General features: G+C 67.8%; 56 protein-coding genes (2 of these 56 only partly in view). 22 read left to right on the top strand and 34 right to left on the bottom strand.

Features of this window, described 5'->3' with window-relative positions; genetic code table 11:
• The 6 genes from hemG to ABNX41_RS02970 all read right to left on the bottom strand — a co-directional run.
• Positions 1–932 carry the 5' portion of a protoporphyrinogen oxidase gene (hemG, locus tag ABNX41_RS02995; protein WP_438668226.1) on the bottom strand. It extends 619 nt beyond the left edge of the window, so only the first 932 of its 1,551 coding nucleotides appear in the window; the start codon lies at positions 930–932; its stop codon lies beyond the left edge, outside the window.
• Positions 836–1,813: an SLAC1 anion channel family protein gene (locus tag ABNX41_RS02990; protein WP_438668225.1), complete on the bottom strand. Its 978-nt coding sequence runs from the start codon at positions 1,811–1,813 to the stop codon at positions 836–838. The genes hemG and ABNX41_RS02990 overlap by 97 nt, the downstream gene beginning before the upstream one ends.
• A 95-nt stretch (positions 1,814–1,908) precedes the next feature.
• On the bottom strand, positions 1,909–2,367 hold the full coding sequence (locus ABNX41_RS02985) for a YbaN family protein (protein ID WP_438668224.1): 459 nt from the start codon (positions 2,365–2,367) through the stop codon (positions 1,909–1,911).
• Positions 2,368–2,727: 360 nt separating this feature from the next.
• Positions 2,728–3,543, bottom strand: a complete 816-nt coding sequence (locus ABNX41_RS02980; protein WP_438668223.1) for a metal ABC transporter permease — start codon at positions 3,541–3,543, stop codon at positions 2,728–2,730.
• A 21-nt stretch (positions 3,544–3,564) separates the two neighbouring features.
• Positions 3,565–4,260, bottom strand: coding sequence for a metal ABC transporter ATP-binding protein (locus ABNX41_RS02975; RefSeq protein ID WP_438668222.1), 696 nt, complete (start codon positions 4,258–4,260; stop codon positions 3,565–3,567).
• A complete protein-coding gene (locus ABNX41_RS02970; RefSeq protein ID WP_438668221.1) occupies positions 4,257–5,165 on the bottom strand; it encodes a metal ABC transporter solute-binding protein, Zn/Mn family in 909 nt (302 codons plus the stop codon). Before ABNX41_RS02970 ends, ABNX41_RS02975 begins: the two co-directional genes overlap by 4 nt.
• A gap of 340 nt (positions 5,166–5,505) precedes the next feature.
• Between ABNX41_RS02970 and ABNX41_RS02965 the strand changes: the two genes are divergently transcribed.
• The gene (locus ABNX41_RS02965; protein WP_438668220.1) at positions 5,506–6,789 is read left to right on the top strand and encodes a DUF3422 family protein; all 1,284 of its coding nucleotides are present in this window, start codon (positions 5,506–5,508) and stop codon (positions 6,787–6,789) included.
• Between the two features lie 113 nt (positions 6,790–6,902).
• Here ABNX41_RS02965 and ABNX41_RS02960 read toward each other — a convergent pair whose 3' ends face one another.
• The 7 genes from ABNX41_RS02960 to ABNX41_RS02930 form a co-directional block, all read right to left on the bottom strand.
• Positions 6,903–7,406 (bottom strand): hypothetical protein, encoded by a 504-nt coding sequence (locus ABNX41_RS02960; protein ID WP_438668219.1) that lies wholly within the window; start codon positions 7,404–7,406, stop codon positions 6,903–6,905.
• Positions 7,319–7,798 carry an AAA family ATPase gene (locus ABNX41_RS02955; RefSeq protein ID WP_438668218.1) on the bottom strand — a complete coding sequence of 160 codons (480 nt, stop codon included), beginning with the start codon at positions 7,796–7,798 and terminating at the stop codon, positions 7,319–7,321. The genes ABNX41_RS02960 and ABNX41_RS02955 overlap by 88 nt, the downstream gene beginning before the upstream one ends.
• Positions 7,799–7,840: 42 nt before the next feature.
• On the bottom strand, positions 7,841–8,329 hold the full coding sequence (locus tag ABNX41_RS02950) for a DUF6634 family protein (protein WP_438668217.1): 489 nt from the start codon (positions 8,327–8,329) through the stop codon (positions 7,841–7,843).
• Positions 8,330–8,495: 166 nt separating this feature from the next.
• Positions 8,496–8,960 carry a DUF6634 family protein gene (locus tag ABNX41_RS02945; RefSeq protein ID WP_438668216.1) on the bottom strand — a complete coding sequence of 155 codons (465 nt, stop codon included), beginning with the start codon at positions 8,958–8,960 and terminating at the stop codon, positions 8,496–8,498.
• A 93-nt stretch (positions 8,961–9,053) separates the two neighbouring features.
• Positions 9,054–11,303 carry an AAA family ATPase gene (locus tag ABNX41_RS02940; RefSeq protein ID WP_438668215.1) on the bottom strand — a complete coding sequence of 750 codons (2,250 nt, stop codon included), beginning with the start codon at positions 11,301–11,303 and terminating at the stop codon, positions 9,054–9,056.
• A 101-nt stretch (positions 11,304–11,404) separates the two neighbouring features.
• Positions 11,405–11,755, bottom strand: coding sequence for an IS66 family insertion sequence element accessory protein TnpB (gene tnpB / locus ABNX41_RS02935; protein ID WP_438668214.1), 351 nt, complete (start codon positions 11,753–11,755; stop codon positions 11,405–11,407).
• Positions 11,752–12,138 (bottom strand): transposase, encoded by a 387-nt coding sequence (locus ABNX41_RS02930; protein WP_438668213.1) that lies wholly within the window; start codon positions 12,136–12,138, stop codon positions 11,752–11,754. Before ABNX41_RS02930 ends, tnpB begins: the two co-directional genes overlap by 4 nt.
• Positions 12,139–12,258: 120 nt before the next feature.
• Here ABNX41_RS02930 and arfB point away from each other — a divergent pair, with 120 nt between their 5' ends.
• Positions 12,259–12,681: an alternative ribosome rescue aminoacyl-tRNA hydrolase ArfB gene (arfB, locus tag ABNX41_RS02925; protein ID WP_438668212.1), complete on the top strand. Its 423-nt coding sequence runs from the start codon at positions 12,259–12,261 to the stop codon at positions 12,679–12,681.
• Between the two features lie 13 nt (positions 12,682–12,694).
• Here arfB and pncB read toward each other — a convergent pair whose 3' ends face one another.
• Positions 12,695–13,987 (bottom strand): nicotinate phosphoribosyltransferase, encoded by a 1,293-nt coding sequence (gene pncB / locus ABNX41_RS02920; protein ID WP_438668211.1) that lies wholly within the window; start codon positions 13,985–13,987, stop codon positions 12,695–12,697.
• Between the two features lie 73 nt (positions 13,988–14,060).
• Positions 14,061–14,672 carry a bifunctional nicotinamidase/pyrazinamidase gene (gene pncA / locus ABNX41_RS02915; protein ID WP_438668210.1) on the bottom strand — a complete coding sequence of 204 codons (612 nt, stop codon included), beginning with the start codon at positions 14,670–14,672 and terminating at the stop codon, positions 14,061–14,063.
• Between the two features lie 150 nt (positions 14,673–14,822).
• On the opposite strand from pncA, the gene trhO reads away from it, so the two are divergent.
• A complete protein-coding gene (gene trhO, locus ABNX41_RS02910; RefSeq protein ID WP_438668209.1) occupies positions 14,823–15,734 on the top strand; it encodes an oxygen-dependent tRNA uridine(34) hydroxylase TrhO in 912 nt (303 codons plus the stop codon).
• A gap of 22 nt (positions 15,735–15,756) precedes the next feature.
• Here the strand turns inward: trhO and ABNX41_RS02905 are convergent, their stop codons facing one another.
• The 3 genes from ABNX41_RS02905 to ABNX41_RS02895 form a co-directional block, all read right to left on the bottom strand.
• Positions 15,757–16,479, bottom strand: a complete 723-nt coding sequence (locus tag ABNX41_RS02905) for a beta-ketoacyl-ACP reductase (protein WP_438668208.1) — start codon at positions 16,477–16,479, stop codon at positions 15,757–15,759.
• Positions 16,480–16,654: 175 nt separating this feature from the next.
• Positions 16,655–17,830, bottom strand: coding sequence for an acetyl-CoA C-acetyltransferase (locus ABNX41_RS02900; protein ID WP_438668207.1), 1,176 nt, complete (start codon positions 17,828–17,830; stop codon positions 16,655–16,657).
• A gap of 207 nt (positions 17,831–18,037) precedes the next feature.
• Positions 18,038–18,847 carry an EAL domain-containing protein gene (locus ABNX41_RS02895; RefSeq protein WP_438668206.1) on the bottom strand — a complete coding sequence of 270 codons (810 nt, stop codon included), beginning with the start codon at positions 18,845–18,847 and terminating at the stop codon, positions 18,038–18,040.
• A gap of 198 nt (positions 18,848–19,045) precedes the next feature.
• Here ABNX41_RS02895 and ABNX41_RS02890 point away from each other — a divergent pair, with 198 nt between their 5' ends.
• From ABNX41_RS02890 to ABNX41_RS02875, 4 genes are all read left to right on the top strand, one after another.
• Complete coding sequence (locus tag ABNX41_RS02890) at positions 19,046–19,630, top strand: DNA-3-methyladenine glycosylase I (protein ID WP_438668205.1); 585 nt, start codon at positions 19,046–19,048, stop codon at positions 19,628–19,630.
• 76 nt (positions 19,631–19,706) lie between these two features.
• Entirely contained in the window at positions 19,707–20,612 is a 906-nt protein-coding gene (trxA, locus tag ABNX41_RS02885) for a thioredoxin (RefSeq protein WP_438668204.1), read from the top strand.
• A gap of 12 nt (positions 20,613–20,624) precedes the next feature.
• Positions 20,625–21,290, top strand: coding sequence for an LON peptidase substrate-binding domain-containing protein (locus ABNX41_RS02880; protein WP_438668203.1), 666 nt, complete (start codon positions 20,625–20,627; stop codon positions 21,288–21,290).
• Complete coding sequence (locus tag ABNX41_RS02875) at positions 21,287–21,469, top strand: Trm112 family protein (protein ID WP_438668202.1); 183 nt, start codon at positions 21,287–21,289, stop codon at positions 21,467–21,469. The genes ABNX41_RS02880 and ABNX41_RS02875 overlap by 4 nt, the downstream gene beginning before the upstream one ends.
• A gap of 97 nt (positions 21,470–21,566) precedes the next feature.
• On the opposite strand, the gene ABNX41_RS02870 is transcribed toward ABNX41_RS02875, so the two are convergent.
• The 6 genes from ABNX41_RS02870 to ABNX41_RS02845 all read right to left on the bottom strand — a co-directional run bounded on the left by ABNX41_RS02870 (position 21,567) and on the right by ABNX41_RS02845 (position 28,472).
• Complete coding sequence (locus tag ABNX41_RS02870) at positions 21,567–22,070, bottom strand: RNA pyrophosphohydrolase (RefSeq protein ID WP_438668201.1); 504 nt, start codon at positions 22,068–22,070, stop codon at positions 21,567–21,569.
• A 5-nt stretch (positions 22,071–22,075) separates the two neighbouring features.
• Complete coding sequence (locus ABNX41_RS02865) at positions 22,076–23,413, bottom strand: S41 family peptidase (protein WP_438668200.1); 1,338 nt, start codon at positions 23,411–23,413, stop codon at positions 22,076–22,078.
• A 6-nt stretch (positions 23,414–23,419) separates the two neighbouring features.
• Positions 23,420–24,535, bottom strand: coding sequence for a murein hydrolase activator EnvC family protein (locus ABNX41_RS02860; RefSeq protein ID WP_438668247.1), 1,116 nt, complete (start codon positions 24,533–24,535; stop codon positions 23,420–23,422).
• Positions 24,535–26,067: a 2,3-bisphosphoglycerate-independent phosphoglycerate mutase gene (gene gpmI, locus ABNX41_RS02855; protein ID WP_438668199.1), complete on the bottom strand. Its 1,533-nt coding sequence runs from the start codon at positions 26,065–26,067 to the stop codon at positions 24,535–24,537. Before gpmI ends, ABNX41_RS02860 begins: the two co-directional genes overlap by 1 nt.
• Positions 26,068–26,211: 144 nt before the next feature.
• Positions 26,212–27,060 carry a DMT family transporter gene (locus tag ABNX41_RS02850; RefSeq protein ID WP_438668198.1) on the bottom strand — a complete coding sequence of 283 codons (849 nt, stop codon included), beginning with the start codon at positions 27,058–27,060 and terminating at the stop codon, positions 26,212–26,214.
• Positions 27,061–27,215: 155 nt separating this feature from the next.
• A complete protein-coding gene (locus ABNX41_RS02845; RefSeq protein WP_438668197.1) occupies positions 27,216–28,472 on the bottom strand; it encodes an MFS transporter in 1,257 nt (418 codons plus the stop codon).
• Positions 28,473–28,676: 204 nt separating this feature from the next.
• Here ABNX41_RS02845 and ABNX41_RS02840 point away from each other — a divergent pair, with 204 nt between their 5' ends.
• The gene (locus ABNX41_RS02840) at positions 28,677–30,272 is read left to right on the top strand and encodes an alpha-glucosidase (protein WP_438668196.1); all 1,596 of its coding nucleotides are present in this window, start codon (positions 28,677–28,679) and stop codon (positions 30,270–30,272) included.
• A gap of 37 nt (positions 30,273–30,309) precedes the next feature.
• A complete protein-coding gene (gene yddG, locus ABNX41_RS02835; RefSeq protein ID WP_438668195.1) occupies positions 30,310–31,161 on the top strand; it encodes an aromatic amino acid exporter YddG in 852 nt (283 codons plus the stop codon).
• Here the strand turns inward: yddG and ABNX41_RS02830 are convergent.
• The 3 genes from ABNX41_RS02830 to ABNX41_RS02820 all read right to left on the bottom strand — a co-directional run bounded on the left by ABNX41_RS02830 (position 31,158) and on the right by ABNX41_RS02820 (position 32,436).
• Positions 31,158–31,328 carry a YdcH family protein gene (locus ABNX41_RS02830; RefSeq protein WP_438668194.1) on the bottom strand — a complete coding sequence of 57 codons (171 nt, stop codon included), beginning with the start codon at positions 31,326–31,328 and terminating at the stop codon, positions 31,158–31,160. The genes yddG and ABNX41_RS02830 overlap by 4 nt on opposite strands.
• A gap of 113 nt (positions 31,329–31,441) precedes the next feature.
• On the bottom strand, positions 31,442–32,224 hold the full coding sequence (locus ABNX41_RS02825; protein WP_438668193.1) for a tRNA1(Val) (adenine(37)-N6)-methyltransferase: 783 nt from the start codon (positions 32,222–32,224) through the stop codon (positions 31,442–31,444).
• The gene (locus ABNX41_RS02820; protein ID WP_438668192.1) at positions 32,221–32,436 is read right to left on the bottom strand and encodes a putative signal transducing protein; all 216 of its coding nucleotides are present in this window, start codon (positions 32,434–32,436) and stop codon (positions 32,221–32,223) included. Before ABNX41_RS02820 ends, ABNX41_RS02825 begins: the two co-directional genes overlap by 4 nt.
• 72 nt (positions 32,437–32,508) lie before the next feature.
• Between ABNX41_RS02820 and ABNX41_RS02815 the strand changes: the two genes are divergently transcribed.
• Positions 32,509–33,546, top strand: a complete 1,038-nt coding sequence (locus tag ABNX41_RS02815) for a polyprenyl synthetase family protein (RefSeq protein WP_438668191.1) — start codon at positions 32,509–32,511, stop codon at positions 33,544–33,546.
• A gap of 4 nt (positions 33,547–33,550) precedes the next feature.
• Here ABNX41_RS02815 and ABNX41_RS02810 read toward each other — a convergent pair whose 3' ends face one another.
• The 4 genes from ABNX41_RS02810 to ABNX41_RS02795 all read right to left on the bottom strand — a co-directional run bounded on the left by ABNX41_RS02810 (position 33,551) and on the right by ABNX41_RS02795 (position 38,783).
• Entirely contained in the window at positions 33,551–34,399 is an 849-nt protein-coding gene (locus ABNX41_RS02810; RefSeq protein ID WP_438668246.1) for a 4-(cytidine 5'-diphospho)-2-C-methyl-D-erythritol kinase, read from the bottom strand.
• A 46-nt stretch (positions 34,400–34,445) separates the two neighbouring features.
• Positions 34,446–36,227 carry a tetratricopeptide repeat protein gene (locus tag ABNX41_RS02805; protein ID WP_438668190.1) on the bottom strand — a complete coding sequence of 594 codons (1,782 nt, stop codon included), beginning with the start codon at positions 36,225–36,227 and terminating at the stop codon, positions 34,446–34,448.
• 162 nt (positions 36,228–36,389) lie between these two features.
• Positions 36,390–37,385, bottom strand: coding sequence for an MDR family oxidoreductase (locus ABNX41_RS02800; RefSeq protein ID WP_438668189.1), 996 nt, complete (start codon positions 37,383–37,385; stop codon positions 36,390–36,392).
• Between the two features lie 126 nt (positions 37,386–37,511).
• Positions 37,512–38,783: an acetylornithine deacetylase/succinyl-diaminopimelate desuccinylase family protein gene (locus tag ABNX41_RS02795; RefSeq protein WP_438668188.1), complete on the bottom strand. Its 1,272-nt coding sequence runs from the start codon at positions 38,781–38,783 to the stop codon at positions 37,512–37,514.
• 137 nt (positions 38,784–38,920) lie between these two features.
• Between ABNX41_RS02795 and ABNX41_RS02790 the strand changes: the two genes are divergently transcribed.
• The 8 genes from ABNX41_RS02790 to ABNX41_RS02755 all read left to right on the top strand — a co-directional run bounded on the left by ABNX41_RS02790 (position 38,921) and on the right by ABNX41_RS02755 (position 46,294).
• On the top strand, positions 38,921–39,991 hold the full coding sequence (locus ABNX41_RS02790) for a hypothetical protein (RefSeq protein WP_438668187.1): 1,071 nt from the start codon (positions 38,921–38,923) through the stop codon (positions 39,989–39,991).
• Complete coding sequence (locus ABNX41_RS02785; RefSeq protein WP_438668186.1) at positions 39,988–40,311, top strand: hypothetical protein; 324 nt, start codon at positions 39,988–39,990, stop codon at positions 40,309–40,311. The genes ABNX41_RS02790 and ABNX41_RS02785 overlap by 4 nt, the downstream gene beginning before the upstream one ends.
• The gene (locus ABNX41_RS02780) at positions 40,301–41,428 is read left to right on the top strand and encodes a hypothetical protein (RefSeq protein WP_438668185.1); all 1,128 of its coding nucleotides are present in this window, start codon (positions 40,301–40,303) and stop codon (positions 41,426–41,428) included. Before ABNX41_RS02785 ends, ABNX41_RS02780 begins: the two co-directional genes overlap by 11 nt.
• A 76-nt stretch (positions 41,429–41,504) precedes the next feature.
• The gene (locus ABNX41_RS02775) at positions 41,505–43,433 is read left to right on the top strand and encodes an AAA family ATPase (protein WP_438668184.1); all 1,929 of its coding nucleotides are present in this window, start codon (positions 41,505–41,507) and stop codon (positions 43,431–43,433) included.
• Complete coding sequence (locus ABNX41_RS02770) at positions 43,430–43,903, top strand: hypothetical protein (protein ID WP_438668183.1); 474 nt, start codon at positions 43,430–43,432, stop codon at positions 43,901–43,903. Before ABNX41_RS02775 ends, ABNX41_RS02770 begins: the two co-directional genes overlap by 4 nt.
• Positions 43,900–45,372, top strand: a complete 1,473-nt coding sequence (locus tag ABNX41_RS02765; RefSeq protein WP_438668182.1) for a DUF6638 family protein — start codon at positions 43,900–43,902, stop codon at positions 45,370–45,372. Before ABNX41_RS02770 ends, ABNX41_RS02765 begins: the two co-directional genes overlap by 4 nt.
• Entirely contained in the window at positions 45,369–45,644 is a 276-nt protein-coding gene (locus tag ABNX41_RS02760; protein ID WP_438668181.1) for a hypothetical protein, read from the top strand. The genes ABNX41_RS02765 and ABNX41_RS02760 overlap by 4 nt, the downstream gene beginning before the upstream one ends.
• Entirely contained in the window at positions 45,644–46,294 is a 651-nt protein-coding gene (locus tag ABNX41_RS02755) for a DUF1523 family protein (RefSeq protein ID WP_438668180.1), read from the top strand. The genes ABNX41_RS02760 and ABNX41_RS02755 overlap by 1 nt, the downstream gene beginning before the upstream one ends.
• Before the next feature lie 56 nt (positions 46,295–46,350).
• Here ABNX41_RS02755 and pheT read toward each other — a convergent pair whose 3' ends face one another.
• Complete coding sequence (gene pheT / locus ABNX41_RS02750; protein ID WP_438668179.1) at positions 46,351–48,771, bottom strand: phenylalanine--tRNA ligase subunit beta; 2,421 nt, start codon at positions 48,769–48,771, stop codon at positions 46,351–46,353.
• Between the two features lie 236 nt (positions 48,772–49,007).
• On the opposite strand from pheT, the gene ilvD reads away from it, so the two are divergent.
• The 4 genes from ilvD to ABNX41_RS02730 all read left to right on the top strand — a co-directional run bounded on the left by ilvD (position 49,008) and on the right by ABNX41_RS02730 (position 52,643).
• Positions 49,008–50,741, top strand: coding sequence for a dihydroxy-acid dehydratase (gene ilvD / locus ABNX41_RS02745; protein WP_438668178.1), 1,734 nt, complete (start codon positions 49,008–49,010; stop codon positions 50,739–50,741).
• A complete protein-coding gene (locus ABNX41_RS02740; protein WP_438668177.1) occupies positions 50,722–51,351 on the top strand; it encodes a hypothetical protein in 630 nt (209 codons plus the stop codon). The genes ilvD and ABNX41_RS02740 overlap by 20 nt, the downstream gene beginning before the upstream one ends.
• 132 nt (positions 51,352–51,483) lie before the next feature.
• The gene (locus ABNX41_RS02735) at positions 51,484–52,257 is read left to right on the top strand and encodes a DUF6478 family protein (protein ID WP_438668176.1); all 774 of its coding nucleotides are present in this window, start codon (positions 51,484–51,486) and stop codon (positions 52,255–52,257) included.
• Between the two features lie 17 nt (positions 52,258–52,274).
• Positions 52,275–52,643, top strand: a complete 369-nt coding sequence (locus tag ABNX41_RS02730; protein WP_438668175.1) for a hypothetical protein — start codon at positions 52,275–52,277, stop codon at positions 52,641–52,643.
• A 24-nt stretch (positions 52,644–52,667) separates the two neighbouring features.
• Here ABNX41_RS02730 and scpC read toward each other — a convergent pair whose 3' ends face one another.
• Both scpC and ABNX41_RS02720 read right to left on the bottom strand, forming a co-directional pair.
• Positions 52,668–54,152 (bottom strand): succinyl-CoA:acetate CoA-transferase ScpC, encoded by a 1,485-nt coding sequence (gene scpC, locus ABNX41_RS02725; RefSeq protein WP_438668174.1) that lies wholly within the window; start codon positions 54,150–54,152, stop codon positions 52,668–52,670.
• Between the two features lie 129 nt (positions 54,153–54,281).
• Positions 54,282–54,657: the 3' portion of an aminoacyl-tRNA deacylase gene (locus ABNX41_RS02720; protein WP_438668173.1), read on the bottom strand. Its footprint extends 95 nt past the window's final position; 376 of the gene's 471 nt are visible here — the last part of the coding sequence; its start codon lies off the right edge, out of view; it ends in the stop codon at positions 54,282–54,284.

Genomic DNA, 54,657 nt, shown 5'->3' with positions numbered 1-54,657 from the left:
ACCTGCCAGCCAGCGCCGTCGCGCGCGACCTCCGCCGCCTCGACCCCGCAAAGCAGCGTCGCCCCCCCGTCCCGCAGACGCTCGGCAATCCGGTCCGTCAGCACCTGCAATCCGTCCGCAAAACTGAGGAGCCGCCCGCGCCAGCCCGGCGGCAGCCTGGGCCCATCCTTGCGCCGCCGCCGGGCAGCAGACAGCCCTCCGCGCAAGAGCGAGCCATGCTCCGCCTCCAGCGCATGCAGGCGCGGAAAGGCGGCGCGGATCGACAGCCTGGAGGGATCGCCGGCATAGACGCCGGACACGAACGGATCGACCAGCAGGTCGCGCACATGCGGCCCAAGGCGCCGGGCGGCGAACTCCGCGACGCTCTCATCCGGGTCGACGCCCCGGGCGACCCAGGGTTCGCGCAGAAGCCGTGGCAGGGCCGGGCGCAGCAACGCGCTGCCGAAAAGGCCGAGCGGCCCGCGCGGCAGCGCCTCCAGCCTGCCGCCGCTGACGACATAGCGCCGCGCCGCCTGCGGATCGCTCAGCAACACGGCGCCATCGAGACCGAGATCCCGCAACACGGCATGAAGCTGCGGGCTGACGGCGAGCGTATTGGGGCCAGCCTCCTCCAGCCAGCCGCCGTCGCGGCGGGACCGGATGACGCCGCCGGGCCGGTTGCGCGCCTCCAGCAGGGTCACGCGCAGGCCTGCCCGCATCAGCCCCCAGGCCGCGGACAGGCCGCTGACCCCTCCGCCCAGGACCAGAACATCCGCCGACGCCTCCCCGGTTGCGTCACCTTCCGTCGTCATGGCGCCGCGCGGGGGCAGGCTCGGTCCTTCCATCATTCCGGCCATCATTCCGGCCGGAGCAATTCGCCGTCGAAGGCGGCTTTCAGCGTGCGGGCCGAGACGATGGCGAGGATCAGCGAGCCGGCCAGCAGCGCGATCCACAGCACCGGCTCCGCCCAGGCGCCAGGATAGGCATGGGCCGCCGACAGTGCCGCCACGAGATAGGTCGCGGTCGGAAAGGTCGTCCCCCACCAGGACATCGCGAAGGGAACCGACGCCAGGTCCCGCAGCATCGCGATATAGATCAGCATCAGGAAGGTCGCATAGCCAAGGAACGACAGCGCCACCGGCCCGTAGACTCCGGTCAACTGGCTGAGCGCGACACTGGCCACCGAAGGCGGCGCGAGGAAAATGACCAGGGTCGGGCGCAACCTTTCGGGCAGCGGCGGGCCGTTGAAGATCCGGCCGAACAGCAGCGGCTGGACGCTGGCCCAGAGGACGATGCCGATCCCGAACAATGCCCATGAGGCGGTGACGAAGCCGAGTTTCGCACCGAAGATCGGTGCCACGATATTCCCGACCAGCGGGATCAGCAGGGGCGGCGTCAGCGCGGCGGCCTCCCTGGGCGCCCGCAGCATGGTGCGCAACAGAAGGACGCCGATGGACACATGCAGCACGACCGCGACGATCCAGACCCCGGCCGCGAGATCCTGCGAATAAGGGATCAGCCCGCCGGAGATCAGCATGAGGCCGATGGAGATGGCGCCCGCGAAGGCCGACCTCACCGGGTGCTTCAGATCACCGGCCAGCGCCTGGGGATGCCGGATCATCCGTGTCAGATGCAGCACCGCGACAAGCACCCAGATCGCCATCGCGGCGAACAGAAGCGCCTCGCCGATTGCCGCCGGCGCGCCGATGACCCTGGCGGCCTCGCGCCAGGCGAGGCCGAGGCCGCCGAACCCCATCGGAGCAGCAAAGAGCGGAAGCGGAAGATGTGTAAGTCGCGCGACCGGCGCGTCCGGATGTGCGGTGGTATGTGGCATTGTCTGGTCCTGCGATGAGCAGATCTGTCAGGCGGCAGCCTCGGTTGCCGACTGCCGGGGATTGCAGGCGCGTGATGCGTCGGGTCTCGGGAAAGTCACGGCATCTTGCCGATGCCTTCATATGGAAGGGGCTTCGATCGCGCCGTAGGACGGGTGAAAACGTAGACGACGCCCGAAAGCATCAGGGCCGCAACCGCCGCCGACAGCGGCCAGCCCGGATCCCGCAGCGTGAAGAACAGGACGAACCCGAAGGCAGATCCCGTCAGGGCCATCCATTTCGCGCGCAGCGGGATGGCGCCATGCAGGCGCCATGCGGCAAGCATCGGCCCGAAGCGCGGGTGTTCCAGAAGCCATCCTTCGAGACGCGGTGATGATCGCGCGAAACAGGCCGCGGCAAGGATCAGGAAAGGCACCGTCGGCAGAACCGGAAGGAACACGCCGACAAAGGCAAGCCCGGCGAACAGCAATCCCAAGGCGAGAAACATGTGACGAACGATCCCGCGCGACATGATCGGCACGTCGGCAGCCATTGCGTCTTTCGCGTCTTTCTTCATTCCGGCCTCCCCTGGTCCGGGCCGAGCTTCGGCGTTGCGGGTGCGGCAGCCACAGGCACGCCACAAGCGGAGAACACCCTGAAGGTCATTGGATGACAAGCCTTTCTCTCGATTTCAAATCGACAGGACATCTGGCGGTTGCTGCCTGAAACGGTCGCGTGTCGCGGAATTGCGTGATCTTGCTACAGCAAATGGTCCGGGAAAATCAGGGCGCGATACGACAACCTGTCGTTCTGACCCGACAGGCAGGCGTGGCAGGGTGACGCACGACATGTCGTCATGCCGGGCATGATGCACAATCCGGATCCTGCGGCCTGCCGTGCAAGGTCCAGAAACAGGCGCGAACCCTGCACAAGCGGCCTACAGGGCGCGCAGGCGCACGACCGCCGTCGAGATCGCGAACAATCCGGCGCAGGTAAGGATGATGACCGGGCCGGCCGGCCAGTCCAGCGCCACGGCGAGCGCCAGCCCCACGAGGATCGCCAGCCCGGCCGAAGCGGTGGCGAAGGCGACCATGTGTTTCATGTCGCGCGACCAGTGCGCGGCAACCGCGGCAGGCAGGGTCACAAGCGCCAGCACCATGATCAGCCCGACGACCTGAATCAGCAGGACGACGGTAACGGCGACCAGGACGAGCAGGAGATAGTTCAGCAGGCGCACCGGCAGGCCGCGCAGGCGGGCGAACTCGGGGTCGAGGCAGAGGCTGACAAAGGGCCGCCACAACAGGACCACGACGATGGCTATGAGGGCAAGGCCCACGCTCATGAAGGCAAGCCGCCCCGGCCCCACGGTCAGGATCGAACCAAACAGATAGCTCATCAACTCGACATTGTAGCCAGGGGTCCGCGCGATGAACAGGATGCCGATGGCCATCCCGACGGCCCACATCGCGCCGATCAGCGCATCTTCATGCCGTGACCCTTCCGCCTGCGCGCGATCGTCGAGCCAGCCAATCAGAAGGGCCGAGAGGATCGCGGCGGGAAGGGCGCCGATCTCGGGTGAAAACCCGTAGTGATAGGCAGCACCCAGCCCGCCAAGCGCCGAATGGGCGACAGCGCCCGCCAGAAAGGCAAGACGCCGGATGCGCACGAACGGACCGATCAGCCCGCAGGCGAGCGCGGCGACAAGACCCGCGGCCAGCGCCCACCGCATGAACCAGTATGTCAGCAGAACCATCGGATCCTCGCTCGGGATGTCTCAGCCGAAGATCAGCGCGGCAAGGCGCGCCGCATCGGCACTGGGTTCGGCTTCGCGAAATGCGGGGCCGAGGCAGAAGACGCGGTCCGCCGTTGCAGCGATCCGCGCCAGATCGTGCGATACGATCAGAATCGTGGTGCTGCGCCCCAGATCGCGCAGCAGGGCGAAGATCGCATCGGCGCTGGCCTGATCGACGCTGGCGGTCGGCTCGTCCAGCAGCAGCAGCGCGGGATCGGCGGCCAGCGCACGCGCGATCAGCCCGCGTTGAAGTTCGCCCGCCGACAGCGCAGAAAGCCGCCGCCCGGCCAGATGGCCTGTCCCTGTCGACGCCAGGGCCGCATCGACGCGGCCCCTGTCGGCCTGCGTCTGCCGGCGCGGAAGCAGGCCCGGCCCGGTCAGTGCGGTCTCCACCACCCCCCTCAGGGTGATCGGGAAACCGCGGTCGAACCCGGCGGCCTGCGGCACCAGCCCCATCTTCGGTGCGGCCTGCGCCGGCGTCTGCCCGAAGGCCAGCACCCGCCCGGCAGAGGGCTGGACAAGGCCGGCGATCGTCATCAGCAGTGTCGTCTTTCCTGCGCCATTCGGGCCGATCAGCCCGTGGATGCCCGGCCCGTCCACGGTAAAGGATATGTCGCGCAGGACCGCCTGCCCGCCGCGCCGGACGGACAGGACCTCGACCGCGAGCGGGGCTGTCATCTGAAAGAGGCCGCGAAGGCATCCGCGACGATCGCAAGATTGTCGACCGGATCGGCGGCAAGCGGGTCCAGCCGGACCACTTGCCCGCCGATCTCGCGCGCGACCGTTTCGGCTTCTTCAGAACTGAACTGCTGCTGCACGAAGATCACCCGGATGCCCGCGGCCTTCGCGGCGTCGATTGCGGCGGCGATCATCCGTGGCCCGGGCTCCATGCCCTGCTGCTCGATGGCGATCTGCTCCAGCCCGTAGGCATCCGCGACATAGCCCCAAGCAGGATGGAACGTGAGAAAGGCCCTTCCCCTGAACGGCGCGAGCCTTTCGGCCACGTCCCGGTCGGCGGCATCCAGACGCGCAAGCCAGGCCTCGGTGTTGACCGCGAAGTCGGCGGAGCGGGACGGGTCCAGCGCACTCAGGCTGTCACGCAGCGCGGCGGCGATCTGGCGAAGCTGGGGCGGGGCCAGCCAGATATGCGGATCGGGAATTTCCCGGCCCACGTTCTGGCCATGTCCCATGATACTGCGCATTGTAACGCTTTCGTTCAAGGCAAGGACCGGCATATCTGGGCGGGCGGCCCGGATCTGGGGCAACCAGTTCTTCTCGTGCGGGATCCCCATCGCGACATAGAGATCAGCGGAGTGCAACGCGGCCATCTGCGCCGGTGAAGGCTCGAAGGTCGCAGGTGCGGCGCCGGGCGGGACCATGAGCTGGACCTCGACATGCGCGCCGCCGATCTCCTCTGCCATCGCCTTCTGGGGCAGTATGGAGACGACGATGTTCAAGGGATCGCTTCCGGCGCATGCCGGGGCGGAAAGGCAGGCAGCCGCGATCAATGCGGATGCGATGAAGGAACGACGGAACATGTGCTTTTCCAGTAATGTTATAGCATAACAAACATAGTCCGGCACTCTCCGCCGTCAACGGTGATCCGCTGCCCTGCGACAGAATGCCACGAGAGTATATGGCCGACCGCCCCCGACCGAGCGAGGGCCAGGCGGCGCCCGCACGTCGCCCTGGGGCGGATCGCCGCAGAGAAGGCCATAAACAGGTTCACTTCCAGGCATGAACGCCGCGGCGCGCATCACCCCCCTCCGCGTTCCGATAAAGCCGACGATCAGGCCAGGCCCGCGGGTTTTGTGCAGAAACGCAACAGTCGCGCTGCATACCCCGGTATTCCGGCATTCCGCATGGACCGGCCGCAGCGCCCGCCCCTATTGAAGGGTCAGATCCCATTTCCGACCCTTTCAGATGCAGACGACCGAAGATCATCCGCTGCGCTATGCGCTGGTCAGCGAGCTTCACGCCCGGCCTTTTCCGGTGCTGGAGACGCCTTGCCAGGTGGTCTATCTGGCGATCAAGGAACCCATGAATGCTGCGGGCCGCGACAGGGTCCAGGACCGCGCGCATCTGCTGGCTCTGCTCGATGGCCACGGCTCGCCCCATCCGCAACCCGAGGCCACGCATTTCTCGGGTCCGATCGGGCGGCATGATCTGAAATGGGAAAGCCATACCGAATTCGTGACCTATTCCGCCTTTGGCTCCGGACTGTCCGAGCGTCCCTTTGACCCTGCCGAGGCCGAGGTCTTTCCAGCTGACTGGCTGGCGCAGGCGCCGGGCAAGCGGCTGGTCTCTCTGCTGATCCGGGTCGAGGCGATGCCCACCGGCGAGGAGGAGATGCTGGCACGGCTTGAGGAGTGGTTCGAGCCCGAAAGCCTCGCCGCAAGCCGCGTGATCGACGGGGCGGCGGTGGTGGCGGGGGATTTCCGCATCGACCCGGCAGGGCACATGCGCTTTGCGGTCTTCGTGCAGCCGGGAACCGGCGGGCGCAGGATCGGCCGGATCGTACAGCGGCTGTGCGAGGTGGAGACCTATCGCGCGATGTCGATGCTGGCGCTGATGCGGGCGCGCGCGCTCTCGGCCCGGCTTAACCAGATCGACCCGGAACTCGCGGCGCTGGTAACCGGGCTCGACGGCAGCGAACGCTCGCCTGAGGCCTTGCTGCACGACCTCTTGCGGATCTCGGCCGAGCTGGAGCGGCTGGCGATGAAGCTGTCGTTCCGCTTCGGGGCGACGGCGGCCTATGAAGCGATCGTGAACCAGCGGATCGAGGCGATGCGGGAGGCCCGCATCGGCGGGCGACAAAGCTTTGGCGAATTCATGACGCGCCGCTACGATCCGGCGATGCGCACGGTCAAATCCGCCGAGGCGCGCCTGGCCAGCCTGGCCGAACGGGCCGAGCGCGCAGCCGAACTCTTGCGTACACGAGTGGATGTGGAGCGCTCGGCCCAGAACCAGAAGCTGCTGGAAAGCATGGACCGCCGCGCCGACCTGCAACTGCGGCTCCAACACACGGTCGAGGGGCTTTCGGTCGTGGCGATCAGCTATTACGCGGTCAATCTGGCGGCCTATCTGGCCTGGCCCCTCACCGAGCCTATCGGCTTCTCGAAAGGGCTGACCATGGCGTTCTTGACGCCCTTGGTGATGGTGGGTGTCTGGCTCATGATCCGGCGCATCCGGCGGGCGATGCACTGACCTCGGCGACGCCTTGAGGGGCGTTGCCGCCTCCTGCTCGATCTCGGGGCCAAACAGCGAGGATCACGCAGGAACACGGCTCGGCCTTGGCGCCGAAATCCGCGAAGCCGACTCTAACGATGCGACGGGGCGTTTCTATCGCGGATCAGGAAGCCCCGCTGACCGGAGACAGCGGTCTCGGCTCGCCATCGTGGCCTCGGCGATGGAACGGCTGACAGTCGATCTGCGCCCCGATGCGGCCGATGCGCGGCAAGGATAGTTGTGGCGCGCTCTTGGGCGGCCTCCAGCCGGGCGCGGACGCGGGCACGGGCCTCCGGATCGCTCAGGACGACCTTCGGCGGGACGTCGATCCAGAGCGGGCCATGGACACCCAGCCCGAACAGCGTGTCGATGGCGACGGTCATCTTCGTCGCCCGGGCAAGGTCGGATTGCTCCGGCCCGCCCGAGCCGGGGCAGACCTCGCCGAACACCAGCCGCTCGGCGGCCCGGTCGGCCATCGCATAGGCAAGTTCGGCCTCCAGATCCCCGATCAGGTTCGCGTGGCCGACAAGGCGGCGGCTGGTCGTGCCGCCGTCCCTGGTGAGCATGACCCGGATGACCTCGCCTGCCTCCAGCACGGCGCTGGCGATCGCGTGACCGCATTCATGCACGGCGGCACGCCGATCCCAGGCTCGCCGGCCCGATCGGAGGCCCCGAGAAGCCTCTGCAAGTCCGCGGGCCGCAGGTCCCGCCCTTCACTGCGGGCCGTGGCGCGGGCTTTGCGGATCGCCGCATCGACCTCGGCGGCGCTGCTGTCGACTGCGGCGCGGGCCAGATCGCACAGGTTCGCCGCATCGAACGCCGCGCCCAGATGGCGCTGCAGGATGCCCAGGATCGCCGCGGCATCGGGGATCGGAACCTCGATCTTCAGGTCGAACCGCCCGGCGCGCAGCACCGCCGGATCGATTCGGTCGGGATGGTTGCAGGCGCCGATGACGATCACGCCCTCCTCGCGCGAGATGCTATCCATCTGTTCGAGGAAGCTTCTCCAGCCAGGCAAAATCCCGGGGCTTCATACCATGTCCTCCTGATCGGTGCGGGCGGCGCGATCCGCGGCATCAAGCGCGCGCATCTGGGCGATATAGGCCGCGAGCAATTTCACCAGTTGCCCGGGATCGTCGACTGTCCCGAAGTGCCGGAGTTCGAAGCTCAGGAAGCCCGGCTGCGGATCCTTCGCGCCCAGGCTCGCGGCAAGATCGGCCTCAAACCGGGCGAAGGGCCGGCCCAGCCGATACCAGCGGCTTGCGGTCCTCGCCCAGCCAGCCTCGGCATCGAGAGCGATCAAGCGCGAGGTGACGATCGCATCATTGCCGAGGACCGGATGCCCGGTGACCTCACCCCACAGGCCGACGGCCCCATAGCGCGAGATCACCGGCCGCCAGAGATCAAGGACAGGCGCATCGGCCAGATCCGTGGCGGTTGGGCCGACCTCGGTTGCGGCGATGACAGCAAGTATCCTGTCGAGCCGGCCACGATCCTCCGCGTCGAGTGTCCGTGTCATGTCGGTTTCTCCATCGATGATTGGCAAAAGGGGGCCGTCCCGCGGCCGGAACCGCGGATCGGCAAGGGTCAGGGGTGGGAAAGACGGCGGCCGGATCGGGCACCCATGGATTTGCCAGTTGCTCGATCGCCTGTGACGCACTGGTGCTGGTCGTGGGTGCTTCGCCTCAGTGCTTCCTGTTGCGGATGCGGTCTTCCGCGTCGATCCGCCGTATCCGTTCGATGCCTTCGGCCAGCAGGTCGGCCAGTTCATCAAAGTCGTCGATGGTGAGGCAGCCGGGCAGGTCGAAGCGGATGAAGCCGGGGGCGAAGGTCTTCATGCCGAGAGCATGGGCGATATCCAGTTCGAGAACGGCGAAGGGCGACCCGAGCACATACCATCGGGACGCGGTCCGCGCCCAGCCGTCCTCGGCATCGAGGCCGATCAACTGCGAGGTGAGAACCCGGTCGCAGGTCAACAATGGATGGCCGGTGCCCCTGCCCCAGAGGGCAGGCACGCCGCCCGGGGTCACGACCGGGCGCCAGAGATCCAGCTTCGGGGCGTGCAGGAGGTCTTCGGTGCACGGGCCGGCCTCGGCGGCGGCGATGGCGGTCAGTAGCCTGTCGAGCACAGTGCGGTTGTCAGGTGTCATGATGGTGTTTTCCAACAGGAATGATAGGCGGAAAGGGTGGGCTGACCCTCCGTGGGGGCGATGGCCGGAGGCTGGCCAGTGGGCCGTGAGGGATCACCCAGCCAGCCGTTCGTCCCCGGCTTCGTCACCGCCCTCACTACGTCCGGCATTCAGACCGCTGACGCGAAGCGGCTCCAGCCAGGCGGTCAGCGCTTCGCCCATCAACTCACGCTCGCGGACCAATGCCTCGGCCATGGCTTCGAGATGCGGCCGGTGCGCGGCGAGGATCGTCGTGGCCTGCTCTTCGGCCGCCTCCAGCCGGACGCGGATGCGAGCGCGGGCCTCAGGGTCGCGCAACAGAACCTCTGGCGGGGTATCAATCCAGACCGGACCATAGGCACCGAGCCCGAACAGCGTGTCGATCGACACCGCCAGCTTCGTCGCCCGGGCAAGATCGGACTGCTCCGGCCCGCCGGCCCCGGCGCAGGTATCGCCGAACACCAGCCTCTCGGCGGCGCGCCCGGCCATGGTATAGGCGAGTTCCGCCTCCAGATCCGCGACCAGCCCGCCTTGCTCGATCAAGCGGCGGGTGGTCTGGCCGCCGGCCCGGGACAGCAGAACCCGCAGCACCTCGCCGGTGCCGAGCAGCGTGCCGGTGATCGCATGCCCGCATTCATGGACGGCGGCGCGCCGGTCCCAGGCGTCGCTGGTCGTGCCGGTCGCCGCGAACTGCGCCCGCAGGTCGTCGAGCCGCAGCGCGCGACCCGCGCTCCGGACCATGGCCCGGGCCTTGCGCACCGCCGCATCCACTTCCGCGGCGCTGGCGCCGGAAGCGGCGCGAGCGAGATCGCGCAGATCCTCCTCGCTGAACGCCTCGCCAAGGTGGCGGCACAGGATGCCTAGGATCACCGCGGCGTCCGGCAGCGGCACCTCGACCTTCAGATCGAACCGCCCCGCCCGCAGCACCGCCGGGTCGATCCGGTCGGGATGGTTGCAGGCCCCGACCACGATGACGCCTTCCTCGCGCGAGATCGAATCCATCTGCTCCAGGAAGCCATTGATGACCTGCATGCGGTAGTTCGAAGCATGCCGGTCGCTGTCCTCGCGCGAGCCGACCGCGTCGATCTCGTCGATGAACAGGATCGCTGGGGCCTGCTTCCGGGCGTCCGCGAAGCTCTTGCGCATGGTGCGCAGCATGTCGCCAAGATGGCCAGCGGCCTGCCATTCGGCGAAGCTGGTGGCGATGAAGCTGACGCCGGCGCTGTTCCCCATGCCGCGCGCCAGCCAGGTCTTGCCGGTGCCCGGACTGCCGTAGAGGAGCAAGGATCGGCAGAGGTCGGCCCATACCAGTTTCTTCTGCTGCCAGAGGCCAAGATCGGCAACCAACTGCCGCGCGGCGGACAAAGCCTCGCCTTCGCCGGAAATGTCTTCGAGACGCGGGCCGCTGTTCTTGTCGGCGGGCGGCGTCAGGAATTCGGCCAGCCGTCCGGCGGCCGCCATCACATCTGGCGCACGCAGCGCGACATGCAGGCCGATCGTGGAGAGCCCGGCCAGTTGCCGATCCTCCGGCAGGGCGGCATGGAGAGCGTCCAGGTCCGTCCCGGCATCGGGATAGGCCAGGCGCAGGTGGTGCAGCATGATCCCGCGGTCGAGCGGCGCCAACTGCCGTGGTGCCGGCAGGTAGCGGGCAAGATCCGCCGATGGCGCAGCCTCGTCCGGACAGAGAACCAGCACCGGCACCGGCGCCATCAGGGCATCCGTGAGCCTCTCGTGAAAGCCCTTCAAGGCGTAGTTGCTGATCCCGGTGCCGTCGGTATCGGGGCCGAGCAGCAGAAGATCGCATCGCTCGACGATATGGCGCGAGGGCTTCAGATCGATCCGATGGCCCGGCGGCACCAGGCCGAGCCAGAGGAGATCCTGCAACGGCCGGACTTCCTCCAGTACCATACCGCCCAGGATCGTGACGGCGCCGGGCGCGAGACAGCGCAAGAAGGTCTCGCGGTCGCCGAACGTGGCGGCGAGCCGCAACACAAGCTGGAGTTGCCGGCCGGAAACAGGATGATCGGGCTGGGCCGCCTCTGCGCCTCCATCCTGCGCAGCGGCTTCGCCCGGCAACGGTTTCAGCCAATCGAGATCGTCATCTTCGTCTTCAACCTTCTCCTCATCCGCCTTGCGATGCTCCGCAGACAGATCAGCAGCCGATGTGTCGGCAGGCCTGGTCCTTGGCGCGGTCAGGATGGTATCGCGGCCATAGCCGCGATCCTTCGCGGCAAGGGTGACCCGCAGGCGGGTGACGATCTCCTCGGCGAAGGGGGACCAATGCGGTTCCTGGAACCGTGCTTGGGTGAACGGAATGTCGGACATGGTGATGTTTTCTTTCGGATAGGCAAGGTGGGATCGTCGGCCGGATCGGGGTCCGGCCGGGGCGGAGAAGGGAAAACCCGGGAAGGGGCAGCGGAAGGGTTTCAGAGGAAGGACGGCTTGGGAATCTCGGGGGCGACCACCTGCCGCCAGTCGATGCCGCTGAAGAGCGCGTCGAACTGCATCCGGCTCAGTGTGATCGGACCTGCCTGGGCCTTCGGCCAGACGAAGCGCTGGCCGTTCAGCCGCTTCATGACCAGCACGAGGCCGGAGCCGTCCCAGACGATCAGCTTCAGCCGGTCGGCGCGGCGCGAACGGAAGACGTAGATCGCTCCCGAGAAGGGATCGAGGTCGAAATGGTTGGCGATATACCCGGCCAGCCCGTCCATGCCCTTGCGGAAATCGACCGGCTCGGTGGCGAGCCAGATGCGGAAGCCATTCGGCAGGAGGATCATTGCGAGTCCCTCACGGCGTGCAGTACCTCGGCCAGATGCGCGACGGGGTAGCCGGGCGGGACCGCGATCTCCACATCACGAAAGCGGATGCGCAGATCGGCCGTGCCGACGGCGGTCGCGCTCAGCGGGACATGGGCATCGCCGGGAAGGGTCAGTTCCATGAAGCTCGGTCCCGGTTTCTTCGGTTCAGCCCGAACCCATTTCGCGACGAGGGACTCGTTCGCCCCGATCTCGCGGGCGACATCGACGATCCTGCTGCCGGCGCCCACGCGCTCGGCCGCCAGAGCTTTGATCTCGTTAGGCCAGTACCGCCGACCTTTGGCGGTCGTCGGAACCGCGATCCCCCAGACCAGGGTCTCGCTCGATACGCTCTCGTCCAGCATGGTCACCTCCACGATCAGATAGAGGCAGTATCGCTAACCCATTGATTTTTGGAAACATGGGGTCTTTGCACCGCTTACCTTTCTCTTGTCTTCGAACCGCCTTCGCCTTAGCGCATCGCCATGCTGCATGTGACCGAAAACCTTGCCATCGCCGATTGGGAGCTTTCCGAAAGCTTCATGCGCGCCTCGGGCCCGGGCGGGCAGAACGTGAACAAGGTCTCGACCGCGGTGGAGCTGCGGTTCGAGGCCGAACGCTCGCCCCATCTCGCCCCGCCGGTCAAGGCGCGGCTGCGCCGCATCGCGGGCCGCAAATGGACCGCCGAGGGCGCATTGGTGATCCAGGTCGACGAGACCCGCAGCCAGGCCCGCAACCGCGAAATCGCCCGCGACCGCCTGGTCGAGATGATCCGCGCCGCCCTTGTCGCGCCGAAGAAACGGATCGCGACCAAGCCGACGGCGGGAAGCCAGCGCAGGCGGCTGGCGGCGAAATCGCAGCGTGGCGAGGTGAAGTCCCTGCGCGGCCGGATCGAGGAGGACGACTAAGGCCCGCCCCGCCTCAGACCAGGACCTCGCTCGCCTGTTGGTCGCCCACGCCGAAAACGCGCTTGTAGCGCGCGATCTCGGCCTCGGGGCCCATGGCCTTGTTGGGATTGTCCGAGAGCTTCACCGTGGGTCGGCCATTGGCCGAAACCGCCTTGCACACAAGGCTGAACGGCGCCAGCGCGTCGCCCGGCACCAAGCCCCGGAAATCGTTGGTCAGGTTGGTGCCCCAGCCGAACGAGACCTTGACCCGGCCGTGGAAGCGGGCGTGCAGCGCCTCGATCGTCTCGACATCCAGCCCGTCCGAGAAGATGATCAGCTTCTTGCGCGGATCCTCGCCATGCGCCTGCCACCAGCGGATCGCCACCTCGGCCCCCTCTGCCGGATCTCCCGAATCGATGCGGATGCCGGTCCAGCTTGCCAGCCAGGCGGGTGCGCGCTCCAGGAAACCGGCAGTCCCGTAGGTGTCTGGCAGGATCATGCGCAGGTTGCCGTCATGTTCGTCGTGCCAGTCGGCCAGCACCTGATAGGGGGCTTGGGCAAGCTCTTCGTCGCTTTGCGCCAGGGCCGCATAGACCATCGGCAGTTCATGGGCATTGGTGCCGATGGCCTCGATGTCGCGCCGCATCGCGATCAGGCAGTTCGAGGTCCCGGTGAACGCGGATCCCAGCCCCTCCCGCATGGCCTGCACGCACCAGTCCTGCCACAGGAAGCCGTGGCGGCGGCGGGTGCCGAAATCGGCGATCTTCAGCCCCTCGATCCCGCGCAGCCGCTCGATCTTCTCCCAAAGCCGGGTCATGCCGCGCGCGTAAAGCACCTGCAATTCGAATTTGCGCATGTCCTTCAGCACCGCGCGCGAGCGCAACTCCATCAGCACCGCCAGCGCCGGGATCTCCCACAGCATGACCTCGGGCCATTTGCCCTCGAAGGTCAGTTCGAACTGGCCGTCGCGCTTTTCCAGGTGATAGGCGGGCAGGCGCAGCGCCTCGAACCACTCCATGAAATCCGGGCGGAACATCTGGCGCTTGCCGTAGAAGGTATTGCCGCGCAGCCAGGTGCTTTCGCCGCGCCGGAGCGAGAGCGAGCGCACATGGTCAAGCTGTTCGCGCAATTCGCCCTCGTCGATCAGCTCGGCCAGCCGCACCTTGGTCGAGCGGTTGATCAGCGAGAAGGTCACGTTGGTGTCGGGCCGGTTGCGAAAGATCGACTGGCACATCAACAACTTGTAAAAATCGGTGTCGATCAGCGACCGGACGATCGGGTCGATCTTCCAGTTGTGGTTGTGGACACGCGTCGCGATATCGACCATCTCGGGCCTCCTCCTCGGGAAGGCCCTTTTAAACCAACACCGGAACGCGCTGTCCAGCGCCGCCGCGCGACGCTCAGGCCTCTTGCAGCACGACGCCCGCGTCGATCATCTGCGCCCGCGCCTCGTCGAGCGAGCCGTTGAGGTCGATCCCCCGGCACAGGTCGCGGCGCACCACCGCCTTGAACCCCAGCTTCACCGCATCCAGCGCCGAATAGGCCACGCAATAATCGGTGGCGAGGCCGACGAACGTCAGTTGCGTGATGCCCCGGCTGTCGAGATAGCCCTCAAGCCCGGTGGGCGTCTGGCGGTCGTTCTCGAAAAACGCCGAATAGCTGTCGATCCCGGGGCGAAAGCCCTTGCGGATGACAAGCTGCGCCGGATCGGTGCGCAACTCGCGGTGCAGCGCGGCACCGGCGGAGCCGATAACGCAATGCACCGGCCACAGCACCTGCGGGCCATACTCCAGCTCGATCACCGAATAAGGTTCGGCGCCCTCATGATTGGCGGCGAAAGAGCTGTGGTCGGCCGGGTGCCAGTCCTGGGTCAGCACCACGGTCTGGAATTCGTCCATCAGGGCGTTGATCCCCGGCACGATCAGGTCGCCCTCCTTGACGGCCAAAGCGCCGCCGGGGCAGAAATCGTTCTGCACGTCGATCACGATAAGGGCTTCGGTCGCGTCACGCATCTGGGCCTCCTGTCTCCGATCCCCGACGGGAAAACGCAGGCCGCCAGGACCGGGTTCCCTGCCCCGGGGTAGGAGCCGCCGCAGCGCGCGTCAAGCGGGCGCCCCCGCCCCGCCCTTGATTTCACCCGCGGTTCGGTCCATTGCGCCGCAATGTTCATCATCGCCGCGCTTTACCATTTCGCCCGGGTCGATGCCCCCGCCGCCCTGCGCGGGCCCTTGCTGGCCTGCTGCGAGAGCGCGGGCGTCAGAGGATCGCTTCTGCTGGCACCCGAGGGGATCAACGGCACGATCGCGGGCCCGCGCGAGGGGATCGACCTCGTCCTGGCCCATATCCGCGCGCTCCCCGGCTTTGCCGCGCTCGACTGGAAGGAATCGCGGGCCGAGGCGCCGCCCTTCGGCCGGATGAAGGTCCGGCTCAAGCGCGAGATCGTCACCATGGGCGTCGAGGGGATCGACCCCCGCGCCTCGACCGGCCATTACGTCGACCCCAGGGCCTGGAACGATCTGATCCGCGCGCCGGATGTGGCGGTGATCGACACCCGAAACGATTACGAGGTGCGGATCGGCACGTTCGAGGGCGCGGTCGATCCCGGCACCGGCAGTTTCCGCGACTTTCCCCGCTGGTGGCAGGAGAATCGCGCCCGGTTCGAGGGCAAGCGCATCGCCATGTTCTGCACCGGCGGCATCCGTTGCGAGAAATCCACCAACTACCTGCTCTCGCAAGGGGTCGAGGAGGTCTATCACCTCAGGGGCGGCATCCTGAAATACCTGGAAGAGGTGCCGCCCGAGCGATCCGCCTGGCAGGGCGAATGCTATGTCTTCGACGGCCGGGTCTCGGTCGGGCATGGGCTGGTGCCGGGGGATTACATCTCTTGCGGGGCCTGCCGCCGCCCGGTCGCCCCCGAGGACCGCGCCCATCCCGATTATGAGGCCGGGGTCCGCTGCCCGGCCTGCGCCGATGAATATTCCGAAGCCGACCGCGCCCGGTTCCGCGAGCGCGAGCGCCAGATCCGGCTGGCCGAGGCGCGCGGAACCCGGCACCTCGGCCGACCGGGGCCCTGAACCCCGGCCGGATCAGGCCAGGTCAGACGAAGAACTGGCCACCGTTCGCGGTGATCGTCGATCCGGTGATGAACCCGGCGTCGTCCGAGGCCAGGAAGACCACCGCCCGGGCGATCTCGTCCGGCTCGCCCAGGCGGCCGACCGGGATCTGGGCGATGATGCTTTCGCGCACCTTTTCCGGCACCGCCATCACCATCTCGGTGGCGATATAGCCCGGGCAGACCGCATTGACGGTGATGCCCGCCCGCGCGCCCTCTTGCGCTAGCGCCTTGGTGAAGCCCAGATCCCCGGCCTTGGCGGCCGAGTAATTGGCCTGACCGGCCTGGCCCTTCTGCCCGTTGATCGACGAGATCGAGATCACCCGGCCGAACTTGCGCTCGCGCATCCCCGACCACAGCGGATGGGTCATGTTGAACAGGCCGGAAAGATTGGTGTCGATCACCTCTTTCCACTGCTGCGGAGTCATCTTGTGGAACATGGAATCGCGGGTGATGCCCGCATTGTTCACCAGCACCTCGACCGGGCCCAGATCGGCCTCGACCCGCGCGATGCCCTCGGCGCAGGCGTCGTAATCGGCGACCGACCATTTATAGGCCGGGATGCCGGTTTCCGCGGTAAAGGCCTTTGCCGCCTCATCATTCCCGGCGTAATTCGCCGCGACCCGATAGCCCGCCGCCTTCAGCGCGACCGAGATTGCCGCGCCGATCCCGCGCGTTCCCCCGGTGACGAGTGCAACTCTGGACATGATTCCCTCCTCCTCGAATCCTCTTCTGCCCTTGCTAACCAACCGATCCCGGATGCGCAACATTATTTCAAATAACAGATCGCACACACAGCAAAATTACGCGATAATGCTGCATGTGCGAAATGCGCGATCCGATGCGGGAACGGGCCGCAGGGCCGCGCGACCGTTCCGCGGGTCAGAGCCGCTCGACCGCCAGCGCAACCCCCATGCCGCCGCCGATGCACAGCGTCGCAAGGCCCTTCTTGCCGCCCGAGCGGGCCAGTTCGAAAAGCAGCGTGTTGAGGATCCGCGCGCCCGAGGCGCCGATCGGATGGCCGATGGCGATGGCGCCGCCGTTCACGTTCACCCGTGCCGGGTCCCAGCCCATATCCTTGTTCACGGCGCAGGCCTGGGCGGCGAAAGCCTCGTTCGCCTCGACCAGATCCAGATCGCCCGGCTTCCAGCCCGCCTTTTCCAGCGCCTTGCGGCTGGCATGGATCGGGCCGACGCCCATGATCGCGGGATCGAGCCCCGCCGTGGCGTAAGAGGCGATGCGCGCCAGCGGGGTCAGGCCGCGCCTTTCGGCCTCCTTGTCGCTCATCAGAAGCACGGCGGCGGCGCCGTCGTTGATGCCCGAGGCATTGGCCGCGGTGACCGAGCCCTCCTTGGCGAAAGCGGGCCTGAGCTTCTGCATCGCCTCGATCGTGGCGCCGTGGCGGATATATTCGTCGGCGTCGACCACGGTCTCGCCCTTGCGGGTCTTGACGGTGAAGGGCGCGATCTCATCCTTGAACCTGCCCGCCTTCTGCGCCGCCTCGGCCTTCAATTGGCTGGCCAGGGCGAATTCGTCCTGCTCCTCGCGCGAGATCTGCCACTGGTTGGCGACATTCTCGGCGGTCTGGCCCATGTGATAGCCGTTGAACGCATCCCACAACCCGTCCTTGATCATGGAATCGATCATCTTCAGATCGCCCATCTTCTGGCCCGCGCGCAGATGGGCGACATGGGGCGAGAGGCTCATGCTTTCCTGCCCGCCCGCGACCACGATCCTCGCATCGCCAAGCTGGACATGCTGGGCGCCAAGCGCGACCGTCCGCAGGCCCGAGCCGCAGACCTGGTTGATCGACCAGGCCGAGCTTTCCTGCGGCAGGCCGGCCAGGATATGGGCCTGGCGGGCGGGGTTCTGGCCCTGGCCTGCGGTCAGCACCTGGCCCAGGATCGTCTCCTCGACCTCGGCCTTTTCGATGCCCGCGCGCGCCACCACCGCCTCGATCACCGAAGCGCCCAGTTCATGCGCGGGGGTATTGGCGAAGGCGCCGTTGAAGCTGCCGACGGCGGTGCGCGCCGCCGAAACGATTACGACATTGGTCATGTGTTCTCTCTCCCTTGTCAGCGCCTGGAAGCCGGAGTGCGCCCATTTACCGGCGTAAAAGATGAGGGATAGAATCGCAAGGAATTCGCAAGTTCCCGCAACCTGGGGACTTCGGGGGGGCTTGAGCCGGGGCCCATGCCCCCCCGGCCCGCAGGCTTCCCGGCCATAGAGGCGAAGGCCAGGATCGGAAAGCCTGATGGCGGCGCGTCAGCCCGGCGCGGGGGCGCGGTCCTTGCGATACTGGCTGAAATCGGGCTTCACCTCGGGGCGGCCGAAAAGATAGCCCTGAAGGCAGCCGACGCCATTGTCGCGCAGCCAGTTGGCCTCTTCCGAGGTCTCGACCGCCTCGGCCACGGGAAACATCTCGAAGGCGCGGGCCAGCGCGATGGCGGCGCGGATCACCGGCTGGTTATGCGCATCCATATGGCAGTCGCGAATGAATTTCCCGTCGATCTTGGCGATGTCGAAGCCGAATTCGTTCAGAAGTTCAAGCGATGTCTCGCCCGCGCCGAAATCATCCAGGGTGAAGGCGATCCCGGCGCGGCGGAACTCGTCCATGAAGGGGCGCAGCACATCCGGCATCTGCATCGTCGAATCCTCGTTGATCTCAAGGATCAGCCCGGCACCGATGCCCGGCCGGTGGCGCAGCGCAGCGCGCAGCGCATCGACCCAGGGCTGGTAGCCCACCGAACGCGCCGACATGTTGATGGCGATGCGGATGCCGGGATTGCGCTGCAAGGTGGTCAGCGCCAGTTGCAGCGCAGCCAGGTCGATCTCGCGCCCCAATTCCTGCGTTTCCGCCACCGCCATGAAATCGCGCGCGGGGATCACCAGCCCCTCGGGGTTCAGAAGCCGGATATAACCCTCGTAGAAGCCGATGATCGAGGGGTCGGCGGCATAGACCGCGGGCTGAAACGCCAGCAGCATCTGGCGTTCGCGCAATGCGCGGCGCACCATGGCAATGGTCGCATGCCGCCCCGATGTCATCGCGACCGACAGCGGCGTATCCTCGTCCATTTCGGCCCCCGCCCTGGACCGCCCCGGCCCTGTGCCCGGTCCTGTGCCCCGCCCCGTCCGCAGTCCCGCCCGCAGTCCCGTCTGAAAAACCATGGCTCCGCCCGCTGCTGAATCGGGTGACAGGATGGCTCAAAGGCGGTAAACCCGATATTGACGTTCTGCGTTTGTTTCAAATCATATGGATAATTCCGGCCCAAGATGACCGATCCCGCCCCGATCCAACGCTGTGCCTGGTGCGGCTCAGACCCGCTTTATGTCGCCTATCACGACAGCGACTGGGGTCGGCCCGAGCGCGACCCCCGCGCGCTGTGGGAAAAGCTGATCCTGGACGGTTTTCAGGCCGGCCTCTCCTGGATCACCATCCTGCGCAAGCGCGAGGGTTTCCGCGCCGCCTTCGACGGGTTCCATCCCGCCGTCATCGCCACCTGGGGCGAGGCCGAGGTCGCCCGCCTGCTGGCCGATCCCGGCATCGTCCGCCATCGCGGCAAGATCGAGGGCACGATCGCCTCGGCCCGCGCCTATCTCGCGATCGAGGCGCGCGAGGGCTTTTCGCCCTTCCTGTGGTCCTTCGTGGGCGGCCGACCGATCCAGAACCGGCTGCGCCCCGGCGATCCAGTGCCGACCGAGACCGCGGAAAGCCGCGCCATGTCGAAGGCGCTCAAGGCCGAGGGGTTCAAGTTCTGCGGCCCCACCATCTGCCAAGCCTTCATGCAGGCCACGGGCATGGTGAACGACCACCTGACCACCTGCCCCCAGCACGCCGAATGCGCCGCCATGGCGTGACAAGCGCCGCCTTGCCCCTTGGCGAGCGGCATCCGAGCGCGCATATAGACGCCAGAGCCGAAAGAGCGAGGAAAACATGTTTGGTCTGGGCGATGTCACCGCGCCGGTCGCGGACGATCTGATCAAGGACGGCAACGAGGCGGGCTTCATGGCCGATGTCATCGAGGCCTCGCAGACGGTCCCGGTGATCGTCGATTTCTGGGCCACATGGTGCGGACCGTGCAAGACCCTCGGCCCGGCGCTGGAGGCCGCCGTGCGCGAGGCCAGGGGCAAGGTCCGCATGGTCAAGATCGACGTCGACCAGAACCAGATGATCGCGGGCCAGATGCGGATCCAGTCGATCCCCACCGTCTATGCCTTCTGGCAGGGCCAGCCGGTGGACGGTTTCCAGGGCGCGCTTCCCGGCTCGGAGATCAAGAAATTCGTCGACAAACTCGCCGCGCTGGCCGGTGACGGCGGCCTGGGCGAGGCGCTCGCCGCCGCCGAGGAGATGCTGGAGCAGGGCGCGCTCGCCGATGCGACCGAGACCTTCGCCGCCATCCTGGGCGAAGAGCCCGGCAATGCCGCCGCCTATGCCGGGCTGGCGCGCTGCCATGTCGCGGCCGGGAATCTCGACCAGGCCGGGGCCTTCCTGAAAGCCGCCCCCGCCGAGATCGCCGGATCGAAAGAGATCGAGGCCGCGCTCGCGCAGCTCGAACTTGCCCGTCAGGCCGAGAATGCGGGCCCCGAGGCCGAGCTTCGCGCAGCCGTCGAGGCCGATCCCGACAACCACCAGGCCCGGTTCGACCTGGCCGTGGCGCTGAACGCCGCCGACAAGCCCGAAGAGGCGGTGGAGCAATTGCTGGAACTGTTCCGTCGCGACCGCGAATGGAACGATGGCGCGGCGAAGGCGCAGCTCTTCACCATTTTCGACGCGCTGAAACCCCAGGATCCCATCGTGCTGAAAGGCCGCCGCCGCCTTTCGTCGATGATCTTCCTCTAGGGGGCCGGGCGGGTGGCCTTTCATCCCGGCCCTGCCGACCTGCCGGGGGTGCTGGCGCTGTTTCCGCTGCCCGGCGCGCTGCTCTTGCCCCGGGTGCACCTGCCGCTGAACATCTTCGAGCCGCGCTATCTGGCCATGGTCGAGGATGTGCTGCGCGCGCCCCATCGCATGATCGGCATGATCCGCCCCATAGGCACCGGGCTGGCCGATCCGCAGCCGCAGGATGCGCGGCTTTCCTCGATCGGCTGCGCGGGACGGATCACCCGCTTTCACGAGATGGAAGACGGGCGGATGACGATCTTCCTGACCGGGATCGCCCGCTTCCGGCTGCGCGACGAAATGGCGGGCTTCACCCCCTATCGCCGGGCCGAGGTGGACTGGACCTCGTTCCACCACGATCTGGAGCCACCCGCGCCCGATCCCGATTTCGACCTGCCCACCTTCACCGCGCTGATCGCGCGCTATCTCGACAGCGTGGGGATGGTGATCAACCTCGAATCGCTGACCGCCTCGGGCGAAGAGCGGATGGTCAACGCGCTCTCGCTCCTCTGCCCCTTCCCGCCCGAGGACAAGCAGGCGCTGCTTGAGGCCCCGGGCCTGTCCACCCGCCGCGAAACGCTGGTCGCATTGATCGAATATGCGATGCGCGGCGGCCTCGATACCGGATTGATGCAATGACGGAAAAACCGCTTCACGACCGCCGCATGATCGAGGCGCTGGTCTGCCCGCTGACCCAGGATGTGCTGAGCTATGATGCCGAACGGCGGGAACTGGTCTCAAAGGCGGCGCGGCTGGCCTTTCCGATTCGCGACGGCATCCCGGTGATGCTGGTTTCCGAGGCCCGCCCGCTGGACTGAGGCCGCTTCGCCCCGGGGCGGACGGACCGCTTCCTCCGGCGGACGCCCCCGTCCGGGGATCGCGCCCCCTCCCCGCGCCCCTGCGGCGGCGTCCCGCTTACGCCAGATGCGGGCGGAAGCTCTGGATCACCGCCTCATAGACCGCACGCTTGAAGGGCACGATCGAGGCCAGCATCTCCTCGGCGCCGATCCAGCGCCAATGCGAGAATTCGGGGTGCTCGGTCTCGATCCTGATCTGGTCGTCGCGGCCCAGATAGCGGAACAGGAACCATTTCTGCCGCTGGCCGCGATATTTGCCGCCCCAGACCTTGCCCAGAAGCTCGGGCGGCAGGTCATAGCTCAGCCAGTCTTCGGTCTTGGCGATCTTCTCGACCAGATCGGCGGTGACGCCGGTCTCTTCCCACAATTCGCGCAACGCGGCCTGTCTGGGCTTTTCGCCGCTGTCGATGCCGCCCTGGGGCATCTGCCAGGCCGGGCTTGCGGCGCCGCCGTTGTCGATGCGTTGGCCCGCGAAGATCAGCCCTTCGCGGTTCAACAGCACCACCCCCACACAGGGGCGGTAGGGCAGGTCCTCGGCCCTGCGCTGTTCGGACCCGCCCATGCCGCTCACTCCGACGGGCCGAGGGTGGACAGGCCCTTGAGGATATCCACCGCATAGGCAAGCTGGTAATCCTCGTCGCGCAGCTTGGCGGTTTCCTCGGCCGCCAGTTGCTCTTCCTGATAGAGGCGACGCTCGTCCTCGGTCATGGAATCGTTGCTGATCGCGCCGCGCAGGTCGGCCTCGCTGCGCGGCCCCACCGCCGAGGCGGGCTCTTCCGCCTCGGCCGGGTTCGGCGGCCGCACCGGCTGCTGCACCACGATGTCGGGCGAGACGCCAAGCGCCTGGATCGATCGGCCCGAGGGCGTGTAGTAGCGCGCCGTGGTCAACCGCATCGCGCCGTCGCCCTTGAGCGGGATCAGCGACTGGACCGACCCCTTTCCGAAGCTCTTGGTGCCGACGATGATGGCGCGGCGATGGTCCTGCAACGCGCCCGCCACGATTTCCGAGGCCGAGGCCGAGCCGCCGTTGATCAGGATCACGATGGGCTTTCCCTCGGCCAGATCGCCGGGGGTGGCGTTGTAACGCTCGCCATCCTCGGGCGCGCGGCCGCGGGTCGAGACGATCTCGCCCGAGTTCAGGAAGGCGTCCGAGACGGTGATCGCCTCGTTCAACAGGCCCCCGGGATTGTTGCGCAGGTCGATCACCACGCCTTCGACATTCTCCATCCCGCCCAGTTCCTCGACCATCTTCTGCAGCGCATCGACGACTCCGGTCGTGGTCTGGTCGTTGAAGGTGGTGATGCGCAGCACCGCCGCCTTGCCGACGACCCGGCCGCGCACCGCCTGAAGCTTGATCGTGTCGCGGATGATCGAGACGTCGAACGGCTGGTCCACGCCCTGGCGGACCACGGTGATGATGATCTCGGACCCGATCGGGCCGCGCATCAGCTCAACCGCCTGATCCAGCGTCAGGCCCAGAATCGATTCGCCGTTCACATGGGTGATGTAGTCGCCCGCCTGGATCCCGGCCTTGTCGGCGGGGGTGTCGTCCATCGGCGAGATGACCTTGACGAAGCCCTCTTCCTGGGTGACCTCGATCCCCAGCCCGCCGAATTCGCCCTTGGTCTGGACCCGCATATCCTCGAAATCCTTGGCCGAGAGATAGGAGGAATGCGGGTCGAGCGAGGTCAGCATGCCGTTGATGGCGGCCTTGACCAGGGCGTCGGTCTCGACCGGCTCGACATACTGGCCGCGCACGCGCTCGAAAATGTCGCCGAACAGGTCGAGTTGCTCGTAGACCGAGGTATCGCGCTTTGCCACTTCGGCGATCAGCGGGCCGACCTGCGCGGTCAGAACGATACCGGCAATCACGCCTCCGGTGGTCGCAAGGGCCAGTTTCTTCATGTCCTGTCAGTCTCCTGTCGAAGCGGTAAGGGCAAACCATGCCGTGGGGTCCACCGGCGCCGCGCCCAGTCTGAGTTCCAAGTAAAGCGTTTCCGTGTCGGATGTGCCAGCCCCGGTCGCAAGAAGGGCCTCGGTCCCGCCCATCAGGCCGAGCGCGGCGCCCGCCGCGACCACTTCGCCCATCTCACCGTAAAGCGTTTCCAGCCCCGCCAGAACGAGAAGATAACCGTCCCCGGGCTCGATGATGATCACATTTCCGTAGTCGAGCAGCGGACCGAGGTATCGGATGGTCGAGGGCCAGGGTGCGGTGACCAGCGCGCCCGCCCGGGTCGCCAGCGTCATGCCCGGCCGACGCACGCCCGCCGCATCGGCCTCGTCCGGGCCCCGGATCAGCCGCCCCAGCACCGGCAGGGGCAGGACGCCCATGCTGGTCGCGAAAGAGCGCAGCGCGCCGCCGCCCTCGCCCGAGGTCAGCGCAAGCCCCGCGGCGAAGGCGTCCAGCGTATCGGCGCTTTCCAGAAGATCCCGCAACACCTCGGGATCCTCGGTCATGCGGCGCGGCAGGTCGGTGCGTTCCGAGATCGCCTTCGACAGCGCGGTGCGCGCGGCCTGCGCGGTCGCGAGCCCCTCGGTCAGGGTGCGTCCCGCCGCCACCTGAAGCGCGCGCAGATCGGCCAGTTCGCGCAATTCGACACGCAGAACATCCGCCTCGGCCTGAAGCGCCGGGGTCACCTCGGCCAGCATCATCCCCGAACGCGCGGTGCCAAGCGGCCCCGAGGGATGCAAGAGCAGAAGCGGGCCCGGGGATTGCTCCATCCGCGCCAGGACCGACAGAAGCTGGCCGACACGCTCGCGCTTGGCGTCGAAACGGCGTTTCAGCGTGGCCTCGCGCAATTCAGCCTGGCGCAGGGCCTCGCGCAGGGCCGCGAGCCCCTCCTCATAGGCGCGGATGGTGCGGGTCAGCGCCGCCACCCGGTCGCGGCCGCTCGTCGCCTCTTCCAGCGCCGCCACCGCCGCGCGCAGGTCCTCGGAGGCGCGGGCCGCCTGTTCCGCCACCGCGGTCTCGGCCCCGGCGGGGGCGGCGGCCAGCAGGCCCAGGGCAAGCAGGGCGGCGCGCAGGATCATGAAATCAGGCTCTCGCCCGTCATTTCCGCAGGCTGCGGCAGACCCATCAGCGCCAGAAGCGTGGGCGCCACGTCGGCCAGCCGACCCGAGCGCAGGGCCACGCCCTCCGGCCCGCCGAAAAGGATCACCGGAACCGGGTTCACGGTATGGGCGGTATGGGGCTGGCCGGTGACCGGATCGGTCATCACCTCGCAATTGCCATGGTCGGCGATGACCACCATCGCACCGCCCGCCCGTTCAAGCGCGGCGACGACGCGGGTCAGGCCCGCATCCACCGCCTCGACCGCCTTGACGGCGGCGGGCAGGCTGCCGGTATGGCCGACCATGTCGGGATTGGCGTAGTTCACCACGATCAGGTCATAGCTCTTTTCGATCGCCGCGACGAATTGATCGGTCACCTCGGGCGCCGACATCTCGGGCTGGAGGTCATAGGTCGCCACCTTGGGCGACTTGGGCATGAAGCGATCCTCGCCCGCGAAAGGCGCCTCGCGCCCGCCGTTCAGGAAGAAGGTGACATGGGGGTATTTCTCGGTCTCGGCCAGCCGGAACTGGGTCCGGCCCTGTTTCGCCACCCATTCGCCAAGGGTGTTCACGATGTCCTGCTTGGGAAACATCGTGGTCATGAAGGCGTTGTGGGCCTGGGAATAATCCACCATGCCAAGCCGGGCGGCCAGATGCGGGCGCGGGCCGGGATCGAAGGCGTCGAAGGCCGGATCGGCGATGGCCGACAGGATCTCGCGCGCGCGGTCGGCGCGGAAGTTGACGAGGAAAAGCCCGTCGCCGTCCTTCATCCCCGCGTAATCGCCGATCACGGTCGCGGGGATGAATTCGTCCGTCACCCCGCCCGCATAGGCGGCGGCGATGGCCTGGGCGGCGCTGTCGGCCCGCGCCTGGCCCTGCGCCCGGACAACGGCGCGGAAGGCCTGTTCGACACGCTCCCAGCGATTGTCGCGGTCCATGGCGAAATAGCGCCCGGTGACGGTGGCGATGCGGACACCGGGCGGCAGCGCGGCCTCAAGCGCAGCCACTTGCGCGGCCGCCGAGGCGGGGGCGACATCGCGGCCATCGGTGAAGGCATGGATCACCACCGGCACGCCCTCGGCCGCGATCACGCGGGCGGCCTCAAGCAGATGGGCCTGATGGGCATGGACCCCGCCGGGCGAGGCCAGCCCCGCCAGATGCGCGGTCCCGCCCGAGCCCTCAAGCGCGGCGATGAAGGCGCGCAGGGCGGGGTTGGCGGCGAAATTCCCGGTCTCGATGGCAAGGTCGATCTGGCCCAGGTCCATGGCGACGATCCGGCCCGCGCCGATATTGGTGTGGCCGACCTCGGAATTTCCCATCTGGCCGGTGGGCAGTCCCACATCGGGGCCGAAGGTCACCAGCGTCGCATTCGGGCAGTCGCGCATCAGGCGGTCGAAGGTCGGCACATGCGCCTGCGCCGGGGCCGAGGTCGCGGGATCGGGCCCGATCCCCCAGCCGTCCAGGATGCAAAGGACAACCGGCTTCGGGATGCGGGTGGCGTCGGACATCGGTCTTCTCCATTGCGGGCCGCGCGGCGTGCCTTGCGGCCTGGTCGAGCGCGGTTTAGGGGCGCGGTTTATGGGCCGCGCGCGGCTTGAGGCGGCGCAGCCTCGGGCCGAACTTATGCCCGCCGCCGCCGCCGGGCAACGGGGTCAGCCCCGACCCGCGCGCTTTTCCCGCACCCGCTGGCGCCAGAGCGTGAAAAGCCCCGCCGCCATCACGATGGCGCTGCCGATCAGCACGTTCAGCCGCAGCACCTCGGAGAACAGCACGAACCCCAGAAGCGAGACGAAAGGCATCTGGAAATAGGCGAAGGGCTGTATGGCCGAGGCCTCGGCCACGTCATAGGCCTTGATCAGCAGCCCGTGGCCGATGATCGCGGTGCAGCACAGCGTCAGCAGCAGCATCCAGTCGCCGCCCGACATGTTTTGCCAATGCATCAGCCCAAGCGGCGTGATCGCCACCGCCCCCGCGACCCCGGTCCAGAAAAAGCTGACCCCGGGCCCGTCGTCGCGCGCCACATAGCGCGTCAAAAGGCCGTAGACCGCGAACATCAGCGCCGCCGCAAAGGGCAGGAGCGCCCAGATCGAGAACACGCCGCTGCCGGGTTGCAGGATGATCATGATGCCGACGAAGCCGACGAAGATCGCAAGCCAGCGCCGCCAGCCCACCTTCTCGCCCAGGATGGGGCCCGACAGCGCGGCGATCAGCAACGGGTAGGAGATGAAGACGGCATGGGTCTCGATCAGGCCAAGCTTCACGAAGGCCGCGACCATGACGCAGATCTCGGCGATCAGCAGCGCGCCGCGCAGGATCTGAAGCCAGGGATGGGCGCTTTTCGCCGCCGCCCGTAATCCGCCCGGCGCCCGCGCCGCCATCAGGATCGCAAAGGCGGCGAAGAACCAGAACCGCACCATGACGACCATGTAGATATTGGCCTCGCGCCCCAGATGCAGCGACAACCCGTCCTGCACCGCAAAGACGGCGCTGGTGGCGATCATCAACCAGATTCCAAGGCGGGTGTTCTGAGGGCTCGACATGATGGGCGCCGGTTAGCACGGCGGCAGACGTGGCGACAGGGGACTTCGCGCGGCGAAAGGGGATTCCGCCATGCAGGAAATGCAAGGCCTCCAGGCTCCGGACTCGGGCCCGGAACTCAGGCCGCCCGCGGCAGCATCGGACGCTCGCGCACCGGCAGGTGGATCAGCGCCGAGAAGGCGCCCACCCCGACCCCGATCCACCAGACCAGCGTGTAGTCGCCGTTGATGTCATACATCCTGCCGCCCAGCCAGACGCCCAGGAAACCGCCCAACTGGTGCGACAGGAAGACAAAGCCGTAAAGCGTGCCCATGTAGCGCAGCCCGTAGATATGGGCGACAAGGCCCGAGGTCAGCGGCACTGTGGCCAGCCACAAGGCCCCCATCACCGCCGAGAACACCAGAACCGAGCCGGGCGTGATCGGCATCAGGATGAAGACCGCCGCCGCGATGGTCCTGCCCAGATAGATCCAGGCCAGCAGGTATTTGCGGGTATATCTGTGCCCCAGCCAGCCCGCCGTCACCGTGCCGATGATGTTGAAGACCCCGATCACCGCGATCGACACCGCGCCAAGCGCCGAAGTGGTGGTGATCCCTATCATCGACAGCATTCCCCCCGGCGCGATGGGGCCGCAAAGCTCGGTCACGAAGGCCGGGAAATGCGCGGTGATGAAGGCAAGCTGATAGCCGCAGGAGAAAAAGCCCAGGAAGATCATGATATAGGACGGATCGCGGAAGGCCCGCCCCAGCACCTGACCCAGGCTTTCCTCAAGCTCGGCGCGCGAGGCGACATGGGGCGAGCGGATGAAGGGCAGCGCGAACAGCGTCAGCAGGACCACGGCGGCGAAGATCACAAAGACCCATTGCCAGCTATAATATTGCAGCAGGAACTCGGCCGTCGGCGCGCCGAAGACCTGGCCCGCCGATCCCGCCGCCGTGCCGATCCCAAGCGCCATCGAACGATGCTCGGGCGCGGCAGCCCGGCCGACGATGGCCAGGATCACGCCGAATCCGGTCCCCGCGATGCCGAAGCCCACCAGCACCTCAAGCCATTGCATCTGCCACGGCGTCCAGGCCAGCGCGGTCAGGACCAGCCCGAGCGCATAGAGAAACACCCCCGCGACGATGGCCTTGCGGTCGCCGAACTTCTCGGCCACGGCGCCGAATATCGGCTGGCCGATGCCCCAGAACAGGTTCTGGATCGCGATGGCCAGGCTGAACTCGGCCCGGGCCCAGCCGAACTCCTCGGCGATGGGGATCTGGAAGACGCCGAAGCTGGCGCGCACCGCGAAGCCGATCATCAGAACGGCCGAGCCGGCGATCAGGACCGGGGTGAAAAGGCCCGCGCGGGGGGCGGCATTCGCGGCCTGGGTCATGCGTGGGGCTCCTCATTGTCCGGCCGGAAGGGCGCGCGTCCGACCGCCACCGGCGCGGCAAGTTGCGACGCGCGGCGCGGATCGTCAAATGCTGTTTTGTGATGCCGCCCAGCAGGATTTGTGAAGCGGCCCGGTCGGCGTGTCTTGCAACCGTCGCGCGGGCTTGGAACACTCGGCGCAAAAGGGGATCGGAAGGTGGGCGGGATGCAGGACTGGTGGAAAGGCGCGGTGACCTATCAGGTCTATCCGCGCAGTTTTCAGGATTCGGACGGCGACGGGATCGGCGATTTGCCGGGGATCACCGCGCGCCTGCCCTATCTGGCGGATCTGGGGGTGGATGCGGTCTGGCTTTCGCCCTTCTTCAAAAGCCCGATGAAGGACATGGGCTACGACGTGTCCGACTATACCGATGTCGATCCCGTCTTCGGCACGCTGGCGGATTTCGACGCCCTGGTGGCGCGCGCGCATGGGCTGGGGCTGAAGATCATCATCGACCAGGTGCTGTCGCATTCCTCGGACCGCCACCCCTTCTTCGCCGAAAGCCGCGAAAGCCGCTCGGGCCCGAAATCCGACTGGTATGTCTGGGCCGATCCGAACCATGACGGCACGCCGCCCACCAACTGGCTTTCGGTCTTCGGCGGCCCGGCCTGGACCTGGGACGGGCGGCGGCGGCAGTTCTACATGCACAATTTCCTGAGCAGCCAGCCCGATTTCAACTACCACAACCCCGAAGTGCAGGACTGGGCGCTCTCGGTCCTGCGGTTCTGGCTGGAGCGCGGCGTCGACGGCTTCCGCTTCGACACGGTGAACTACTATTTCCACGACAGGCTGCTGCGCCGGAACCCGCCAGATTTCGTCGAGAAGGACAAGCCCGAGCCCAGCCCCTACGGCATGCAATACCACCTTTTCGACAAGAACCGGCCCGAGAACCTGGCCTGGCTGGCGCGGATCCGCGCGCTTCTGGACGAATACGGCGCGACCAGCGTGGGCGAGGTCGGCGACAACCACCACGCCATCCGGCTGATGGGCGAATATTCGTCGCCCGGCCATCTGCACCAGTGCTACAGTTTCGAGATGTTCGGCACCGAATACACGCCGGATTACTTCCGCAGCCGGATCGAGGCCTTCTTCACCGGCGCGCCCGGGGGCTGGCCGATGTGGGCCTTCGCCAATCACGACGTGCCGCGCCAGGTCACCCGCTGGCAAAAGGCCGGGGTCGACCAGGACAGTCTTGCGAAACAGGCCGCCGCGCTGCTCTTGTCCTTCGAGGGCTCGATCTGCCTCTGGCAGGGCGAAGAGCTTGGCCAGACCGATACCGAACTGGGGCTGGAGGAGCTGACCGACCCCCAGGGCATCGCCTTCTGGCCCGCCCCGGTCGGGCGCGACAACACCCGCACGCCGATGGTCTGGGACGGCTCTGCCCATGGCGGCTTCACCAGCGGGCACCCCTGGCTTCCGGTCAAGGCACCGCAGCTTGCCCGCAATGTCGCCAGCCAGTCGGGCAAGGCGGGATCGGTGCTGGAATTCTACCGCCGGATGCTGGCCTTCCGCCGCGTCTCGGCCCTGCGCGGGGGCAGGACCCGGTTCCTCGACATGCCCGCGCCGATCCTGGGCTTTCAGCGCGGCGAGGGCGAGGCGGGTCTGCTGTGCCTCTTCAACCTCTCGGCCGAAGAGGTCGCGCTCGGCTTCGAGGCGCCGCTGTCGCCGCAGGGCCCGGTGCAGAATGCGGCATTCGGGGACGGGCGGCTGGTGCTGGGCCCGAATGCGGTGATCTTCCTTGCCCTGGTCGCGCCGGAATGAGAAGGGGCGGGCCGGAAAGACAGACAGGATCCCCACCATGACGCGCAACCGGGCCACCGCCATCGGCTTTACCGCCGTGCTGATGTGGGCGCTTCTGGCGCTTCTGACCATCGGCTCTGCCCCGGTGCCGCCGCTTTTGCTGAATGCGATCTGTTTCGCGATCGGCGGGGCGATCGGGCTGGTCTGGACCCTGCGCAAGGGCCTGGGCGTGCTGCGCGGCATCTCGTGGAAGGTCTATGCCTTCGGCACGGCGGGGCTGTTCGGCTACCACTTTCTCTACTTCACCGCCTTTCGCCTGTCGCCCTCGGCCGAGACCGGGCTGATCGCCTATCTCTGGCCGCTGTTCATCGTGCTGTTCTCGGGCCTTCTGCCCGGCGAGCGCCTTGGCGCGCGGCATGTGACCGGGGCGCTTCTGGCCTTTCTCGGCGCGGCGCTGCTGGTCATGGGGCGCGGCGGCGAGGGTTCCGCCAATGCGGCGGGCCTGGCGCTGGCCTTTCTATGCGCGCTGACCTGGGCGGGCTATTCCGTGCTGTCGCGCAGGCTGGGCGAGGTGCCGACCGAAAGCGTCACCCTCTACTGCCTGGCCACCGCGCTTCTGTCGGCGCTGGCGCATCTGGCACTGGAAGAGACGCTCTGGCCCCAGGGCGTCGCGGGCTGGGGGGCGGTGCTGCTCCTGGGTCTGGGCCCGGTGGGGGCGGCCTTCTTCACCTGGGACATCGGCATGAAGAAAGGCGACATCCAGCTTCTGGGTGTCGCCTCCTATGCCGCGCCGCTGCTTTCAACGCTGGCGCTGGTTCTGGCCGGGATCACGCCGCCATCCTGGGCCCTTCTGCTGGCCGCTCTTCTGATCGCGGGCGGCGCCGGACTGGCGGCGGGCAGGCGCGGTTAATGCGCCTGGCTCAGCCGGGTGATCTCTTCCTTGAGCTTGAGCTTCTGCTTCTTCCATTCGGCGATCTGAATGGCATCGGTCGCGGGGCTGCGCTGCGCCCGCTCGACCTTGTCCGAGAGGTTTTCGTGCTTCTTCCGAAGTTCCGCAATATGCGAAGCCATCGTCATCTCCGTTCCTCCTTGCTTTGTGACAACCGTATGGACAGTCCAGCACGGAAGCCGAGTCGTGTCACCTGTCTTCCTGTCGCAGGCGGTGGAAATCAGCCGCAAATCTTCTTCGATCAGCCCAATCTTGCCTCAAGGCCCGCGCCCTCGCGCAAGATTGCATTGACCTCGGGCGTATAGCTTTCGCGGTCGCCGTCATGGGCGTCGCCCTTGTGGATCACCAGGGGCGCCAGAAGCCGGAACGCGGCCCGCCCGCCCTTCCTTGCGCGCAGGATGATGCGCAGGGCCTCGCGCCCCTCGCGCGCGGCCAGGGGCAACACGATGCCCGAACCCATCCGGGGCGCCAGCGCCGAAAGCAGGCCGGGCAGGCTGTCGGCCCCGGCGATCAGGGTCAGCCACCCCCCCGGCACCAGCCGCCGCGCCGCCGCCGCGACCCATTCGCCGACCGGACGCTCCACCTGCATCGCGGTCGCGCGCGCCGCCACGGGCGAGGGCGTGCCACCCGGCGGATACCAGGGCGGATTGGCGATCACATGGTCGAAATCGCGCCGCAGCGCCACAGGCATCCGCGCCAGATCGCCCTGGTGCACCTCAAGCCCGATGCGGTTGCGGGCGGCGTTGCGCCGCGCGAGATCGACATATTGCGGCTGAAGCTCCAGCCCGGCCTGTTCCAGCCCCGGCACCCGCACGCCCAGGCAGAGCGAGGCCGCGCCCGCGCCGCAGCCCAGATCCAGCACCGACTGTCCCGCGCGGGCGGGACAGGCCGCCGCCAGCAGCACCGCATCGGTCGCCGCCCGATAGCCCTTCAGCGGCTGAAGCAGGCGCAGCCGCCCGCGCAGGAACAGGTCGTCGGAGAGATCCTCGTCGGGGAAGACCGCATCGGGGAAGACCGCGCTCACCCCGGCAGGTCCACGCCATTGTCGCGCAGGATCGCGCGCGCCATGAACAGGTCGCGATCCGCCACCATCAGCCTTTGCGGCAAAAAGCCCAGTGAACCGTCCAGTACGCTCATGTGGACGTCCATGGCGAAGGCTGTTATGCCCTCGCCATCGAGAAGGGCTGTCGCGAAGGCGATCACCGTCGGGTCGGTCGTGCGCAGAAGCTCTTTCATCGCAAATGACGTAACTGCCCCTGCCCCCGGCGGCAAGAGCCGCGATAGCCGGGCATCAGCGGAGCCCTGGGTATGAAGATGGACGGCGCAGCAAAGAACGTGAACCAGAACCCTCAGGACCGCCTTGCGGAATATTTCGCCCGGGACATGGCGGCGGTGAACGGCATCATCCGCAGCCGCATGTCCAGCGAACATGCCCCCCGCATCCCCGAGGTCACCGCCCATCTGATCGAGGCCGGCGGCAAGCGCATCCGCCCGATGCTGGTCCTTGCCGCCGCGCATCTGTGCGGCTATCCGCAAGAGGATGCCGACGAGGGCGCGCGCCAGGATCACCTCAAGCTGGCCGCGACCGTCGAATTCATCCACACCGCCACCCTGCTGCATGACGACGTGGTCGACGAAAGCCGCCAGCGCCGGGGCCGCCCCACCGCCAACCTGCTGTGGGACAACAAGTCCAGCGTTCTGGTCGGCGACTATCTTCTGGCCCGCGCCTTCCAGTTGATGGTCGAGCCGGGGAACCTGCGCGTCCTCGACATCCTGGCCAATGCCTCGGCCACCATCGCCGAGGGCGAGGTGCTGCAACTGACCGCCGCCCAGGATCTGGCCACCACGGAAGAGACCTATCTGAAGGTGGTGCGCGGCAAGACGGCGGCGCTCTTCTCGGCCGCGACCGAATCCGGCGCGGTCATCGCCGGCGCGGACGAGGATCGGGTGCGCGCGCTGTTCACCTATGGCGACGCGCTTGGGATCGCGTTCCAGATCGCCGACGACCTGCTGGATTACGGCGGCGCCTCGGCGGTGATCGGAAAGAACGTGGGCGACGACTTCCGCGAGCGCAAGCTGACGCTGCCGCTGATCAAGGCCATCGCGAAGGCCGATGCGGAGGAGCGGGCCTTCTGGGCCCGCGTGATCGAGAAGGGCGACCAGGCCCCCGGCGATCTGGAACAGGCGCTGGCGATCATGGCCCGCCATGGCGCGCTTGAGGCCGCGCGGGCCGATGCGCTTGGCTGGGCGGGGGCCGCGAAAGCGGCGCTGGCGGATCTGCCCGACCATCCCCTGCGCGCGACGCTCGCGGATCTGGCCGATTACGTCGTGGCCCGCATCGCCTGACCCGTCAGGCGGCCTCATCCGGCAGAAGCGCCGCCGCCGCCACCCACCAGGCCGGGGCCTGCGCGCGAAGCCGGTCGGCGGCCCGCTGCGCCGCCGCCTCTTCGGCGAAAAGCGCAAAACAGGTCGCGCCCGAGCCCGACATCCGCGCCAACAGCGCCCCGGGCAGGGCCTCCAGCGCCGCCAGAGCCTGGCCGATCACTGGCGCGACCCGAAGCGCCGCCGGCTCCAGGTCGTTCCGCTGTCCCGACAGCCAATGGGCAAGGGCAAGGGCATCGCGCCAACGGGGCAGCACCCCGGGCAGGCCCGGATTTTCCTTGACAGCCAAAGCGCGGAAGACCTGCGGCGTCGGCACCTCGACGCGCGGATTGGCAAGGACCGCCCAGACCTGCGGGAAAGCCGGAACGGGATCCAGCCGCTCGCCGATGCCGCGCATCCGCGCAGGGCCCGAGCGCATGCAGACCGGCACGTCGGCGCCAAGCGCCGCGATCACATCGGCATCGACCGCGCCGGGCCGGCCCATCAGGCGCAGCACCGCCCGCACCGCCGCCGCCGCATCGGCCGAGCCGCCGCCGATCCCCGAGGCCGGGGGCAGGTTCTTCTCCAGCCGGAACGCCACCGGGAAATCGGGCGCCACCGCCCGCGCCGCGCGCAGGACCAGATTGTCCTCGCCCGCGGGCAATTCGGCCCCGAACGGGCCCGCAAGCACCAGCGCGGCCTTGGGCGCCGGGGCGGCCTCAAGCAGATCGCCCACTCCGGCGAAGGCCACCAGGCTGTCCAGCAGGTGATAGCCGTCCGCCCGCAGGCCGGTGACATGCAGGCACAGGTTGACCTTGGCCCAGGCCCGTTCGGTCACAGTCGCACGTTCGGTAATGGGCGCACGTTCGGTCACGGGCGCCCGCTCAATTGCCCTGGGCAGATCCATTGCCCGCCTGCGGCCCTTCCTCGGCCATCACCGCATCCAGCCCGATCTCAAGCTTCCTGCGGATCCGCGCGGCATCCTTTTCCTCGGGTCCGAAGGACAGCGCGCGGTGCCACTGGAATTCGGCCTCGCGCTTTCGGCCGTTCATCCAGTAGACATCGCCCAGATGGTCGGTCACCACCGGGTCCACCGGCTCCAGCACCGAGGCCCGCTCCATCGGCGCCAGCGCCTCGCCGTAGCGGCCCAGCACGAAATAGGCCCAGGCGAGGCTGTCGATGATATAGCCCGCATCGGGTTGCGCCGCGACCGCCTGCTCGATCAGCGAGAGCGCCTCCTCGGGGTTCACCCCGCGCTCCAGCATGGAATAGCCCAGATAGTTCAGCACCTGGGGCTGGCCGGGGTTCAACTCCAGCGCCCGGCGCATGTCGGCCTCGGAGGCGTCGTCCTGGTCCAGCCGCTCATGGCAGATGCCCCGGGTGAAATAGAGCGTCCAGTGCCCGCGCTCGGGCGCCGCGTCGATCATGCCGATCGCGGTGTCATAGACCGTCAGCGCCTCTTGCCAGCGTTCCTCGCGCCGTAGCATATCGGCAAGCGAGGCCTGGACCAGCAGCAGGTCGCCATGGCTGCGGGTCAGCGCGCGCAGGGCCTCGATGGCCGCATCCACCCGGCCCGCGGCGTAGAGCGCATCGGCGCGGCCGATCTCGGCGCTGTAATGCGCGGGATGATCCGAGGGGATCTGGGCGTAGATCTCGACGGCGAGGTCATACTGGTTCAACTGCTCCAGCATCCCCGCCGACAGCAAAAGCGCCTCGACATGGTCGGGCCGCAGCGCCATGGCGGCGCGGCTGTTGAGCAGGGTGAAGGCGGGATCGGCCTCGCCCATCAACAGCGTCGCCAGCGAGAAATAGACCTCGGCAATGCCGTCGCGGGCGCTGGTCACGGAATCGAAGGGCACCGGCTCTCCGGCCGCCAGCCGGGCGCGCAGGGCATCGACCACCGGCTCGGGCGCCGGGCCGAAGGCGCGGTCCAGCAGCGCCAGCGCATCCTGGTTGCGTTCAAGCTGGGACAGGATCTGGGCATGGGCCTCCACGCCCCGGCGGTTCAGGTTCAGGGGGCCCTCGGCCTCGACCGAAAGGATGCGGTCGGCGCCCTCGAAATCCCCCGCCATCGCGATGGCCAGCGCCTTGTGGTAAAGCCCGTAGGCCTCGAAGCCCCGGCTGGCCGCAATGGCGTCGAAATGGGCCAGCGCCTCGGACATGCGCCCCTGGCCGATCTCGGCCCAGCCAAGCGCGAGCCGGTCGAAGACCGGCCCGACCGAGCGGCCATCCTCGACCGATTTCACGAAACCCCCGTAATCCTCGGCCAGCGCCGAACGCGCCAGCAGCGCGAAATCGACCAGTTGGCTGACGCCGCCCGCGGCCTCGATCGTATCGGCGGCGGCGGCGGCGGCCTCGATCTCGCCAAGGTTGAGGGTGGCGAAAAGCAAGGCCTCAAGCAGCATCAGATTGCCCGGATCGGCCTCAGCCGCGCGCGCGAAGAAATCCGCCGAGGCGCGGAAATCGCCATGCGCCTCGGCGTTGCGCGCCGCCAGATAGGCGCCGACATCGCCGATGGGGGCGGCGGGCGCCTCGTCGACCTCTTGCGCGGGCGCGGGCGCGGCCAGCAGCGCGCAAAGCGCCAGGACGGCGGCCGAACGCAAAAGGCCGGAACGCAAGAGCCCCGAACGCGGGCAGGCCGGGCGGCGCGGAAGGGACAGGATCATGGGCGGCTCGTTCCTCGCATTCTCCGGGCCTCAGCCGACCCTGGATCGTCGGGGCAGGCTAGCCCCACGGGCGGGCGGGCGCAATGAGGGCAATGCCCACCCCGGCCCGGCGCGGACGGTGACTTCTGCGTGATTTCCCCGGATTAGGGGCCGATCCCGATCTCAACCGATCTCGATCACGGTGCGGCCCCGGATCCGGCCCGCGACGATCTCTTCGGCCAGATGCGGCAGATCGGCCATCGGCGCCACCCGGGTCAGTGCGGCCAGCCGCGCGCGGTCGAGGTCGCGGTCCAGCAGCGCCCAGGCCCGGGCCCGGCGCTCTGGCGGGCACATCACGGAATCGACCCCCAGCAGCGCCACGCCGCGCAGGATATGCGGCATCACCGTGCCCGGCAGATCCGCGCCGCCCGCCAGCCCGCAAGCCGTCACCGCGCCGCCATAGCGGGTCTGGGCCAGCAGATTGGCCAGGGTATGGCTGCCGACGCTGTCGATCCCGCCCGCCCAGGTCTCGGGCTGCAGCGGCTTGCCAGGGGCGGAAAGCCCCGCCCGGTCGACGATCCGCGCAGCGCCGAGCGCCTTGAGGAACCCCTCCTCCGACACCCGCCCGGTCGAGGCCACCACCCGCAGCTCCCGCGCCGCCAGCAGCGAGATCGCCACCGTGCCGACCCCGCCCGCCGCGCCGGTGACCAGAAACTCGGCCTCCCCGGCCCCCGCCAGCGTGCCGTGATCCTCCAGCGCCAGGACGCAAAGCGCGGCGGTGTAGCCCGCGGTCCCGATCGCCATGGCCTCAAGCGGCGAAAAGCCCTCGGGCAGCGCGGTCAGATGCCGGGGCTTGATCCGCTGGAAGCGGCTGTAGGCGCCCCATTCGGTCTCGGAAAGGCCCCAGCCGTTCACCAGGACCCGGTCGCCGACCGCCCATTCGGGCGCGCGGGATTCGACCACCACCCCGGCCAGGTCGATCCCCGCCACCATCGGCAGGCGCCGCGCGATCCGGCCCTTGCCGGTGATCGCCAGCCCGTCCTTGTAGTTCAGGCTGGAATGGCTGATCTCGACCAGCACGTCATTGTCGGGCAGATCGGCCAGGGTCAGGTCGGCGATCCGCGCCCTTGGCCTGCCCTCCACCTCTTCGATCAGCATCGCCTTGAAACTTTCGGCCATCCGCTCCTCCAACCGCCTTCGTTTCCCCTGGGCCCGAGGCTGGCCGCTTCGGACCGGCAGCGCAAGCCCATTGCGCAGCGTTCGACAAGCGCGCGCCCCGAGACCGCGTCAGCCCCCGAGACCGCGTCAGCCCAGGAGTTCGTGCAGCACCAGCGCCATGACCTTCGCGCTGTCGAGCATGTCCTCCACCCCCACCCATTCGTCGGGCTGATGGGCCAGATGCAAAAGCCCGGGCCCATAGGCGATGCAGTTCTTCAGCCGCCCGATGCGGTCGATATGCTTCTGGTCATAGGTCCCGGGCGAGGCCACGAATTCCGGGCGACGGGCCAGCACCCGCTCGATGGCGGCGGCGGTGGCATTGACCACCGGCGCGGCGCGGTCCGTCATGCTGGGCTGCACCTCGAAAAGGTCGCGCAGGGAATAGCGGAAACCGGGCCGGGTCCCGGCCAGATCGTCGAGGATCCGCGTCACCTCGGCCTTCACCTCGGGCAGGTCCTCCTCGATCAGGAAACGGCGGTCCAGCACGATGCGGCAACTGTCGGCCACGCAGGGCGCGGGCAGCGAGGTGTCGCCGGGCCCCGGCTCGACCTGGCCGCCGTGGATCGAGTTGATGTTCAGCGTCGATTGCCGTGCGCCCTCGGGCACCACCGGCATGTCGGTGCGCCGCGAGGCGAGCACGGGATAGAGCCGCGCCTCGATCTCTTCCAGCACCGCCCCCATATGCCGGATCGCGCTGTCGCCCAGGAACGGCATCGAGCCATGGGCGATGCGGCCATGGGTCTCGACCTCGGCCCACCAGACGCCGCGATGGCCAAGGCAGATGCGGTCCTTGTGCAGGGGTTCGGGAATGATGACGTGATCGACCCGGCCGGGCGAGAACCGGCCCTGTTCGGCCAGCCAGGCCACCCCGCCGTAGCCGCCCGATTCCTCATCCGCCGTGGCCGAGATCTCGATGGCGCCGCGAAAGTCCGGGCGGGCCTCGATGAAGGCCTCGGCCGCGATGACCGAAGCCGCCAGCCCGCCCTTCATGTCGCAGGCGCCGCGGCCGAAGATGCGGTCGCCGTCGAGCTCGGCGCCGAAGGGATCGCGGGTCCAGCCCTGCCCCACCTCGACCACATCGTGATGGCTGTTGAAATGCACGCAGGGACCCGGCCCGGTCCTGAACCGCGCCACCATGTTCCAGCGCGGAAAGTCGTCGCTGTCGCCCGGGCTGCCGACGGCGCGCAGATATTCGACCTCCCACCCCCGGGCCAGAAGCCGCTCGCCCAGATGGTCGCAGATCTGGCGGTAGTTGCGCCCCGGCGGGTTCAGCGTGGGAATGCGGATCAGATCCTGCGCCAGACCGATCAGGTCTTGGCGGCGGAGCGCGACTGCGGCAAGAATGGCATCGACCGGCATGGGGAATTCATGCCTTGCCAGACCCGGCGAAGGCAACAGATTTTCCCGCACCGGCCCGGGGTGCGGCGGCGGCGCGGGATGCGCCCTTCAGGTCGTTCCCCGGTCAACGGGTATCATGCCGGGCCATGGAGGGCAGTATGGCGAACTTCGAAGCGCAGATCCTTGAAAGCCAGAAACAGGTTCAGGCCGCCCAGTCGAAGATTTCGGCGATCAGCACCGCCATCGAATCCGCCCGCATCAAGGCCGAGCAGGGGATCGAGATCGACGTCGAGACCGCCACGCTGGAGGATGTGCACAAGCATACCGAGGTGATGAACGCCAATATCGCCGAGCTGATCATGGGGCTTGACGACGTGACCGCCGCCTTCTCGAAGGATTTCGACGAGATGCGCAACAAGACCGGCTGGGAAAAGCTGGTGGGCGTGTTCTCTGCGGGGAAGTCGGAAAGCCTGCGGCAGGAACGGCTGCGCTCGGCCTCGATCGACGACAAGCTGCAGGATCTGATCGCGAAATCCGACGTGATCGTGCGGCTGTTGCAGGGCCAGCTTGAGCTTCTGAACGAGCAGAAGACCCGCGTCGAGGGCAATCTGGCGCAGACCCTGACCGACCGCGAGGACACCGTCGCCGCGCTGGAGGACGTGCGCCGCCAGATCGCCGCCATGGACCCACGGCTGATCGAGCTGGAAAACCGCATCTCGGTGGAACAGGACGCGGCGGCGCGCACCCGGCTTGAGACCGAACTGGTCGGCCTGAACGCCCAGCACAACGCGCTGGTGCAGGACGAGCAGGTGAAGCTCGCCCGTTCGCAGACGCTGGAGCGCTATATCGAAAAGGGCAAGACCTGGGTGGACAGCCTGACCAACCAGGCCGCGACCCAGCTTGTGCTGATCAACAAGCTTCAGACCGATACCCGCCAGCGCGTGGTGCTTTACGACGCGCTGACCTCCAGCCTCAAGACCGCGCAGCAGCAGGACGTGGCGCATCGGATCAACGAGATCGGCGTCAAGACCGACCAGGAGGCCCAGGCGGCCATGGCCGCCATCGGTTCGGCGACCAATGCGCGGATGGCCGACATGCTTGAGGCGCATGAAGGCCATATGGTCTTCGCCCGCAAGATCCTTGAGGACAAGGCCCGCGCCGACGAACGCTTCGCCCGCCGCTTCGCCGCCATCGTCGAGAAACACGACAAGAATGCCTATGGCGGATGACGCTGCACCGGCAGACCCGGCGGGCCCTGGCCTGGGGGCTGGGGGCAATGGCGCTCGGGCTGGGGCTGGCGCCGCTTGCGGTCGCGCTGGAACATGCGACCGGCGGCGCGCTGGCGGCGACGGCGGGCGGGCTTTCGGCGCTGGCCATCGCCCTGGGCGCGATGCTGGCGCTGGTCGGCGGGCCGGTGCGGGCGCTTCAGGCGCGGGCCTTCCGCCGGGGCCTGCCCTCGGGCCGGTTGCGCGCGCTGGCGCTGCGCAGCGGCGCCTTGCGCTGGTGGTATTGGGTCGATCCGCAGGGGCGGGACCGCGATGAGCGATAATGCCGTCAAGAAGGCGCTGGTCGGCGATCATGCCGAGGTCCAGGATTCCGAACGCGCCCGGCGCTATTTCGCGAAATTCGCCCAGATCGGCGGCTATTTCGCCCGGATCGCCGCCGAGCTGGAGCGCGAGAACCGCCTTACCCGGACCGAGACCCGGATCCTTGGCCATTACCTCAACGGGGTGATCGGCACCTTCCGCGCGCTCAATCACAAATACCTGATGACCGGCCGGGCCGAGGGCGCGCCGCATCTGACCATCGACCGCCACGAATCCGGCTTTCCGGTGGCGCAGGAACTGATGGTGATGGCGGTGGATGCGCAGCAGGCCGGAAAGCATCTGGCCGGGATGGCCTCGGAGGCCGAACTCAAGGATCGCATGGTCCGCACCATCATCGGCGAGCGCAAGACGCCGACGGCGCTGCAATTCGCGCTGTCGCAGCGGCTGTATTATCAGGCGCTGCAAGCGGGCGGCCTGTTCTGGGCCCGCAACGACCCGGACGCGCAATGGATCGCCCAGGTCGGGCAAAGGCGGCATTTCCTGCTGCATTGGGCGGTCTGGGATGCCCAGGTGAACCTTCCGGTGGTCTATCTGCTGGATGTCGAGGATTCGGGCCGCCGCCCGCTGCCGCAGGACGCCTATCGCTGGCCGCCGATGCAGCAAAAGCTGCTGGCGCAATCCCTGGGCGGGCTGAAGCTGGTGACCATCGCCACCGGCTTCGACCAGGATTTCGAGAACAGCCACCCCAAACGGCTGCGCCGCATCACGCTGGGCCCGATGTATTCCGCCGGTTTCACCCTGCAATCGGGGCCAATATCGAAAGTGCTGGGCGACGCGCGCGCGCCGCAGGGCCAGGACTGGGCGCTGGTCTGGACGCTGGAGGACCTGGTGTCGGACCGCGAGGAGATGGTGAAGGACGGCTGGTTCTCGTCGCGCCCCAGGCAGATCTTCCGGCTCGACCCCCTGACCGGGGGCACCACCGGCACCACGCGGACCGAGCGGATGATCGTCCTGCCCGAGCGCCCCTATCAGGTGCTGGTCGAGCAAGATCCCCCCGGATTGCGCGGGATCCGCAAATTCGTTGTGGGGGCGGGCGGAAGGCTGATCCCCGGCGTCTAGGACGGCGCCCCGGGCGCATGCCAGGGTTAGGGGCCGGGAATGGAGCCGGAAGGATCCGGCCGGAAAGGAAGCGGTTATGGTGACGCGCGACACGATGGAGTTGAAGGAAGAGGCGGTCCGGGCGCAATATGAAGCCGCGCTCGGGCTGGTTTCCGGTTTCGACCATGCGCCCAGGCTGGGAAAGCCGCTTGAAGCCGCCGCCGCGCCCGAACGCTCGCCCGGGGTGGGCGCGCGGCCGCGTTTCCGCTCCACCGTGCCGGGGATGGCGGCGCGCCCGACCGCCCGGCCCGGGGGGGTGCGGATCATCGACCGGGTCGAGGGGCTGTCGGACGGGCTGATCTCGGCCAAACAGGCGGCGGCGCTGAACGTGCTGCGCCGCGCGCTCGCCATCGCGCTCGCCATGGCCGAGACCTTCGCCGCCCAGTCGGGGCTGGCCGAGATGAAGCGCGCCAATCTGGAAGGCCGCGTGCCCGAAGGCAAGCGGGCCGAATTCGGCGAATTGTTGCAGGCCGAGGCGCTGGTCGCGCTGTTCACCTTCGCCAATGCCGCCGCCTTCCTGATCGCCCCGCATCTGGGCAGCCTGGGCGTCGAGATCGGCGAGGTCGACGAGGTGCTGACCGACAACACCCCCCTCGCCCTGCAAGGCGCCCTGTGGGAGCTGGATCAGGACATCGGGCTGTTCGCCTCGGACGATGCCCGGCTGGTCGCCACCATCGCGGCCTTTGCCGAGGCGCTGATGAAGAAGGTCGCCCTGCGCGCCGAGGGGATGGCGCGGGTCTCGGCCTTCGCGGCCGGGTCCTGGCGGGTCGAGGCCGACGGGCTGACCATCGCCGGGTTCAAGCCCGCGCGGGCCGCGCGCGGCGGCCAGATCGCCATGGCCTTCAAGAAACCGCATGAGGTGGTCGGCAACCATATCGCCAAATACCAGAGCCTGCGTCTGGCCAAGATGCTGATGGCCTATGATTTCGACCGAAAGCTGAACCCTTTCGCCGAACTGGGCGGCTTCATCTTCACCTTCATGGGCGACGGCCGCCCCGGCACCGGCAAGACCACGCTGATCCAGATGATGGCGGGGCTGCTGAACGATTACTGCAAGGTGGCGGGCTATCCCTTCCGCTACCAGAATTTCTCGATCGACCAGATCGACAGCTATCAGGGCAAGTCGGGCCAGAACGCGAAAGCCTTCATCGACAACATCCTCGACCCCGGCGCGATCGGCTTCGGCACCATCGACGACATCGACCAGGTGGCCGGAAAGCGCGGCGACCGGCAGTCGAGCGCGGGCCAGCAGGAGGTCACCGCCGTCTTCATGCAGGCCTTCGCCGGATCGGGCACCGTGGTGCGCGGCAATTGCAGCTTCGGCATGTTCTCGAACTATCCCGAGAATGTCGATGACGCCCTGCGCCAGCGCGCGGGCGCGCGCTTCCTGGTCGACGGGCCGCAAACGCGCGAGGATTACATCGACATCCTGTCGCTGCTTCTGGGCCGCAACCACCAGATCCCCCTGGGTCGGCACGATCTTTTCGCCGCGCAAGAGATCCGCCGCGCCGTCCAGGCCAGTTTCGAGGGCCATTCCCGCCCGCATGAGGCCGGTCTCGTCAAAGTCTGGGAGGCGGTGACCGACCGGCTTGGCCCCCTCGACACGATCGAGCGGATCGGCGGTTACCTCAAGGCGATCCAGGAGGCCGACGACCGCTTCACCGGCCGCGCGATCAAGAACATCACCGATGCGGTGAAGGTGCGGGCGATGGATTTCGAACTGCCCGACGAATGGATGGAAGAGCCCGACCTGTTCCTGTTCCGGCCCTATGACGAAAAGCTCGGCATGATCCGCGAGTTGATGACCCCGATCACCTCGGCCATGGTGGTGCAGGAGATCAACCGATACGCCGACAGCGAATTCCGCTATGCCGACAATTCCGACGAGGCAGCGATCAATGCCATGGTGCGCGATCTCGACCGGCAGGAAGAGGCGAAACGGCGCTGGCTGGAGGGCAAGGCATGAACCCCGATCCCGGGAATGCGACCGATCTGTTCGCCCTGGTCGTCTGGGGCGGCATCGCGCTGGCCTGGCTGGCGGTCTCGCTGCTGGTGCTGCGGGCGCTGTGGCGCGGCACATTGCGGGGCCTTGCCGCGTTCCCGCTGTGGCTGGCCGCCGTCCTGCTGGTGGCGGTCGCCTCGGCGCCGCTGTGGCTCTACCTCGGCGGCGTTCTGGCTCGGCGGCGTTCTGGCCTCGACCGCGAATACCGGGCCCGAGGGGGCGATGGGGGCCGGGGCGACGATCCTGGGCGGCGCGATCCTGGGCGGGCTGGTCACCGGGCTGATCCTGGCCACGATCTGCGCGGCGCATGGATCTGGCACGCGGCAAGGCGCGGAGTCGCGGGCATGAGGGCGGAACCCGGTCCCTTGAAAGCCCCCGCAGGGGCCTCGGCAGGGGCCTTGGCAGGCGGGCGCTTCCGCGGGGCACCCGCATGAAGCGCCTGATCGAAAAGGGGCTGATGTTCGGAAACCTCGTCGAGGTGTCCTCGCCCCAGCTTGTCCACCGCTACAACCGCGCGCTTCGCGCCCTGACCGGGCGGGAAACCGCCCTGACCGATTTCCACATCGACATGTCGGGCTTCTCGCCCGAGATCGGCGACGAATTCGACGATCGCTTCTACCTCAACCATCGCGGCGCCAACCGCCAGTTCATCCTGCTGACCACCGCGCAGCGGCGCGCGGCGCTGCTGAATATCGCCTTCTCGACCTCTCGCGGGATCCTGGCGCAGTTCATCGACGCCAATGAGGCGCAGCTTTTCGCCCTGACCGCGCGCGATGCCGTAGCCGGAGAGCTGCAGGGCTCGGTCTATGCCATCGACACGCCGACGCGGCTGTTCGACATCCGCCAGGTCACGGTCGAGGCCGATACCATCGGCGGCCATGTCGCCGATGCGGACCGTCTGGCCCGGCTGATCGAGCGTTTCCGCACCGAGCCCGAGGGCTGGCGCGACGAGGCGCTGATCGCGCAGATGATCGCGCTGGCCGGACGCACCGGCGACGTGACCCGGGTGCCGATCCACCTGCCCGCCATGACCTTCGAACAGGGGAACTTCTGGACCAGCCTCTTCGGCGGCATCCATGTGTTCCGGGACGTGAAATTCCCCGCCGCCATCTCGCGCGCACCCATCGAAAGCCTTGGGCCGCTGCCGGTCGCGCAGGCGATGGATTTCCGCCACAGGAACCAGATCGCCGACTGGCTGGAGCGCAATGCCCTGGCCGAGCCCATCGTTCAGGCGCGCGGCGCCGATGCGGGGGCGATCCTGCGCCAGAAGATGGATTTCATCCTGCTCGACGCCGCCGACCGGCTGGAGATCGACGTGGGCGACGCGCGGCGGACCGAGCTGCGCAAGCTGGCCTACAAGCTGGGCCCGGCGCTGCCGGAGGAATTCCTCGGCCTGGCCGCGCTGCTGCGATGGGCCGAGGGGGCCGGGCCCTGGCCCAAGATCTCGTCCGAGCATCCGGCCTATTTCTACACCCTGCGCGCCCGCCCGGGCCGGGACCGCGATCAGGTCAACATGCTTCTGTCCGAGCTTTCGCTGATGGATGTGCGCCAGCTTTTCATCACCCACAAGGAACGGTTCTACGAGGAATACCGCGGCTGGTCCGACCTCAAGCGCAGCTATGTGGCCGATTTCCTCGCCCGCGAATACCAGGTGGACAAGGAAGGCGCCCGCGAGGCGCTTTTCGGCGCCGAACCCCGCATGGACGAGCTTTCGCGACCCGATATGCGCGACGGCCCGAAACCCCGGCAGGGCGGCGGCCGCGACGCGACCACGCCGCCGGGCGCGCCCTGGGGCGGCCCATGGGGGGGCGGCACAGGGGGCGGCGGCACAGGAGACGCGGCGGCACAGGGGCCATGGGGCCGACAAGCGGCCCCCAGGGGGCGGAAGGGGCGCGGCGGATGATCATCGGATGGATACGGCTGGCCTTCTTCCTGCTGATCGGGCTGAGCATCGCCTATCTCGCCACCTCGATCTATTCGCGCTCGGTCCGGCGCGAGCGGCTTGAGAAACGCTGGGTCGCGGAAAAGCGCGAGGGCGACCACGACGCCTGGATCGAGGCCGGAATGCGCGCCTACGACAGGGGGCTGCGCCGGCGGCTGCTCTGGCTTATATACATCATCCCGATGGTCGCCTTCACCGCGATCTTCATCTTCGTCAACTGGGGCGGTCTGTGATGCGTTATCTTCGTTGGGGCTTCTGGCTGGTGATCGCGTCGCTGGTCTTCGCTTTCCTGCACTACACCCTGCCGCAGCGCGATATCGTCTTCATCGTCGGCACCGAAAGCCGCCGCGTCGATATCGGAGAGAATTCGCTGTTCTGGAGCCGGGCCGAAGTCGGGATGAGCAATACGACCAGCCGCGACGTCTTCTTCATCAACGCCGTGCGCGCCAATGGCCGCACCGTCGAATACCGCAACGAAGACACCGGCTGGGGCTGGCCGCCCTATTTCAAGATCGACAGCTACGGGCTGGACACCCAGGCCAAGCGGCTGATCTCGACCGAAGCGAACCCGGTCTGGGTCGCCGTGACCCATTACGGCTGGCGCAACCAGTTCTTCACCATCTTCCCCAACGCCGTCTCGATCCGCCGGGTCGAGGGGCCGGATGTCACGCTGATCCCCTGGGTGAACATCGCGATCCTCGGCACGCTCTTGCTGGTGCTGGTGATGATCCGCCGCATGTGGCTGCAATTCCGCGAGCGCATGATCGAGCCCACCATCGACCGCCTCGACGCCCGCGCCGATGCCGCCCGCGCCGAGGCGAGGGGCGCCTGGGGGCGGTTCACGCGCTGGATCGACAGCTGGCGGTCGAAACCGAAACGCTGAACCGGAAACGGCGCACCTGCGCGCGCCGTCACTCCGCCATCGGCGCTCCGGCCGGATCAGGACCGCAGGCTGCCGCCGGTGGCCTTGGTCACCTTCTCGACGATCTTCCTCGACACCGCCTCGATCTCGGCATCGGTCAGCGTCGCCTCGACGGGTTGCAAGCGCACCGTCAGCGCGATCGACTTCTTGCCCGGGCCCATCTGCGCCTCGGCCTTTTCGCCGGTGAACTGGTCGAAGATCCGCACGCTTTCGATCAGCGCCTTGTCGGCGCCCTGCGCCGCATTCACCGCCACCAGCGCCTCGGTCGCGGCATCGACGGTGAAGGCGAAATCGCGCTCGACCGCCTGCAGATCGCTGATCGTCAGCGCGGGCCGGGTCGGCGACTTGGCCTTGGGCGCGGGCACATTGGCGGGCAGGACGGTGAAGGCCACGGCGGGCCCCTTGACGCCGAAGGCGGTCAGAAGGCGCGGATGCACCTCGCCGAAGCTGGCCAGCACGTTCGGCCCCAGCCCGATCACGCCCGAGCGGCCCGGATGCCACCAGGCGGCGGCCTTGCGGGTGATCTGCGCCCGCGCGGGCGCGCCAAGCGCGGCCAGCACCGCCTCGGCATCGGCCTTGGCGTCGAAGACATCGACCGGACGGCGCGAACCATGGGGATCGCGCGGCGCCGCGGCGCCGATCAGAAGCCCCGCCGCCTGAAGGTGCTGCTCGCCGGGCTCGCCGCCCTGGAACGCCTGTCCGACCTCGAACAGCGCCAGATCCATGAAGCCGCGCGCCTGGTTGCGCGCCGCCGCCGCCAGAAGGCCGGGCAGCAGATCGGGACGCAGGTGGCTCATCTCGGACGAGATCGGATTGTCGACGCGCACCGCCTCGGTCCCGCCGCCGAACAGCGCCGCCGCCCTGGCCTCAATGAAGCTGTAGGTCACGCATTCGTTGTAGCCCAGTGCCGCGATGGTCCGCCGGGCGGTCTTTTCGCGCATCTGCAAGGGCGTCAGGATCGGGCGCGGCACGCCCGGCTCGGCACGCCGCATCGGCGCACCCCGCAGCCGGGTCAGCGAGGCGATGCGGGCCACCTCCTCGACCAGATCGGCCTCGCCCAGCACATCGGGGCGCCAGGACGGCGGCGTCGCCATCAGCCCGCTCATCTGGAAGCCGAGCGCGGTCAGCGTCTGGCGCTGTTCGGCCTCGGAAATCTCCATGCCGACCAGGCTGACCACCCGGGCCGGGTCCAGCCTGTAGGCGCGGGTGGTGTCGGGCGCGGCGCCGTCCTGCACGACATGGCTCGGCGCGCCACCGCACAGCTCCAGCACCATGCGCGTCGCCAGTTCCAGCCCCGGCAGGGTGAAGGCCGGATCGATGCCGCGCTCGAACCGATAGCGGGCATCCGAGACGATCTTGAGCTTGCGCCCCGTCGCCGCGATGGTGATCGGGTCCCAATAGGCGCTTTCAAGGAACACGTTCACCGTATCCTCGGTGCAGCCCGAATCCTCGCCCCCCATGATGCCCGCAAGGCTTTCGGGGCCCTTGGCATCGGCGATGACCATCTGGCCCGCGGAAAGCGCATAGGTCTTGCCGTCCAGCGCCAGCAGGCTTTCGCCCGCGTCCGCCGGGCGGATGGCCAGTTCGCTGCCCTGCATCCGGTCCAGGTCGAAGACATGCAGCGGGCGGTTCAGCGCGAAGGTGAAGAAATTGGTGATGTCGACCAGCGCCGAGATCGGCCGCAGCCCGATCGCCTTCAGCCGCTTTTGCAGCCAGTCGGGCGAGGGGCCGTTCCTGACCCCCCGGATCACCCGGCCGGTGAAATGCGGCGCGGCCTTTTCCTTCAGCGCGGCGTCGATCCTGACCGAGACCGGGCAGTCGAAGACGCCCTCGACCGGCTCGACCGCCAGCGGCTTCAGCGTGCCCAGCCCGCGCGCCGCCAGATCGCGCGCGATGCCGCGCACCCCAAGCGCATCGGGGCGATTCGGCGTCACCTTGATCTCGATCACCGGGTCGTTGAGGCCGCGCCAGTCGATGAACCGCGCGCCAAGCGGCGCGTCCCGGGGCAGGTCGATGATGCCGTCATGGTCGTCCGACAGTTCCAGCTCGCGCTCGGAACACAGCATGCCGTTCGATTCGACGCCCCGGATCACGCCGGGTTTCAGATCGACGCCGGTGCCCGGGACATGGGTGCCAGGGGGTGCGAAGACGCCGACCAGCCCGGTGCGCGCATTGGGCGCGCCGCAGACCACCTGCACCTCGACCGGGGCCGAGCCCTCGCCCCCCGGGAAGGTCTCGACCCGGCAGACCCGCAGCCGGTCGGCATTCGGGTGCTGGACCGCCTCGATCACGCGGCAGATGCGGAAGGCCCCCAGCCGCTCGGCCGGATTCTCGATGCCTTCGACCTCAAGCCCGAGGTCGGTCAGGGTTTCGGCGATCTCATCCACCGAGGCGGTGGTGTCGAGATGGTCGTGAAGCCATGAGAGGGTGAATTTCATCCCGTTCATCCGCGCTGCTGTCTTTGCCTGCCGCCTTAGCGCATGGGCGGGGAAAGGGAAAGTCACCGAGGGGCCGGAGCCGGGAGCGGAGCCCGGTGCGACATTGCCCGAACGCCCCACCCGCAAAGGCCGTTTTCGGCGCCATTTCCGCGGCGCTGCCGCTTGCCCCCGCTGCCGCGAAGGAATAATGCGTGTGCCAGCCATTTCCGGCCATAACGTTTCCGGGAGGATAGCCCATGCGCAACGAACGTTTCGACAAGTCGAAGCTCCCCAGCCGCCATGTGACCGAGGGCCCTGCCCGCGCTCCGCATCGCAGCTATTTCTACGCCATGGGCATTTCGGAAGAAGAGATTCACCAGCCCTGGGTCGGCGTCGCCACCTGCTGGAACGAGGCCGCGCCCTGCAACATCGCGCTGAACCGCCAGGCGCAATCGGTGAAGATGGGCGTGAAGAAGGGCGGCGGCACGCCGCGCGAATTCACCACCATCACCGTGACCGACGGCATCGCCATGGGGCATGAGGGGATGCGATCGTCGCTGGCTTCGCGCGATGCCATCGCCGATACGGTGGAGCTGACCATGCGCGGCCATTGCTATGACGCGCTGGTCGGCCTTGCGGGCTGCGACAAGTCTCTGCCGGGGATGATGATGGCGATGGTGCGGCTGAACGTGCCCTCGGTCTTCGTCTATGGCGGCTCGATCCTGCCGGGCAAGCTCAACGGCAAGGACGTCGTGGTGCAGGACGTGTTCGAGGCGGTGGGCAAACATGCCGCCGGCACCATGTCGGACGCCGAACTGCAGGTGCTGGAGCGCGTGGCCTGCCCGAGCGCGGGGGCCTGCGGCGGACAATATACCGCCAATACCATGGCCTGCGTCTCCGAGGCGATCGGGCTGGCGCTGCTCAATTCCTCGGGCGCGCCCGCGCCCTATGAAAGCCGCGACCAATATGGCGACTTCTCGGGCCAGGCGGTGATGAAGCTGATCGAGAAGAACATCCGCGCCCGCGACGTGGTGACCCGCAAGGCGCTGGAAAACGCCGCCCGCGTGGTGGCCTGCACCGGCGGATCGACCAACGGCGGGCTGCACCTTCCCGCCATCGCGAACGAGGCCGGGATCGACTTCGACCTGTTCGACGTCTGCGACATCTTCCGCGACACGCCCTATTTCGTGAACCTGCGCCCGGGCGGCGAATATGTCGCCAAGGACCTGCACGAGGCGGGCGGCGTCCCGGTGGTGATGAAGGAACTGGCGAAGGCCGGGCTTCTGCATCTGGACTGCATCACCGCCTCGGGCGAGGAACTGGGCGAAAGCCTTGGGCGCATCACCCATGAACCCGACGGCAAGGTGATCCATTTCATCGACAAGCCGATCACCGCCACCGGCGGCGTGGTGGGCCTGCGCGGCAACCTCGCACCCGATGGCGCCATCGTGAAGGTCGCGGGCATGACCGAGAAGGAACAGGTCTTCAAGGGCCCCGCCCGCGTCTTCGAATGCGAGGAAGAGGCCTTCGAGGCCGTGCGGCGGCGCGACTACAAGGAAGGCGACGTGATCGTCATCCGCAACGAGGGCCCGGCAGGCGGCCCCGGCATGCGCGAGATGCTGGCGACCACGGCGGCGCTCTCGGGCCAGGGCATGGGCAAGAAGGTGGCGCTGATCACCGACGGCCGCTTTTCCGGCGCGACGCGCGGCTTCTGCGTCGGCCATGTCGGCCCCGAGGCCGCCCATGGCGGGCCGATCGCCCTTTTGAAGAACGGCGACGTGATCACGTTGAACGCGGTCACCGGCGAATTGTCGGTCGATCTGACCGACGAGGACCTGGCCACGCGCAAGGCCGAATGGGCGGGCGCCAGGAAGACCGATTACAACGCCGGGGCACTTTGGAAATACGCCCGCCTCGTGGGTTCGGCGCGCTACGGCGCGGTGACCCATCCCGGGGCCAAGGCCGAAACCCATGTCTATATGGACCAGTAAGGCGAGGCGGATCCCCGGGGCGCTTGCGAAGCTCGTCCCGCTCTGCCTTGCAGCCTGCGTCGCAGGCGAAGGCCCGCCGGACGGGAGCCTGCCCGCCTCGGTGGCCTTCCTGGGCGGCGCCGTCACCGCCGCCGCGCCGCCGGGCTATTGCATCGACCGGCGCGCCAGCCATCAGGAGCGCGACAGCGCCGTGGTGCTGATGGGGCGCTGCTCTGAACGCTCCAGCGCGCCGCCCGTGCTGGTGACGGTCAGCATCGGGGCCGAGGGCTCGGCCTCGGTCCTGCGCAATGGCGCGGGGGCGCTTTCGGACTATTTCCGCTCGGCCCCCGGGCGCGCCGCGCTGGCGCGGGACGGGCGAGCGGAATCGGTCCGGCTGCGGCAGGTCGAGCTTTCCGACGATGTGCTGATGCTTTCGATCTACGACCGCAACCTGGGCGACTACCGCCGGGCGATCCTGGGCCTGCGCGGACGGCTGGTCACCATCTCCGTCACCGCGCCCGGAGATGGAGGCGGGGGCGGGGGCGGCAGCCTGCCCGAGGCAGGAACCCGCACGATCATGGAGCACAGCATCCGGGCGATGCGGCAGGTCAACCCCGAGAGGTCGGGCTGATTAAGTCCGGGACTGATTTCCGCAGCATAACACCGGATAAGGTATTGGCATCTTAACGATCTTGTGGCGATAAAGGAATCGTTTCCGGTTGGGCGACAATCCGACCAGCGTGGCTGAAAAGGTGGTGTTTGTATGGCTGGGCGTCTCGGCAGGCTCTGGAACAGGCTGGTCTTCCGCCGCTCGCTCGCCCGCTGGGCGCGCGCGGCCGAGGCGGCGCCGAACCTCGGGCTCGACCAGCTCCGGCCCCTGCGCGGGCGGGCGCGCCAGTTGCGGCGCGAGCTGGACCGGGTGATCCACCAGGCCGAATACCGGCTGGCGCTGCCTGTGATCGGCACAGGTGCCATCCGAAAGCACGCAGGCACCGACTGGGCCTGGCGCCCCGACATCTGGAAAGGCCCGATCCCCGTGCCGGGCATGTCCTCGGTCGCGGGCCGGACCGAGATCTGCGAGGGCGCGACGCTGTTCCACGACTGCCGCCGGTCGGAACTGACCATCCGCCAGATCCGCAACACCCGCGAAGAGGATGTGGCCCCCTTCGGCTTTCGCATGGACGTGTTCCGCTTCGACGGCTCGTTCCTGTCCCTGGTGCTGGACCTTCCGGCCGAAGCCGCGCAGGGGCTGCGGATACGCCATCTGATCCGGGTCGATCTGATCGTCGAGATGGAGAAACCCCTGGAGATCTTCACCCGGCTCAACATCAAGCATGGTCCCAACACCGAACAGATCGTGCGCGAAATGCCGCTGGACAAGGAAAAGGTCAGCGTGGAATTCGACCTCGCCTATACCAAGATCAACGAAAAGCGCATCGAGAAGCTCTGGGTCGACCTGATCCTGGAAGGGCCAGAGATGAACCAGCTTATCCTGCGCGACGTCACGGTCAGCCGCCGCCCCAGGGCGGAACTTTAGCAAGAAAGGGGCAGGCGATGGAAACGATCCGACTGACGCAGACGCGCATCCGCGCCGGGGCCTGGGAAGGCATCCTCGGCGGTGCCGGGGAAAACCCGCCCGCGATCGAGGTGCTGCTGCTGGAACGCGCCCTGCCCGGCGTCACCGTGACGCCGGTTCCGGGGCGGCCCGGCGATCATGCCGTGCGTGTGCCGATCCCGGCCGAGGTGCTGAGCGAGGGTGTGCAGACCTTCCTTATCCGTTCGGACGGCGAGACGCTGGCGCATTTCACCATCGTCACCGGCGTGGCTATGGAGGACGACCTGCGCGCCGAGATCGACCTTCTGCGCGCCGAACTCGACATGCTCAAGCGCGCGTTCCGCCGCCACTGCCTCGAAACCGCCTGAGGGCGGTTCCGGGAGGGCGGCGTCTTACATCCGGCCGGTCTTGCGCAGCCGGACGTGCCAGCCCACGGCCTCTTCAAGGATATGCGGCGTATGGCCGCCATATTCCACCGCCCGGTCGAAATAGTCGCGGATGCTGGCCTTCCAGTCGGGATGGACGCAATTCTCGATGATGACGGCGGCGCGTTCGCGCGGCGCCAGCCCGCGCAGGTCGGCCAGCCCCTGTTCGGTCACCAGGATGTCCACGTCATGCTCGGTATGGTCGACATGGCTGACCATCGGCACGACCGAAGAGATCGCGCCCCCCTTGGCGATGGATTTCGTGACGAAGATCGACAGCAGCGCGTTGCGCGCGAAATCGCCCGAGCCACCGATCCCGTTCATCATCTGCGTGCCCATGACATGGGTCGAGTTCACATTGCCGTAGATGTCGAATTCCAGCGCGGTGTTGATGGCGATGATCCCCAGCCGACGCACCACCTCGGGGTGGTTGGAGATCTCTTGCGGGCGCAGGATCAGCCGCGACTTGTAATGGTCCAGATTGGGGAAGACCTCGGCGGCTTTCTCGGCCGAGAGCGTGATCGACGAGCCCGAGGCGAAGGCGAGCTTGCCCGCATCCATCAGGTCGAAGGTCGAATCCTGCAACACCTCGGAATACATCCGCATGTCCTCGAACGGGCTGTCGATCAGCCCGTGCAACACCGCATTGGCGATGGTGCCGATCCCGGCCTGCAACGGGGCAAGGCGCTTTGGCAGACGGCCGACCGCGACCTCGCCCTCGAAGAAGCGGATCAGATGGTCGGCGATGGCCTTGGTCTCGGCATCCGGCGGCTGGATCGCGGCCGAGGAATCGTTCTTCTCGGTGATGACGATGGCGGCGATCTTTTCGGGCGGGATCGAGATCCAGGGCAGGCCGATCCGGCTGTCGGGCGTCACCACCGGGATCGGCATGCGGTTCGGGCGGTAGGTCGGGATGAAGACGTCGTGCAGCCCTTCGAGCGACAGGGATTGCGCCAGGTTGATCTCGACGATCACCTTCTTGGCGAAGATCGCGAAAGAGGCCGAATTGCCGATCGAGGTCGTGGGCACGATGGCCCCGTCCGAGGTGATCGCGACCGCCTCGATCACCGCCACGTCCACCGGCGGAAGCTGGCCGGTGCGCAACTGTTCCACGGTCTCCGACAGATGCTGGTCGATGAACATCACCTCGCCCGCATTGATCGCGCGGCGCAGCCCCGCATCGGACTGGAACGGCATCCGCCGCGCCGTCACATGCGCCTCGGCCAGGATCTTGTCGAGGTCGTGGCCAAGGCTCGCCCCGGTCAGAAGCGTGATCTTCAGGGGGTCTTTCTTCGCACGCTCGGCCAGCGCCAGCGGCACCGCCATCGCCTCGCCCGCGCGGGTGAAGCCCGACATGCCGACCACCATTCCGTCCTGGATCAGCGTCGCGGCCTCTTCGGCCGAGGTCACTCGGTCGCGAAGCGCGGCGTGGCGGATGCGGTCTTCATACATCGGGCTCTCCTCCTGCTGGATGCTTTTCTGTCCTAGGGTGCAAAGACTGGTGGCGCAATTCCGGTATGCGAAAGTATGCGAAACGCTGATATGCAAATTCTGCAATACTGTTGCGTCAGGGTCATGACTCTAGGCCAGAAGCGGCGCCGCCACCGCCGCCAGAACCCGCAGCGCGTCCGAGGGGTCCAACCCCAGCAGCAGGCCGCGCTGGCCCGCGTTGATCCAGACCTTCGGCGCGGTGACCGAGGCGACCTCGATCGCCACCGGCACCGCCCGGCGGCTGCCGAAGGGCGAGATGCCGCCGACATGATAGCCGGTCAGCTTCTCGGCCTTGGGCGGGGGCATCATCGCGGCCTGTCGGCCATGGAAGGCCGCCGCCACCCGTTTCATCGACAGGCTTCCGCCCGAAGGAATCACGCAGCAGGCGGGTCGGCCGTCCACCTCGACCATCAGGGTCTTGAGCACGAAAGAAGGGTTGAGGCCAAGCGCCTCGGCCGCCGCCATG

The sequence above is a fragment of the Pseudogemmobacter sonorensis genome (assembly GCF_042762395.1).
Taxonomy (GTDB): Bacteria; Pseudomonadota; Alphaproteobacteria; order Rhodobacterales; family Rhodobacteraceae; genus Pseudogemmobacter; species Pseudogemmobacter sonorensis.
This window is presented reverse-complemented; position numbering and strand designations above follow the sequence as displayed.

Excerpts from the sequence above, each read along its gene's own strand:
- tnpB (WP_438668214.1), bottom strand. The coding sequence starts at position 11,755 with ATGATCCTCCTGCCGAATGGCTTCCGCATCTGGCTCGCCACCGAGCCG.
- trxA (WP_438668204.1), top strand. The coding sequence starts at position 19,707 with ATGTTTGGTCTGGGCGATGTCACCGCGCCGGTCGCGGACGATCTGATC.
- ABNX41_RS02985 (WP_438668224.1), bottom strand. The coding sequence starts at position 2,367 with ATGAAGAAAGACGCGAAAGACGCAATGGCTGCCGACGTGCCGATCATG.
- ABNX41_RS02850 (WP_438668198.1), bottom strand. The coding sequence starts at position 27,060 with ATGATCGCCACCAGCGCCGTCTTTGCGGTGCAGGACGGGTTGTCGCTG.
- ABNX41_RS02780 (WP_438668185.1), top strand. The coding sequence starts at position 40,301 with ATGAGCGATAATGCCGTCAAGAAGGCGCTGGTCGGCGATCATGCCGAG.
- ABNX41_RS02765 (WP_438668182.1), top strand. The coding sequence starts at position 43,900 with ATGAAGCGCCTGATCGAAAAGGGGCTGATGTTCGGAAACCTCGTCGAG.
- ABNX41_RS02900 (WP_438668207.1), bottom strand. The coding sequence starts at position 17,830 with ATGACCAATGTCGTAATCGTTTCGGCGGCGCGCACCGCCGTCGGCAGC.
- ABNX41_RS02945 (WP_438668216.1), bottom strand. The coding sequence starts at position 8,960 with ATGACACCTGACAACCGCACTGTGCTCGACAGGCTACTGACCGCCATC.
- ABNX41_RS02730 (WP_438668175.1), top strand. The coding sequence starts at position 52,275 with ATGGAAACGATCCGACTGACGCAGACGCGCATCCGCGCCGGGGCCTGG.
- ABNX41_RS02755 (WP_438668180.1), top strand. The coding sequence starts at position 45,644 with ATGCGTTATCTTCGTTGGGGCTTCTGGCTGGTGATCGCGTCGCTGGTC.
- scpC (WP_438668174.1), bottom strand. The coding sequence starts at position 54,152 with ATGTATGAAGACCGCATCCGCCACGCCGCGCTTCGCGACCGAGTGACC.
- ABNX41_RS02890 (WP_438668205.1), top strand. The coding sequence starts at position 19,046 with ATGACCGATCCCGCCCCGATCCAACGCTGTGCCTGGTGCGGCTCAGAC.
- ABNX41_RS02895 (WP_438668206.1), bottom strand. The coding sequence starts at position 18,847 with ATGGACGAGGATACGCCGCTGTCGGTCGCGATGACATCGGGGCGGCAT.
- ABNX41_RS02940 (WP_438668215.1), bottom strand. The coding sequence starts at position 11,303 with ATGTCCGACATTCCGTTCACCCAAGCACGGTTCCAGGAACCGCATTGG.
- pheT (WP_438668179.1), bottom strand. The coding sequence starts at position 48,771 with ATGAAATTCACCCTCTCATGGCTTCACGACCATCTCGACACCACCGCC.
- ABNX41_RS02870 (WP_438668201.1), bottom strand. The coding sequence starts at position 22,070 with ATGGGCGGGTCCGAACAGCGCAGGGCCGAGGACCTGCCCTACCGCCCC.
- ABNX41_RS02820 (WP_438668192.1), bottom strand. The coding sequence starts at position 32,436 with ATGAAAGAGCTTCTGCGCACGACCGACCCGACGGTGATCGCCTTCGCG.
- ABNX41_RS02990 (WP_438668225.1), bottom strand. The coding sequence starts at position 1,813 with ATGCCACATACCACCGCACATCCGGACGCGCCGGTCGCGCGACTTACA.
- ABNX41_RS02760 (WP_438668181.1), top strand. The coding sequence starts at position 45,369 with ATGATCATCGGATGGATACGGCTGGCCTTCTTCCTGCTGATCGGGCTG.
- ABNX41_RS02930 (WP_438668213.1), bottom strand. The coding sequence starts at position 12,138 with ATGCTGGACGAGAGCGTATCGAGCGAGACCCTGGTCTGGGGGATCGCG.
- ABNX41_RS02770 (WP_438668183.1), top strand. The coding sequence starts at position 43,430 with ATGAACCCCGATCCCGGGAATGCGACCGATCTGTTCGCCCTGGTCGTC.
- ABNX41_RS02965 (WP_438668220.1), top strand. The coding sequence starts at position 5,506 with ATGCAGACGACCGAAGATCATCCGCTGCGCTATGCGCTGGTCAGCGAG.
- ilvD (WP_438668178.1), top strand. The coding sequence starts at position 49,008 with ATGCGCAACGAACGTTTCGACAAGTCGAAGCTCCCCAGCCGCCATGTG.
- ABNX41_RS02795 (WP_438668188.1), bottom strand. The coding sequence starts at position 38,783 with ATGCCGGTCGATGCCATTCTTGCCGCAGTCGCGCTCCGCCGCCAAGAC.
- ABNX41_RS02975 (WP_438668222.1), bottom strand. The coding sequence starts at position 4,260 with ATGACAGCCCCGCTCGCGGTCGAGGTCCTGTCCGTCCGGCGCGGCGGG.
- arfB (WP_438668212.1), top strand. The coding sequence starts at position 12,259 with ATGCTGCATGTGACCGAAAACCTTGCCATCGCCGATTGGGAGCTTTCC.
- ABNX41_RS02790 (WP_438668187.1), top strand. The coding sequence starts at position 38,921 with ATGGCGAACTTCGAAGCGCAGATCCTTGAAAGCCAGAAACAGGTTCAG.
- ABNX41_RS02740 (WP_438668177.1), top strand. The coding sequence starts at position 50,722 with ATGTCTATATGGACCAGTAAGGCGAGGCGGATCCCCGGGGCGCTTGCG.
- pncA (WP_438668210.1), bottom strand. The coding sequence starts at position 14,672 with ATGCGTGACGCGACCGAAGCCCTTATCGTGATCGACGTGCAGAACGAT.
- ABNX41_RS02875 (WP_438668202.1), top strand. The coding sequence starts at position 21,287 with ATGACGGAAAAACCGCTTCACGACCGCCGCATGATCGAGGCGCTGGTC.
- ABNX41_RS02815 (WP_438668191.1), top strand. The coding sequence starts at position 32,509 with ATGAAGATGGACGGCGCAGCAAAGAACGTGAACCAGAACCCTCAGGAC.
- ABNX41_RS02905 (WP_438668208.1), bottom strand. The coding sequence starts at position 16,479 with ATGTCCAGAGTTGCACTCGTCACCGGGGGAACGCGCGGGATCGGCGCG.
- ABNX41_RS02830 (WP_438668194.1), bottom strand. The coding sequence starts at position 31,328 with ATGACGATGGCTTCGCATATTGCGGAACTTCGGAAGAAGCACGAAAAC.
- gpmI (WP_438668199.1), bottom strand. The coding sequence starts at position 26,067 with ATGTCCGACGCCACCCGCATCCCGAAGCCGGTTGTCCTTTGCATCCTG.
- ABNX41_RS02785 (WP_438668186.1), top strand. The coding sequence starts at position 39,988 with ATGACGCTGCACCGGCAGACCCGGCGGGCCCTGGCCTGGGGGCTGGGG.
- ABNX41_RS02845 (WP_438668197.1), bottom strand. The coding sequence starts at position 28,472 with ATGACCCAGGCCGCGAATGCCGCCCCCCGCGCGGGCCTTTTCACCCCG.
- ABNX41_RS02735 (WP_438668176.1), top strand. The coding sequence starts at position 51,484 with ATGGCTGGGCGTCTCGGCAGGCTCTGGAACAGGCTGGTCTTCCGCCGC.
- ABNX41_RS02955 (WP_438668218.1), bottom strand. The coding sequence starts at position 7,798 with ATGGATAGCATCTCGCGCGAGGAGGGCGTGATCGTCATCGGCGCCTGC.
- ABNX41_RS02805 (WP_438668190.1), bottom strand. The coding sequence starts at position 36,227 with ATGATCCTGTCCCTTCCGCGCCGCCCGGCCTGCCCGCGTTCGGGGCTC.
- ABNX41_RS02865 (WP_438668200.1), bottom strand. The coding sequence starts at position 23,413 with ATGAAGAAACTGGCCCTTGCGACCACCGGAGGCGTGATTGCCGGTATC.
- ABNX41_RS02950 (WP_438668217.1), bottom strand. The coding sequence starts at position 8,329 with ATGACACGGACACTCGACGCGGAGGATCGTGGCCGGCTCGACAGGATA.
- ABNX41_RS02840 (WP_438668196.1), top strand. The coding sequence starts at position 28,677 with ATGCAGGACTGGTGGAAAGGCGCGGTGACCTATCAGGTCTATCCGCGC.
- pncB (WP_438668211.1), bottom strand. The coding sequence starts at position 13,987 with ATGGTCGATATCGCGACGCGTGTCCACAACCACAACTGGAAGATCGAC.
- ABNX41_RS02980 (WP_438668223.1), bottom strand. The coding sequence starts at position 3,543 with ATGGTTCTGCTGACATACTGGTTCATGCGGTGGGCGCTGGCCGCGGGT.
- yddG (WP_438668195.1), top strand. The coding sequence starts at position 30,310 with ATGACGCGCAACCGGGCCACCGCCATCGGCTTTACCGCCGTGCTGATG.
- ABNX41_RS02775 (WP_438668184.1), top strand. The coding sequence starts at position 41,505 with ATGGTGACGCGCGACACGATGGAGTTGAAGGAAGAGGCGGTCCGGGCG.
- ABNX41_RS02800 (WP_438668189.1), bottom strand. The coding sequence starts at position 37,385 with ATGGCCGAAAGTTTCAAGGCGATGCTGATCGAAGAGGTGGAGGGCAGG.
- trhO (WP_438668209.1), top strand. The coding sequence starts at position 14,823 with ATGTTCATCATCGCCGCGCTTTACCATTTCGCCCGGGTCGATGCCCCC.